Here is a 57,671-nt window from a genome sequence, read left to right as displayed (position 1 = left end):
TGGCCGTTACTGCCGGTGCCGACGCGATCGTCGTCTCCAACCATGGCGGCAGGGTGCTCGACCATGCCCCCGGCAGTGCCGAGGTGCTGGCCGATATCGCCGACAGGGTACAGGGCCGGATAACCATTCTGGCCGACGGCGGCATCCGTACCGGAGGCGATGTCCTGAAAATGCTCGCCCTCGGGGCCGATGCGGTGATGGTTGGCCGTCCGTTCTCCGTTGCCGCCGTCGGCGGGCTGCAGCAGGGTGTTGAAACCGCTATCGACGCGCTCATGGCCGAATTGAAACAGACGATGGTGCTCACCGGGACCAGATCGGCCTCCAGTGTTGACCGGAAGATTTTATTTTCCCGTAACGGCTAAGCCTTAGCCCGGGGTATTCCGGTGCAAGGAACAGTTCGCCCTGCCTCCTTCGACCAAACCGCCATAGTGGTTTTACTATCGTTCGGGGCACAAGGATGATGGCATAATGTGGTTTTTCGATATAACGAGGAACCCCATCGCCTGATTCTTTTCAGCTGGTAAGGAAGGTCTGTCGTTTTTTTGCTCTTTCACTGCCCGGCATTGACTTTGTTGCGCAGAATACCGGATGGTTTGAAAGTCACCACTCTTCTGGCATTGAGCATCAGGTCATCACCCGTCTGCGGATTCCGTCCACGACGCGGACTCTTCTCGCGGACATTAAATTTGCCGAACCCGCTCAGGAGAAGATCTGATCCGCTGATAAGGGTCTCTTTCGACAAACGCAAAAATGCCTCGACCGATTCGGTCGCCTGGGCCTTGGTCAAGTTTTCGTGTTTTTCATACACCTGCTGCACCAGATCCGCCTTGGTAAGTGTCATTCATCTCTCCTTAAGTTATGAAGGTAATTCCGACTGTCTTCGACAGATCATATTCTGAAAATTAAAAAAGTTAAAGAAATTAGTGTTATGTCTGTCATTTTTCGTTACATTTCATCCAGGATGGGGCCTCGACCAGACAGATCAGCAGACATCGGCCCCGTTAACCCCGCCAAACAGGAGCTTACAATGCAAGCGATGGAGAATACTATCCTGCAGCACGTACCAGACACCCCCGACAGCACACAACGGTACCTCTTTTATCTGCACGGCCTGATCGTCGAAGAGGCTGGAATCCGTCCCAAAAGCGACGAACACGGATACTATGAATACCAGCGCATTCTTGAAGAGCTGGCCCGGGAAGGATTTATCGTCATAAGTGAGGCACGCAAGCAAGGCACGGAAATCAAACCCTATGCCGAAAATATCGTCTCGCAGATTAAACACCTTCTGGCACACGGGGTTGCGCCGGGAAATATCACCGTCATCGGCGCCTCCAAAGGCGGCGTCATCAGCGCCTACGTCTCGACCATGCTGAAGGAAAAAGAGATAAATTATCTTTTCCTGGCCGGATTATTCGAAAAATGTCTTATAGATACTTCTCTTACATTATATGGCAACGTGCTGTCGATCCATGATCGGTCGGATAAACTGTCCATCACTCCGGGTCTATATTTTCAGCGATCGGCAGGGCTCGGCCGGTTCAAGGAAATCGTTCTGGCACTTGACCTCGGCCACGGTCTGATTTACCAGCCCTATCGGCAATGGATCGACCCGTTTATGGCATGGCTGAAAGCAACAGCAGCAGCACAACCCAGATTACACATCATCGGCGTGCTGCACGGCGATATCGCCAGCCGTGACGACGCTCCGAAAAATTTTTCTGAATCAACCAGGACAGGCACCCTGGAAATCTATCCCGAATATCAGGACGGACTCGACGGTATTGTTGCCGGTCAAACCATCGTTGTCCTTTTCTGGCTGCACAAATCACGCCGCGACACCCTCAAGGTCTATCCACGGGGCGACAAATCAAGAGGGCTCAAGGGGGTTTTTGCCACCCGCAGTCCGGTGAGACCAAATCCGCTGGCCATTTCAGAACTGAAAGTGCTGGCGATCAATGGCAATCTTCTTGAGGTTTCCGGGCTGGATATCCTCGATGGCACGCCGATCATTGATATCAAGAAAACGCTCAGCCGCTGACAATCGGCGACACAAGGGCAGCAGACGACATTCCGGCACAGCCGCGCTGGGCGACGGCAGAGTGAATAATCATTGCAAGCGACGTAAATGATTACTATTATTTTAAATAAGTTACTATGTCTTGCAAAAGACAACGGCAGAGACCTGTACTATAACCAGCTCCGGTTATGACAATTGAATATTATTGCCATGGAGAAGACAATGAGCGAGAAAGCGATACTGAGCGTTGACGGAAAGAATTTTGAATTTGATGTCATTACCGGTACAGAGAATGAAAAATGCATTGATATGCAGAATCTCCGCAATAAAACCGGTTATATTACCATGGATCCCGGCTTTGGCAACACCGGCTCCTGTTACTCGTCCATAACCTATGTCGACGGGGCCAAGGGTATCCTCAGATACCGAGGCTATCCTATTGAAGAGCTCGCTGAAAAGGCGATTTTTATCGAAACCGCCTATCTTATTCTCTACGGCGAATTGCCCAACAAAGAGCAGCTGCAATCCTTCTCGGATAGGATCAAGGAACATGCTCCGATCCATACCAATCTCGAACACCATTTTTCCGGCTTCCCAAAATCTGCGCCGCCCATGGCCATTCTGTCGGCGATGCTCAACCTTGTCGCCTGTTTTCATCCGGAAGTCCTCGAGGTGCCGACGACCGGGGCGCAGTTTGACCGCACCGCGGCGCTGCTGCTTTCCAAGGTGCGAACCATTGCCGCCTTTGCCTACCGCATGGCCGCCGGCAGGCCGTTCAATCATCCCAATCCCAACCTGACCTACTGCGGTAATTTTCTACATATGATGTTTTCCGATCCATACCAGGAATATAAGGTTACGCCGATTATCGACAAGGCACTCAACCTCTTTCTCATCCTGCATGCGGATCATGAGCAAAATTGTTCCACCTCGACCGTCCGGGTAGTCGGCAGTTCCCGCGCAAATCTCTTCAGTTCGGTTGCCGCCGGGGTATGCGCCCTCTGGGGCCCCTTGCATGGCGGGGCCAATGCGGCGGTGATCACCATGCTCGAAGATATTCAGAAATCCGGTCGCCCCGCTTCCTACTACCTCGACAAGGCCAAGGACAAAAACGATCCTTTCCGGCTGATGGGTTTTGGTCACCGGGTATATAAAAACTTTGACCCGCGGTCACTCATCCTGAAGAAGCGTGTCCACGATGTTTTGAAAGCCCTCAACGTACAGGATAGCCTGCTGGATATCGCCCTGGAACTTGAAGAAACCACGCTCAATGACGACTATTTCCTGTCCAGAAATCTTTATCCCAACGTTGACTTTTATAGCGGCATTCTGCTGCGGGCCATCGGTATCCCGCTCAATATGTACACCGTCATGTTTGCCATTGGACGAATGCCCGGCTGGATAGCCAACTGGAAAGAGCTGCATGATCATAAACTGCGTATTTCACGACCGCGCCAGATCTATACCGGTGAAACAACTCGCCATTTTGTCCCCATGGCCGAACGGTAAGAGCGAACCGCCGCCCCTCTCCTCTCAGCCTGATTCCTCTCTTTATCGAGGAATCAGGCTGGCCTTTTCCTCCTCATCTTCTTGCAACAATTATTTCTTGTAAAGAATCGGCGTCGTGGTATTCTGCAAAATTCTTCAGAGAGTATCTAGAAAAAACAACTACTTGTTTCAAGGAAGCTTATGGAAATAATCAATTGGAAAAATGAATTCAGCGTCGGCGTAAAAGAAATGGACGAGCAGCATAAAAAACTGCTCGCCATGATCAACCGGCTGATTGAGGAACAACACACCCTGACCGATCCAAGAACGATTGCCGACCTTCTGACGGAAATGACCGACTATGCCCAGGTCCATTTTCGAGCCGAAGAGTTTCTCATGGCAGAATACGGCTATGAGCAGAAAAGTGCACAAGAGAAACAGCATCAGGGATTTATCGACAAAACCATTTCCTTTTACTCGGCAACGGATATTGGACCAAATGTTCTCTCCGTCGCCCTTTTGGATTATCTCGGCAGCTGGCTGGTCGGACATATCCTGCAAGAAGATATGAAATATAAAGATTTTTTCAGAAGCAAAGGACTTCGCTGATAGATTATGGAACAGATGCACAATAACTCTTTTCAGGACCATTCAAAAAATTTCCAGGCGATGGTTTCCCGGGTTGAACGATATGGCGAGCTCGAAAAGCCGGACGGCTACGGGAAACGGACTGGCGACTGCGGCGACACTATCGAAATGTACCTGTCCATCCAGGCCGGGCAGATCCGCATGATCACCTTTCGAGTGCAGGGATGCGCCAATACCGTGGCCTGCGGCAACACCGTCTCGACCTTGATGGAGGGGCGAACCCTCAGCGATGGCTGGCGGCTCACTCCGGAAAACGTCTCGGATTATCTGCAAACCCTGCCGCCGGATCATTTCCACTGCGCGGAACTTGCTGTGGGCGCCTTTTATAAGGCGCTGACGGACTATAGCAGAAAACAAAGAGAACCGTGGAAGAAGGCTTATCCGCAGCGCTAAGCGCCCACCGTGCGCTGCGCCTCGCGGCAAAAGCAATTTCATGACACCCTTCCCGTTAGGTAAAGACGACAGGAAGGGTCGGCGACAGTCACGACTGAAGGGCAATGCCGCTTAATACAGGACGTCGGCCGAATCAAGAATAGCCTGGTCAATGACAAGCCCCATACGCTCCGCCGCTTTTGGATTTATATGGAAAGTAAGGTTTTTCTGGAACTCGACCGGAATGGTCTCGGGTTTGGCACCGGCGAGAATTTTCCTGGCCATGGCCCCGGTCTGCTTGCCATGCAGATAATAATCAAAGCCCATGGCGGCAATCGTTCCCCGCTCAACCGAATCCGTATCGGCACTAAACAGCGGCATCTTGGTCCGTTCGCAGACCTTCACAACCGCCTCAAGAGATGAGACGACGGTATTATCGGTCGGCACGTACACCGCATCGACCTTGCCGACAAGACTCTGCGCCGCCTGATAGACATCGGCGGAGTTGGTAACCGGTGCGTCGATGATGGTAATATCCCTCTCGATAGCCGCTGCTTTAAGCCGTTTCACATTGGATACCGAGTTCATTTCTCCGGCATTATACATCACCCCGAGTTTTTTCAGCCCAGGCAGAAAACGACGAACCATATCGAGATGCTTGTCCATGGGCATCTGGTTGGAAACACCGGTAATATTTGGTCCGGGGTGCATATAGTCCTTGACCAGGCCGGCGGCGAGGGGGTCAGTGATCGCCGTAAACAGCATCGGGGTATGGGCCAGCTGCGGCGCCTTGTCGTACACTTTGGCACAGGCCTGGGCATTCGGCGTGGCGATCGCCACGATCATATCCGGTGCATCGGAGGCGATCTGGGTGGCAATCTGATTGGCCGTGCCCATATTGCCATGGGCATTGTATTCTTTGTATTCAACCGCAACACCGTTTTCGGCCAGGTCATCCTTAAACCCCTGCAGCACCGCATTCAGAGCAGGGTGTTCAACAAATTGACTGACGGCGATCTTGACCGACTGGGCATTGACATTCGCGGCAAAGGCCAGCAAGGCTGTCAGCACAATAGTTTTCACAATTTTTCTCATTTCTTCCCTCGTCTCGTTTGAGTTAGTACTGGTCGGGTACGGCACATTGCTATTGACCTTTGTAGAAGATTATGCGAATTCATTCAAGCAAATAGAGGGCCATTGCCCGACCAGCCACATTTTTCCAGGGAAAAGCGTCGAGCACATCCGGTGAGGGAGAAGGAACCGACACTCTTCAATCACCTCGCCCCTGTTGCAGTGTTCGGGCAAAACGGGTATTTTCCATAACATCCCGCTACATCAGCTATCAAAAAAACAGGCAGCTTCTTTTTGCCTGTCAACCTGAGGACACAACAATGTCTGGCAAAACGGTTTCCCTCTTTATTCAATGTCTTGTTGATACCATGTTTCCCGAAACCGGGGAAGCGATGATCACTGTTTTCGACCGGCTTGGCCTTGCCTATGATTACCCGCAGGGACAGACCTGCTGCGGCCAGCCGGCCTTTAACAGCGGCTACAGCCACGATGCCGCCGCTGCGGCAAAACATTTTATCGACATCTTTGAGGATGCGGAAGTCATTGTCTGCCCGTCCGGTTCCTGTGTACATATGGTACGCCATCACTACCCGGAGCTTTTTGCCGACGACCCGGCCATGCACAGCAGGGCGCTGGCCATCGGCGCAAAAACCTTTGAATTCACGCAATATCTCGTCGACGAACTGGGCATAAGCGATGTCGGAGCACATTTCCCCGGCACCGTCACCTATCATGACTCCTGCCATCTGAGCCGCGGCCTGGGCATTGCCGTCCAGCCCCGGGCCCTGCTGAACAATGTCCGCGGCCTGGAACTGATCGAGATGCGGGACAGTGATACCTGCTGCGGCTTTGGCGGCACCTTCAGTGTCAACTACCCCGAGATCAGTATCGCCATGGTCGACGAGAAGATCGACAATATCCTGGCGACCAGGGCGGGCACGGTAACCGGCTGCGATATCAGCTGCCTGATGAATATTCTCGGCCGAATCAAAAGACGGGAAGAAGATGTTCAGGTAGTGCATATCGCCCAGATCCTTGCCGCCGACAAAGGAGAAAAGAGATGAGCGCAAAGCCGCAATCACAATACTGCATCGACGCCGAAAAAGGCATGAGTTCGCCACGACTGCAGGCCAGCCTGCACCGCCTGCAAAATCGCTTCGGCAAGGGTGCCATGGCGCTGTGGGCGGAAATGGACGATCAGGATATGCGCCGGCGGGTGAAGAAATCACGCATGAAAAACCTTGACCACCTGGACATCCTGCTCACCGAGCTGGCGAAAAACGTCACAGCCAGGGGCGGCCATGTCCATTTTGCCGAAACCGCGCAGGATGCTATCGACTATACCCTCGAGGTGGCGAGAAAAAACGAGGTCAAACGGGTGGTCAAGGGCAAGTCGATGCTCTCCATGGAAATCGCCATCGATCCGGCCTTGCAAGAGGCAGGCATCGAGGTGGTGGAAACCGACTTGGGCGAATATATCATTCAGCTGGCCGGCGACAAACCCTCGCATATCATTGCGCCCTGCATCCACATGGACCGCAGCCGGATCGGCGAACTGTTTGCTGAAAAACTGGGGATCGACTACACCGACGATCCGCCATCCCTGACGGCGGCGGCCCGCAAGGCACTTCGCGAAAAACTGCTCAGTGCCGATATGGGTCTGACCGGCTGTAACCTGGCCTGTGCCGCAACCGGCCATATCAGTCTGGTGTCCAACGAAGGGAACATCCGCATGGCCACCACCATGCCGCCGGTGCATGTCGCGCTTATGGGCATGGAGCGCATCGTCGCAACCCTTGATGAACACCGTGAGACCATCCAGCTGTTGACCCGGGGGGCGGCCCTGCAGAAATTATCCACCTACGTCAGTTTTATCGGGGGGCCGAGCCGCAACGACGACCCGGACGGCCCGAAAGAGTTTCATCTGGTCATTATCGACAACGGGCGGTCGAAAATCCTCGCCGACCCGGAGTTCCGCGAGGTACTCGCCTGTCTCCGCTGCGGCGCCTGCCTGAATATCTGTCCGGTTTACGGCAAAATCGGCGGCCATGCCTATAATTCGCCGTACTGCGGCCCGATCGGCGCGGTCGTCACCCCGCTGCTCGACGGCATCAACAAACATGCCGATCTGTGCAAAGGGGAAACCCTGTGCGGCGCCTGCAAGGATATCTGCCCGGTGCAGATCGATCTGCCGCGTATGCTTGCCGCGCTTCGGCAAAAGCTGGCCTATGGCAGCGACAGATGGAATACCAGGCAGCATAATCTTCTCGAGGCATATGCCTTCACCCTGTGGCGGCTCCTTGTCTCCTGGAGTCCTCTCTACCGCACTGGTCTGAAAATTGCCCGCTTGTGTCAGCGGCCGTTTGTCCATAAAAACAGGATGATCAAGAGGATGGCTGGGCTCGCCTCCGGCTGGACCGACGGACGTGATCTGCCGCCCATCGCCAAAAAAACCTTTACCGAAATCTGGCAGGAAAAACACGCAAAAACCGAGCCGATACATCCCGTGGCAACCAAGGAGGACAACAATGCCTAAGCAGACCACCTTTCTGGCAACCATCCGGACCGCTCTGGGCGAGGCGCCAAACGTTGAACGTTCGAAAAGTACTTTCCCCAAGCTGTTTGCCGCCCCGGACACTACCGAGACGCTGAAGAAAATCCGCAGCCGAACAGTGACGGAGCGCAACGAGCTGGTAAAAATCCTCCTGCACAACGCCAATAGCCTGAACATCAGCAGCCATTTCGTCGAATCCCTAAGCGGTGCGGCCGACGTTGTCGTCGAGCTGATCCGCAGCAAAGAGCCGGAATTCAATTACACGAAACATGTCATCATGCATGATCATGCGGATATTGCCGCCTTACAGCTGTGGAATCGTTTTAACCGGGAAGCGGTGACCCTGCACACCACCTACAGCCGGGACCGGCAGATTGCCGACAAAACCATCGCCTCGTTTATCGGCATAACCGCACCGACCATCGGCGTGGCCGATTCGGCGACCCTGGTACAAGTGACCGAACCCGGACGCCCGCGCTCGACCTCCCTGCTCCCCTCCCTGCACATTGCCCTGCTGCGCAGGGAAAATATCGTCGCCGATCTGGCCGAGGCCTATGCCCTGCTGCGGCAGAAATCGCATCTGGACAGCCTGGTTTTCATCTCCGGCCCTTCAAAAACAGCCGACATTGAGGCGCATATGGTCTATGGAGCACACGGGCCGCGTGAACTGCATCTCATCGTCCTCGCCGAACCAGTGACAGAAAAATGAAACAGACACTGGTCAACAGGACGACACTGCTGTGTCTGGTGATACTGATTTCCGCCCTTTTTCTATCGATGATCCATCAGTTCCTCATGGCAATTTTCATGGCCGGGCTCTTTTCGGCGATGGTCATGCCGGCCCATCGCCTGCTCACCAGAAAACTTGGCGGCCGAGAGACACTTGCCTCCATCCTGACCATACTGGCTATCATCCTGCTGATCCTGACACCGCTCTCCGTTCTTATTACCCTGGTGGTGACTCAGGCCATCGCGATCGGTCAATCCGTCACCCCCTGGGTGCAGACCTTTATCAATCAACCCACCACCATGACCAGCTATCTGGAGAAGATCCCCTATTACCAGGAGATACTCCCCTACCGTGATGTCATTGTGCAGAAGGCCGGCGAGCTGGTCGGTACCGTCTCCAGTTTTCTCATCGATTCACTCTCGTCTTTTACCAAGGTAACCATTGACGCTATTTTCTCGTCGATCGTCATGCTCTATGTGATGTTCTATTTTCTCACCATGGGCGACCTGCTGCTGCAGAAAATTCTCTTTTTCCTTCCTCTGGATGATCTCAATGAGCAACGCCTGCTGTACCGTTTTACCTCGGTGACCAGAGCGACCATCAAGGGAACCCTGATAATCGGCATCATCCAGGGCACTGTCTGCGGCATCGCTTTCGCCATAGCCGGGATCGACGGACCGGTCTTCTGGGGCTCATTGATGGCGGTGATGTCAATCATCCCCGCTTTTGGTACGGCGATCATCTGGTTTCCCGCCCTGCTCATCCTCGCCCTGGCCGGTAATTTCACCGGGGTGATCGTTCTGGCTGTCCTGTGCGGCGCGGTTGCCGGCAATCTGGACAATATCATCCGTCCACGGCTGGTCGGCAAGGACACGGAAATGCACGACCTTTTTGTTCTTTTCGGCACCCTTGGCGGGCTGTCCATGTTCGGATTGCTCGGCATCATTATCGGCCCGCTCGTTGCCGCTCTGTTCATTACCATCTGGGAAATTTACGGCGTGGTTTTCAAAAACTATCTGCCCGACGTTGAAATCGTCCTGAAAAAGCGGCATGAAGCTCCAGCCGACGAAGAAACAGCCGACAACGAACCAGCCGACGAAGAAACAGCGGGTGACAAATAACCGGGATGACCTCCTCGACCTTTAGCCACGGGAACTCCAGCCGCAATGCCCTATCTTCTGCTGATCCTCACCACGCTTTTCTGGTCCGGCAATTTCGTGCTCAGCCGCGGCATGCATGCGGAAATTCCGCCATTTTCTCTTGCGTTCTGGCGATGGACACTGGCACTGCTCATTCTGTCCACCTTCAGCCTTGGCCATCTCCTTGCCCAGCGCCGGCTGGTCCTGGCGCACGGCAAATATATCATCATGCAGGGCGTCCTAGGAGTAGCCGGATTTAACATCCTCGTTTATCTGGCTATCCAGACCACCACCGCCATCAATGCGGTGCTGGTCAACTCCTGCACGCCGATCATCATTGTCCTTTTTTCCTGGGTAATGTACAACGATCGCCTCAGCCTCAGGCAGTATCTCGGCGTCGCCATATCTCTTTGCGGCGTCATGCTGATCATCTCCCAGGGCGAACTCGCAACACTCCTGCAGCTCCGTTTCAACCGGGGGGATGTTCTGGTATTTATGGCCGCAGCCTGCTGGGCACTCTATTCCGCCAATCTGAAGAAATACCCAAAGGGACTGCATCCCCTTGCCTACCAGATGGGTATCGTACTCGCCGGCCTGGCAATCCTCTTGCCACTCTATCTTGTCGAATTATCCACCGGGAAGACCATGACCCTGTCCAGCGGATCGATTGTGACCATCGTCTATGTGGCACTCTTTGCCTCGGTACTGGCCTTCATCTTCTGGAATCGTGCGGTAACCATGCTCGGGGCCAATATCGCCGGACCGTTTATCTATCTCATGCCGGTCTTCAGCACCATCCTGGCTGTCATCTTTCTTGGAGAAAAACTGACGGCAAACCATATCCAGGCCATCCTGCTGATATTCGGAGGCATAGTGCTGACTAACTTTCGGGTGAAAAAGGGCCAAGGGAAATAATTTGGGTCTGCATCTTACAGATTGTTTTCTTGTTTTTTTTGCAAGATAACACACTGCCTCAAGTTACTTTTTCCCGGCTTATTTCCCGTTTACCGGGGTTAGAGATTTATAATGACGTTATGGTTGCGGAGTCGAAGTCCCAGGAAAATCATTGCTGCTCCGAAGACTATTGCATACACACCGATCAGCCAGATCAATGTCACGGCGCCAATGCCCGGATTTACAAACAGGATAACGCTGAACAAGATGGAAAGAATGCCGCTCAATCCCAACAACCACTCTCCCTGGATCTCGTTTCTGAGACTTACAGCGGCAATTATTTCAAGTACTCCAGTCATCATTGCCCAAAAAGCGACCAGCAAAACAATTGCCAGCACAGTGATGCCCGGCCAGATTAAGGTGAAAACGCCTACTGCGATTCCCAGAAGTCCCTCAAGGAGCAATACCCCCCCATTTAATCCCCTCCCCCTTCCTTTCATGGAGACAAAAAAAGACACAAAGCCGTCGACAACAAGGAAGGCCCCAAGGAAAATTGTCATCACCTCAAGAGTGATACCAGGAAGAAAAATTGCAAGCAGGCCAAAGAGGGTTGCCAGGGTACCACGTAATAAAAACAACCACCAATATTTACCATATACAAGAAACATAATCTCCCCTTCCTATGTACTCCATATATAATGATTTTATGGGCCGATCATTATGAAAACCTTTGGTACTGGGAAAAAAGAAAAATCCGAAAATTCCGGCAAGCCTGCACTCTACCTGCTGCTGAGCTGAATCGGGGATGCTTGTTTGGCTACTTCTTGAGAAGCTGGACAATTTTTTCAGCAGCTTCTCTGGATGAAGCAGGATTCTGGCCCGTGACAAGGTTACCGTCAACTTGAACATAACTCGTCCAGTCATCGCCCCGGCTGTAGAGACCACCTTTGGTTTTCAGCATATCCTCAACCATAAAAGGGACTATCTCCGTCAATTGGACAAGTGATTCCTCGCTATTGCTGAAACCGGTAACTTTTTTGCCTGTTACGAGAGGCAAACCATCCTCACGTACGGCATCACGCAGTACTGCCGGAGCATGACAGACACAGCCAATGGGTTTTCCCCGTCGATAAAACAATTCTATCAGGGAGATGGAATGTATATCTTCCGTCAGATCCCACAGGGGCCCATGGCCGCCAGGATAAAAAATGGCATCGAAATCTTCATGGTTTAAAGAATCCAGACGTTGGGTGGCGGCAAGCATGTTCTTTGCCTCCTCATCATTTGCAAATCTTCTGGTTGCCTCTGTCTGTGTATCAGGTGCATTGCTTTTTGGGTCAATTGGTGGTTGTCCTCCGGCAGGGGAAACCAAGGTGATCTGCATGTCGTTATCTTTAAAAACATAATAGGGGGCGGCAAATTCTTCCAGCCATAAGCCGGTTTTTTCACCTGTATTTCCCAGTCTGCCATGGGACGTGAGGATCATCAGGATCTTCATAAGGGTCTCCTTTTTTTGATGGTTAGAGCACAAGGCAACGGCAGAATTAATCGCTGCCATGGAGACGAACAATGGTCGTCCGCTTACTATAAACAGGATAAGAAGGCCGTCCAGTGAAGTGTGTTTCCTGATCTTTATCTGCATCGAAAATCTCATCGGTGAGCTGAAATCAATTCCATTGAGACTTCTCACCGTAAAAATGCTCACAGAAAACGACCTCAAAAGCACAGTAATCAATTATCCTAAGCACGCATATAGAGGCTCCCCGCGCACCCTACCAGTACATTTGATCTTTGGTGAGATCTACACGGAGTATATTCGTTGCTTCGATCGCTGCACCGATGGAGATAGGAGAGATAAGAACCTTCCGGCCCGGCAGCCATTTCCGGGTATCAGCCACAACATAGCGCACCGCCCAGCTTCTGTCGTCAAAGAGAAAGTCACTGCATCTTCCTATCTTGCCGTCCCGGGCACCGAGCTCGTATCCTTGTATTTCTTTGATTCTTTTCAATTTTGGCATGATTTCCTCCTATTAATACCTGTTCCTATTAATAGCTGTAAGAGAGAAAAAAAGTTTGCGCAGGTAAGCGAGGTGCAAGACTCCGAAAGGGCATTCTCGGTCAGGCTCCTGGTTGACTTTATACCTAACACCCCACAAAGGGGGTGGTTGCTAGTGTATATTTCATATAAATCGGCGAAAAAATCGGCAGTCAATCTCCCGACTCTTTTGATCGAAAGAGACATGTACCGTCCTCAGGATCAAAGATATGCAGTTTGTCAGTATCCGGTTGTAAACGAAGAGGATCACCCCGATTGATCCGCTGTGAGGGATCAATTCTGACAACTCCCTGGAGTTTGCTGTTTTTGGTTATTGTTCGATCCAATTCCTCGGGAAGAGCGAAGAGCTGGTCTTCATCCTTTGCTTCCATTTCAAAATGGACAAAGGCATCTGCACCCAGCCATTCGACCATGGTGGTGGTGGCTGGAAGCAGTGGTTCGTCTTGGTCTTCATCTACTATCTGCAGATGTTCCGGGCGCAGGCCGACTATTACTTTTCCATCGGAAATCTTTTGCGCCATTCCCGGCAGATCTATGGCTTCTTTCGTCATCGGCAGATACAATTTGCCTTTTTCCAGCCGCCCCGGGAGGAGGTTCATCGCCGGTGATCCGATAAAACCAGCGACAAAAAGATTGACGGGATCATTGTAGAGCTCTCGTGGGGTACCGACCTGCTGCAATAATCCTTTCCGGAGAACAGCCAGCCGATGCCCCAGGGTGATCGCTTCAATCTGATCATGGGTAACGTAAATCATGGTTGTTTGCAGCTGTTCTTGAAGACGGGCAATCTCGTTGCGCATCTGGCTCCTCAATTTGGCGTCTAAATTGGAAAGCGGCTCGTCCATCAAAAAAACATCCGGCTCGCGAACGATGGCTCGTCCCATTGCCACTCGCTGTCGTTGTCCACCCGAGAGGCTGCGCGGCATTCGAGTCAGCAATTCACCCAACTCCAGAGCTTCGGCAGCCTTGTTCACCCTGCGTTTGATTTCCTGTTGTTCCATCTTTGCGAGTTTGAGAGGGAAAGCCAGATTGTCCTGCACACTCATATGGGGATAGAGGGCGTAGCTCTGAAAAACCATGGCCATATTTCTTTCGCGAGGGTCAAGATGGTTGATTACCCGGCCGTTAACCCGCACCTCCCCCGAGGAGTGGGAATCCAGGCCGACGATTATATTCAGCAGGGTTGATTTGCCGCAGCCAGAGGGACCGAGCAGAATGAAGAATTCACCGTCGCCTACGGTGAAAGAGATATCCTTGACCGCTTCTGTGCCGTCGGGAAATATTTTACTGATATTATTCAGTTGAATCTCTGCCATTGTCAACCTGTGATAAAGTCGTAAATCATCCCTTAACAGCCCCGGCGGTCAGTCCCGCGACAATACGACGCTGAAAAGCCAGGACCATAATAATAAGTGGCACGGTAACAACAACCGCAGCGGCGGCAATGGAACCTGTCGGTTGTTCGAAACGGGAGCTGCCGGTGAAAAAAGCGATGGCCGCAGGAACGGTTCGCGCCGCATTGGTGGAGGTGAGTGAAATTGCAAACAGAAAATCATTCCAGGCAAAAATAAAAACAAGAATGGCGGCACTGAAGACGCCCGGTGCGGCCAGTGGGGCAATGACCATTCGAAAAGCCTGGAATGGGGTCGCGCCGTCAACCCGGGCGGCCTTGTCCAAGTCCCAGGGAATCTCGCGGAAGAAGGCGGCAAGGGTCCAGATTGCCAGCGGCAAAGTCAGGGTCATATAGGGTAGGATAAGACCCGCCCAGGTATCATAGAGACCAATGAAACGCCACATATTGAACAACGGCCCGACAATGGATACCGGTGGAAACATGGCGATGGATAAGGCAAACGCCATAAACAGTCTGCGTCCTGCGAATTTAATCCTGACCACGGCATAGGCGGCAAACATTGCAATCAGGATAGCCAGGAGCGTCCCGATAAGGGCTATCCCCAGCGAGTTCCACAGGGCGGCGGGAAACTGCGCGTCAGTGAAAATAGCCCGGTAGTGTTCGAAGGTGATACGTTGTGGCCAGAAACGATTATCGCCCAGGTCGGCCGGGTATTTCAGGGAAAGTGACAGGATCCAGAAGAGAGGGATAAGGGCATAGCACACCGCCAGGAGACTGCCGGCAATCCAGCAGAGACGGTCGATACGGTTTATAATACTGTTCACGGCTCCTCCTCGCCGGTCAGGGTGCCGGCAATGCCGAAACCACGCAGATACCCCGCGGCAATCAGCAGAACACAGAAAAAGATAAGAATCGATACTGCCGAACCAAGGCCCAGATTGAGTCGGGAGATTAAGGCATGGTAGCCGATAATGGAAACAGTTTCGGTGTGTTGTGCCCCTCTGGTCTGAACATAGACTGAATCGAAAATACGAAAAGCATCAAGTGTCCGAAAAAGTAAGGCGACCGCAATGGTCGGTTTCATGATCGGCAGGATTATCAGGGTAAATCGCTGCCAAGCCGATGCACCGTCCACCCGTGCCGCTCGCAGCAGGTCTTCCGGCACCAGGGTGAGACCGGCCAGCAGTAAAAGAGACATAAAAGGTGTGGTCTTCCATATTTCCGTGAGAATTATGACCAGAAAAGCGCTCCAGCGTCCACTGAACCAGGAGAGTTCCAGACCAGTCAGACTATTGACGAAGCCGGTGGTTGGCATAAAAGCGAATTTCCAGATTAACGCAGCCACCACGGTAATGATGCCATAGGGAATGAGAATCGAGGCCCGTACCAGCCTGCGGCCAATAATTGCCCGGTGCATCACCAGAGCAAAAACCATTCCCAGCAACAGCTCGACACTGACCGAACAGACAGTGATAATAACGGTATTGAGCAGTCCTTCCCACCAGATGGGAGAACTGAGAACAGACAGATAGTTATCTAGGCCGATGTAGCTTCGACTGTCAGGAAAACGGAGATCATAACGGAACAGGCTGAGCTGGAAGGCGTAGAGAATGGGATAGGCGGTTACTGCGGTCATGGCAATTAAAGCCGGACTACAGAGAAGCCATCCGAGCTTCTGGTCGTCTAGCCGGGGTGATTTCATAGCAATCCTTCCGAACGTAGGGCTCGATCTATTTTTTCCCGCAACCGGCGTACGTCTTCTAGGGGATCGATGGAACGCATCGGATGCAGGGTATGGCTGATAGCCAGGGAAATATCGTTGTAGAGCGGAGTCTGCGGGCGTTGCACCCCGCTTTTGAGGGTTTCCAGGAGAATATCGGCAAAGGGAAAGGTCGCGCGAACCTTGCTGTCTTGATAGAGTGCGATGATTGTCGGGGGAAGTCCTCCTTTTGCCGCCGCCAGCCGCTGATTACTTTCCGAAACCAGACAGGAGGCCGCGGCAAAGGCCGCCTGGGGATGTCTGGTATAGGCGCCAATACCGAGGTTGATACCGCCTATGGTAACCCGGCTTGGCTTGTCCGGCGAGACGGCGGGCCAGCGAGCCCAGCCCATGTGTTTGGCGACGTCCGGGGCATTCTGTCCGGCACTGGGCCAGACAAAGGTATAGTTGACCATGAAACTGGAGTCTCCGGCCTCAAAAGCAAGCCGGCATTGATCTTCACGATGAGTGGCCAGGGATGCCGGTGCTGCCGGAGATAAGGCAAGGCGCTGCATCACGCCAAGGGCCTTGCGGGTTGCGACATCGTCCGGCAGCACTTTATCTCCGGCGAGAATAGAACCTCCCGCTGAAGCCAGCAATGAGTTGAAAAATACCGTCAGCCCTTCATACCTCTCTCCCTGAACCTGAATTATGCCTTTTTCCCCAAGAGCTTCGGCCATCGCAATCGTTTCCGACCAGGTCTTGGGCGGGGAGGTAATCCGATCGGTCCGGTACCAGAGGAGCTGAGTATTGGTGGTGAACGGCGCGGCCTGGAGATGCCCATCATAGGTGGCACTCTCCACCGCACTGTCCAGTCGTCCTTTTGTAACCCTGTCAGCCAAATCCGCCGGCCACGTTTCTATCCATCCGGCAGCGGCGAATTCCGCCGTCCAGATGACATCCATGCCCAGTATGTCGATGTCGGAATCGCGGGCGGCCAACCGTCTCACCAGCTGCTCTCGCTGTTGATCGGCATCGGTAGGCAGTGGTATCAACGCAATGATGTATTGCCCGGCGGATTGCCGGGAGCAGGTGCGGGCGGCCTCGACAAAGGCGCCTGACGGCTCATCGAAGACATACCAGTTCAGTGTCGGAGTCGTGGATGATCGCTCATCGGAACAGCCCCCCGCCAAAAGCAGCACCAGCTGCACTGCGATGACTACAAAAAAGAACCTGGAAGCATAAGCTCTCTGTTTAATGGTTTTCTGATCTGTCGCCATAAATTTTTAATTGCAAATTCCATGCGATAAGTTCAGAGGAACACCAATTTTTTTTGTGACGATTTATTCATGGCACGTATTATCTCTGGTAATGGCCGCGGTGTCGCCTTTTACGTTGTGCCTTAGTGCATGAAAAAATCCTTCAAACAACCTGTTCGTCCTTTCTGATCAGAAACGGTCCTGTAAAACTGGAAAAATTATATTGATTATCTGCAGAATCCTGTAAACCAACTCCTTTGCCACGTTTAAAGGGTGACTTTGAACCGGCATGTTTTTTGCTCTGATTCTTTCTATGAGCCAACTTAATCGAAAGATGGAGGTAGTATGGAAATGAAAAAGAGCACCGGGCAGTATACCTGTCCTATGCACCCGGAAATTATCGAGGACGGTCCCGGATCCTGCCCGAAATGCGGCATGGCTCTTGAGCCGATGATCTTACAACTGGAAGATGATGAGGAAAATCAAGAGCATGATGACATGCGTAAGCGTTTTATTTTTGGAGCGATCTTTACCATACCCCTGGCCATAATCGCCATGCGCGATATGATTCCCGGCGGCCATCTCATTGAAAATCTGGCTTCAACGAGGACTCTTGGCTGGATTGAGTTTATTCTGGCGACACCTGTGGTGCTCTGGGCAGGATTTGTCTTCATGGTCCGTGCAGTACAATCGTTGCAAAAGAAAAGTCTCAACATGTTTACTCTCATCGGTCTTGGAGTTTCCGTGGCCTATCTGTACAGCCTTGTTGCCGTCTTTTTTCCAGATATTTTTCCCGCTGCCATGCGCGGACCGGATGGCGCCGTCGGTGTCTATTTTGAGGCGGCGGCAGTTATCGTGACCCTCGTTCTGTTTGGCCAGGTCCTGGAACTCAAAGCTCGCGGACAAACGGGTGCCGCCATTAAAGCCCTTCTCGGACTTGCCCCCAAGACCGCACGAAAAATTGACGAAAATGGCCAGGAGACGGATATAGCGCTTGAAGATGTCCAGGTTGGCGATCTGCTCAGAATACGTCCGGGAGAAAAAGTACCGGTCGATGGTGTCGTGACGAACGGTTCAAGTTCAGTGGATGAATCGATGATTTCCGGCGAACCGGTTCCCATCAAAAAGCAAAAGGACGACAAGATTATCGGCGCCACCGTCAATGGTTCCGGGACCTTGACCATTCGGGCCGAGAAAGTCGGCAGCGACACCGTTCTGGCTCAGATCGTCCAAATGGTTGCCGAGGCTCAGCGAAGTCGCGCCCCAATCCAGAAACTGGTTGATGTGGTCGCCGGTTATTTTGTTCCTGCCGTTATTGCCTCATCCTTAATCGCTTTCGTTGTCTGGTATTCTGTCGGTCCTGAACCAAGGCTAGCCTACTCCCTGATTGTAGCGGTATCTGTTTTGATTGTTGCCTGTCCATGTGCTCTTGGACTCGCCACTCCCATGTCAATTATGGTAGCTACCGGAAAGGGAGCAAGCATGGGAGTACTCTTTAAAAACGCCGAAGCAATTGAGACGATGCGTAAAATTGACACTCTGGTGATAGATAAAACCGGTACTTTAACCCTTGGCCAACCGCAACTGACCGATGTGGTAACTGCAAATGACATGTCCGAGGAAAAACTGCTGTTTTTTGCCGCAAGCCTGGAAACGGTAAGCGAACATCCCCTGGCGGCGGCGATTGTCGCTCAAGCAGGTGAACGGCAGATCAAAACCGCAGAAGTAGACGAATTTGAATCTCATACAGGAAAAGGAGTTTCCGGGACAATCGAGGGAGTGAAAGTGTTACTGGGCAACCTGAAGTTAATGGATGAGTTCAATATTGATACTTCATCGCACAGCGAGAGGGCAAAAGAGATGCGAATGGATGGCCGTACTGTGATGTGCGTTGGCGTCGACGGCAAATTTTCCGGCCTGCTGGCAGTTTCCGACCCAATTAAGGAAAACACCCCTTCCGCCATTGAACAACTTCATAAGGAAGGATTGCGGCTTGTTATGTTGACCGGAGATAATCGTGCCACCGCCGAGGCGGTTGCCGGTAAATTGAATATCGATGAGGTGGTGGCGGAAGTTCTGCCGGACGAAAAAGCGGCGGTGATAAAAAAGTACCAAGAGGACGGCCGGATGGTTGCCATGGCGGGAGACGGTATCAACGATGCACCTGCTCTGGCACAGGCACACGTCGGTATCGCCATGGGTACCGGGACAGATGTAGCAATGGAGTCGGCCGGGGTTACTCTGGTCAAGGGCGATCTCACCGGTATCGTTCGAGCTATAAAACTGTCCAATGCAACAATGAAGAATATTAAGCAGAACCTTTTTTTCGCCTTTATCTACAATTCACTTGGGGTGCCGGTGGGAGCCGGGGTACTGTACCCGTTCTTTGGTATTTTGCTCTCACCCATCATCGCTGCGGCCGCCATGAGCTTTTCTTCCGTCTCCGTAATCGGTAATGCCCTCAGGCTGAGACAAATGGAATTGTCATCGTAAAAGACGCTTCCTCGCCGTCGCTGCTGCAAATTTCTTAAACAGCCATCTGTTCATGCCAGAAGGCAGCATAAATGCCATTTTGCGCAAGGAGTTCGTCATGCGTCCCCTGCTCGGCCAATCGACCATCCGAGAGTACCAGAATGGTGTCGGCGTTAGCCACTACTTTGAGCTGATGGGAAGCAACGATTAAGGTCCGGTTTTCAGACAGACGATCGAAAGCCTCCATAACGAGACTTTCGGAGGCGGGGTCAAGGCTGCCGGTAGGTTCATCAAGGAGAACGATAGCGGCATCCCTGAGAAAAGCCCGTGCGATGAGGATGCGTTTCACCTGTCCGCCTGAGAGTTTGGTTTTACTGGATCTGAGAACAGTATCGTAACCTTTGGGAAGCTCCAGGATGAAATCGTGTGCGTTGGCTTTCCGGGCTGCATCCTCAATCTGCTGTTGATTTAAAACCTCATCCGGTCTTCCTACGGAAATATTTTCCCGGACCGTGGTATGGAAAAGAACCGCGTCCTGAGTGACCATGACAATCTGTTCTCTTAATGAATCAAGGCTAAGCTCTCGAATATCCTTGCCGTCAATGCGAATTACTCCATGATGGATATCGTAGAAGCGAGGGAGCAGGTTTAAAAGTGTCGATTTGCCGGATCCTGAGTTGCCGACCAGACCGATCTTTTGGCCTTTTTGAACGATAAAAGTAAGATCCTGCACTATTAAATTGTCGTCGTACCCGAAAGAAACATGGTCAAATTCGATTTTTTCCGTAAATACACCCATCGGCTGGGCATCAGGTTTATCACAGACCCCTAGGTCGCAGGGAGTAATGGCCATGATTTTTTCGATACGCTCATTGCAGGCCATCGCCTTGGTTATTTTGGGGAAATATTTGGTGAATTCACGGATCGGTTTGTAGCTGCTTCTCAAATAGCTCATAAACACCAGCAGTTCACCGGGTGTAATGCGGCCGTCTTTAATGCTCATGACCCCGAACAGGATGAGTATGGCGCTTCCGACGGCCAGGACAATATTGGTCAGAGAAGTATAATATCCCTGCCAGCTACCGGCCTCGACGGCTGCTGTCCGACTGAGAAGGCTGGTTTTTTCCATACGTTCGATTTCATTTTCTTCCAGACCCAGCAATTTGATCCACTTGTGGGTTTTAGTGGCCACTTCGGTCAGCGAAGAAATATCTGCTTCGTGTCGGCGTCTTTCCCGTGTGACACGTTTTATACGTACACCGAAAAAGTAGGTAGCCCAGACCAGAACCGGAGCTATACTGAGCGTGATGAGGGCCAGCTGCCAATCAACCAAAATCATGATTGCGGCAATGCCGATAAAGGTGGGAAAACTTCGACATGCAAGTACACAGATACCTTCAACCAGTTTTTTTGTATCATCGGCATCGGTAGTTATATGCTCGATAACTTCACCGGGTTCGGTTCGGTAGAAATGCGTCACCGGCAGGTCCAAGATATGGGCAAAGAGTCTGATACGCAGTTTCTGGACAACAACCTGGGTAAGCTTGATCATGGTGATATCTTGCATATACATGCAGATGCCATTTACACATGCCATGGCAATTAAAGCAAATACCATGATAATTAACAGATATTGAGATATCGGTTGCCAATATGTGCCTGACATTTCTTTGATTGCTTCAGGCACAGGTTTGTTGAGGATGATATAATCAAAGATGATCTTTAAAGGCCATGGCTGAATGAGTGAGACTGCCGACTGAATGATCAGAGCAAGGGCAAGGCCGACGAGCAGAGAATGTTCTCCCTCTAAAATAATCGTTAGTTCCGCACGTTTTCTCATTACTTGTCAGATAGTAGCCCGCTTATGCCGCCCTCATTCAAGGACCGGTGCACACTAACCCCGGTGAACGGGAAATAAGCCGGGACTCTTTTTACTGCCTGTGCTTTGCGGGTATTAAGTACCTTGCAATTTTACAGCAGCCGGTATGGTTGTGCCCGTTTGGTCCATGCACTGTCGGGATAGTTGCTCAGTAGTTTTTCGTAAGCCTCTTTGAGCTTTCCTGGATTTTGCTCTTGTTTATATAAGGTTACACCGCGGAAGTATACGGCCTCCGGAGCCGCTTCGCTTTCTGGATACGTCTCGATAATGCTTTTCAGGGAAATCATTGCAGTGTCATATTCCTTTGCACCCAAACGTACTTTGGCTATTCCCAGCTGGATCATGGGAATAAACTCGTCCGGTTCCAAAAAACCGATCGTTCGCTGGATTTCTTTGCCATTGAAGTCAAGTACAATGATAGTAGGTGTCCATATCTGGTGGTAATCATCAAGGATCGGATCATCTTTTATATTGATCCGCAATGGAATCAAATAGTTATTAACAAGATTGACGACATCTTTCGTCGGGTACGTAACCGCACCCATCTGTTGACAGCCTATTCATTCAGGATTGTAAAAATCCAAGAGAATGGGCTTATTTGCTAGTTGAGCGGAATCAATGGAATATCCTACGCTGGTTTGCCAATCAATAGAAGAAATAGCAGGCATGTTCAAACTCCTCTTTGTTTGTTTTTATTCTTTGACTTCCGTCCAGGCAATACACCGAAATCGGACAGTTGTCCTGCCGCACGAGACGCTGAGAGTTAATCGATTACCGTCCTTGACCACTCATGGTTGCTTTCATGGCTGCTTTTCGGAAGTATCTTTTCCGGTGCTGATCCCGAGCACCTTCCACAGGGGTCAATATCTTGTCATTGCGGTGAAAAATGCAATAATCGCCATTACTAGCATGACAATCCTCCAGATCGGATCAAGGGGTGCCAAAATAACCATAAGAAGTAAAAAAGCCCCAAAAAAAAACCGCAATTGCCTGTCGATACCGCCAACATTCTTTTTCATTACGCTGTCCTCCTTTGATCAGTGAAAAGAGTGCATTTGAAGATGAGAGTCTTTGTGGTGGTATTTTGAATTATAAGAAGCAGGATGCGTGCCATTTATGTGTATGCCATTTGTCAATTCAGTTCGCTACCCCCTCTTGGTTCAAATTGGTCTGAGAATTGCGAATATTCAGACCTACGAACCTAGTGCTTCATCCAATCAAGAAGAGGTTTATAGTATTCCGCCCAAGAGCAGATTTGACACAGTCAAAGTCCTGCGACCGGAGCTTTATTATGGCGAACTCACCAAAAGTCCGGAAAAGTCCGGCATTGGTAAACACCACAGAAGAAGAATTTGACTACCCCAGTGGAGAGGGAAATGCCGCCATTCGGTATCTCGGGGAAGGCGGGGTAGTGTTGAAAAATCTCTGGCGAAAATTTCTATGGCTGGAAGTTTGACGGCCTACAGGTATCCATAGGCTGGATTGCCGAGAAGTGTGACGGCAATGGCAGATTCATTGCTTATAAATTTCCAAAAGAAAAACGGGTGCTCGGCCCGCAGCAGGTGGAAACTAAAATCGACCAGGATAGCTTTCTCGCCGGTCAGCTCACGCTTTGGGATCAACGCGGTTCCCGGGTTATCCGCGGCAATGTACTTGCTATCCCCCTGGAGAAGACGTAACCCCGCAAAACCTCACTTAGGGTCTGTCACAGTTCCGGTCAAGCAGATATCGTACCAATGCAGACATAATACGCCTTGAGAAGGCACCAATGTTTTTTTTTACATGTTCCGGTAGCATGTATTATAATTTCAGAAAAATAGCATTAAATGATGCCATGCAGGGCGTAACCGTTAATGTACGGCCACAAAATACATGTATACTGCTGCTTTATCCCAGAAGGGTAATGACCGTATGGGATCTCGAAAGGGTGTATCAAAACAAGACAGTTCAGATGAATGTATAAGGAGGAAACTATGTATACCAAAGAGCAATTATGTGATAAAATAACAGAAATATATCCGGAAATCAGTGAATGCGGTATAGATATAGATGTACGTTTTGTTGCCGAGAAGAACGCCCGGGTGGTTGATCTGAAAAAAGATTCAAATGAACTTATACATTATTTTGATGTCCCTGAAGCCGATGCCTGCATGGAAGGAAATAAATGTGTGTCGCTGGCCTTGAGATAGCACAACTGCGAAAAAATGTAGAACGAAAGCAGTTTAGATGCCTTACAGATACCTGTTGTAGGGGAATACTAAAAAGAGACCCGGCTTATTTTCCGTTTACCGGGGTTAGGAGGTTAGTTCATGTCAACAGCGATACAAGCTTTACTAGCAGCAGCACCAATTATCGTAGCGGCCGTCCTGCTTGTCGGTCTCCACTGGCCTGCCCGACGGGCCATGCCTGTGGTTTATCTCACCGCAGCAGGTATTGCCCTGTTTTTCTGGGAAATGAGTTTCAATAGAGTTCTTGCCTCAACAGTTCAAGGCATGTTGGTCACGATCTCCGTTCTGTGGATTATTTTTGGCGCGATCATGCTGCTCAACACTCTGCAGAATTCCGGCGCGATTTCAACAATTCGTGCCGGTTTCACGAATATAAGTCCGGACCGGCGCGTTCAGACCCTCATTCTGGCCTGGCTTTTCGGCTGTTTTATTGAAGGTGCTTCAGGTTTCGGAACGCCTGCCGCCATCGCCGCACCATTGCTGGTCGCCATAGGATTTCCCGCTTTAGGTGCGATCATGATCGGCATGATGATCCAGTCGACTCCGGTATCCTTCGGAGCCGTTGGAACGCCCATTCTCATAGGTGTAACCAATGGGCTCGATCATATAGAAATTGGCCGACGACTTACAGAGGGTGGTTCGAGCTGGGAGATTTTTCTGCAGCTCATCACTTCGGAAGTGGCTGTCGGTCATGCCATCGTCGGAACCTTGATGCCGCTGCTGATGGTCATCATGCTTACCCGTTTTTTTGGCCGGAACAAGAGTTGGAAAGAGGGGTTTGCCATGACGCCCTTCGCACTTTTTACCGGCCTGGCCTTTACGGTGCCTTACGCCCTTACCGGCATTTTTCTTGGACCTGAGTTTCCTTCCCTCGTCGGTGCCCTTGTCGGCATGGCTCTTGTTGTACCGGCAGCCCGGAAAGGTATTCTTGTACCGAAGACTGTCTGGGATTTCGCACCTCAGGAAGAATGGCCGAAGGTCTGGTTCGGCACCATCATTCCGAAACCGCCACGTGCTGATGAACGAAAAATTCCTCTTGCCCTGGCCTGGACGCCGTATCTGCTGGTTGCCGTGATTCTGGTCGCCAGCCGGGTTTTCGTTGATTTCAAGGCCATGCTGTTGAGCTTTTCCTTTGGGTTGAAAGACATCCTCGGCGAAACGGGCATCAGCTCCACCATAGAACCTCTCTATCTTCCCGGTGGTGTTTTACTCTTTGTCTGTCTTGTCACCCTTTTTCTGCACAGGATGAAATTTTCTGAGCTTGCTTCTGCCGCGGGAGCAGCCGGGAAAACGCTTGTTGGTGCCGGGTTTGTTCTGATTTTCACCATCCCGATGGTGCGTATTCTGATCAATTCCGGGGTCAATGGTGCTGAGCTGGTTTCCATGCCGGTGGCCATGGCCAGTTTTGTTGCCGAAACCTTTGGTTCCATATATCCGCTGTTTGCCCCGACCGTCGGCGCGATTGGGGCATTCATCGCCGGCTCCAACACCGTCAGCAATATGATGCTCAGCCAGTTTCAGTTCGAAGTGGCAAATGCACTCAGTGTTTCAGGAGCGATCATGGTTGCCTTACAGGCCATCGGTGCTGCGGCGGGCAACATGGTCGCTATTCACAATGTTGTTGCCGCCTCGGCCACAGTGGGGCTGCTCGGACAGGAAGGCCGGACGCTTCAGCTGACCATTATTCCCACAATTTATTATGTGACCGCCGTGGGTATCCTTGGTCTGCTGGCCATTTATGTCTTTGGCGTGACGGATCCCCTTCTCTTTCTGTAACGGTAGATTGATTTGTAGAGATCACCCTGGAGATATCAATGGATAACCAGATCAACTCGGTATTGGTCCTGGGTCTTGGGAAAGTCGGACATCTCGTTGCGCTCCTGCTCCATGAGACCGGCTTCAAAGTAACCGGGGCCGACCTGAAGGTAACCGAGACATTTCCATTCCCGGCCGAAGCACTTGACGTCACCAGCGAAACGGACTTGAGCAAAGCCCTCAAGAATCATGATGCAATAATTTCCTGCCTGCCTTACCATTTCAATGTCGGGGTAGCGCGAGTTGCGGCACAATGCGACACGCACTATTTCGATCTTACCGAGGATGTGCAGACCACAAGAGAAATAATGGAGTTGAGTCGCAAGGCTTCTGTCGTCATGGCTCCGCAATGTGGTCTTGCCCCCGGCTTTATTGCTATTGCAGGAGCTTCTCTTGCCAGTACCTTTGATAAAATACGATCCATTAAACTGCGTGTCGGCGCCCTGCCGAAACATCCGACCGGCCTGCTCGGTTATGCCTTCAACTGGTCTCCGGAGGGGGTGGTCAATGAGTACCTCAACGACTGTGAAGTCATTGAAGGTGGTGTCCGAAAATGGGTATCACCGCTGGAGTGGCTGGAGAAGATCGTCATCGATGGGGTGCAGCTCGAAGCATTCACCACCTCGGGAGGACTCGGCACCATGTGTGAGACCTATGCTGGTCTTGTCGAGAACCTCGACTACAAATCGATCCGCTATATGGGACACGCCGCCTTGATGAACTTTCTTCTGCATGAACTGCTGATGCGTGAAGATAAGATAAATGCCGGAAAATTGCTGGTCAACGCCAAACCACCGGTGAGCGAAGATGTTGTTTATATCCATGCCTCGGTCGAGGGCTGGATCCACGATCAACTCACCCGGGAAGAATTCGTCAGGGCCTACCCTCCCATTGTCATTGCCGGAAAAGCGAGACGAGCAATTGCCTGGACCACGGCGGCCTCCATCTGTGCTGTCGTTGAGATGGTCACCAGCGGCGCTCTGCCCAGCAAAGGTTTTATCAAACAGGAGGAAATCCCCTTAACCACGTTTCTCGCCACGCATAATGGCCGTCTGTATGATGGCCAGCACCATGGCGGGAAACTGGTTAGCTTTCATTCTCTCTTTCCTTGATCCTCACAATTGCTATCACTGCCGTAGAGCGAATCAGCGAGGATCTGCTGCGGAGATATCTCTCGAGGCGGCGCCTGTAATACGCAAGTGCATTCAACAAGCCTTCCCTTTGCGCATATTCTGCAGCCACAAGCCAGCCTATTCTTCCATACTTCCCAAATTCTTCTGATTCTTGACCTGGGCGACAGTAAAGGCGATGATGGTGGCGACATTTTCCATATCGCTGTTACGCTGGACCACGTTGAAAGGTCTGCTTAGGCCCATAAGGAGTGGTCCAATGGCCTTGGCCCCACCCAGTCGATCAAGCAGCTTGTAAGAAACGTTACCCGAGGTCAGATCAGGAAAAATCAGGACATTTGCCGACTGCCCCAACCGGTTGAACGGGAATTGTCCGTTCAAGATCGTATCGACCACAGCGGTATCCGCCTGCATCTCACCGTCGATGAGCAGGTCCGGCCTGCGGCGTCTGACGATATTCATTGCCGCGGTCACCTTGTCCACTTCAGGATGGCGGACACTGCCGAAGTTGGAGAAGGAGAGCATGGCCACTCGAGGCTCCATATCGAAGAAGCACGCCACTTCACCGGCCAGGATCGCAATCTCGGCCAGCTCCTCGGCATTGGGCTGGATGTTGACCGTGGCATCGGCAAACAACAGGGTCCGGTTTTTCGAGATCATCAGATAAAGACCGGAAACTTTGGATACCCCCGGCCGCCGGTCGATGACCTGGAGCACTGGACGGATAGCATTCGGATAGGAATCAGCTACACCGTGGACCTGACCATCCACCAGCCCTTCACGTACCAGCATGGCCCCAAAGACGTAGGGGTTCCGGAGTTGCCGCTGTACTTCTCTCATGGGCCAGCCTCGGCGTTGGCGCAATTGAAAAAGTTTCTCAGCAAATGATTCCAGGTAAGGATTTCGCTCAGGGTCGATGATTTCGATGCCCGTAAGCGGAATTTGCAGACTGTCGGCGATGGCTGAGATTTTTTCCTCATTCCCCAGCAGCACCGGCATGGCAATTCCGTCGTGAAGAGTACGGTAGGCCGCGCGGATGACCACCGACAAACTCCCTTCCGGCAACACGATACGTTTGGGATCCTGCTGTGCACGCATGATGATCTTGCGAATGAGTTCACGTTCCGGACCGAGGGTAGCCTCCAATTTATTCACATATATTGTACGCTCGGGCAGGGCGATCCTGGCTACACCGCTTTCCACTGCGGCCTCGGCCACTGCCGGCACTACCTTCAGCAGGACACGACTGTCAAACGGTTTCGGGATTATATATTCGGCGCCGAAGCGGATCGGTTTGTCACCATAGGCACGGATCACCGCATCGGGGACATCTTCCCTGGCGAGCTCAGACAAGGCACGCACGGCGGCAACCTTCATGGCCTCGTTGATCGAGGTCGCTCCAACATCGAGAGCCCCGCGGAAAATATACGGAAAACCAAGAACATTGTTGACTTGGTTGGGAAAATCGGATCGTCCGGTGGCGACAATGGCATCAGGTCGTGCTGCCTTCGCCTCGTCATAATCGATCTCCGGATCCGGGTTGGCCAGGGCCAAAATGATTGGCGACGGGTTCATCTGCATCAATAGTTCTCCGGTAAAGGCACCTTTCGCCGAAAGCCCCACCAGCATATCCGCCCCCTGTACCGCATCCGCTAAGGTTCGACGGTCGGTGTCATTGGCAAATTCCTCCTTATACGGATTCATCCCATCAGGCCGACCTTTGTAAATGACACCTCTGGTATCCACCATTATCACGTTTTTTCTCATTACCCCGAGCAGGACATACAACCGGGCGCAAGCGATGGCAGCCGCTCCCGCCCCATTGATGACCACGCGCAGTTCCTCCAGCTTTCTCTTGGTAAGCGCCGCGGCATTGATCATTGCCGCAGCCGAGATGATTGCCGTGCCATGCTGGTCGTCATGGAAAACGGGAATGGTCATCTGCTTTTTCAGCTGTTCCTCAATGTAAAAACACTGGGGGGCTTTAATATCTTCCAGATTAATGCCACCGAAGGTCGGCTCCAACAGCTTGACCGTACGGATGAATTCATCCGGGTCAGTCGTATCGATTTCCAGATCAAACACATCAATATTGGCAAACCGTTTAAACAGTACCGCCTTTCCTTCCATAACCGGTTTGCTGGCCAGGGCACCAATAGCTCCAAGACCGAGCACCGCGGTGCCATTGGTTATAACCGCAATAAGATTGGCCCTGTTGGTGTATTCAAACGATTTCTGGGGATCCTTTTCAATCTCCAGGCAAGGTGCCGCCACCCCGGGTGTATATGCAAGACTCAAATCAGCCTGGCTTATGAACGGCTTGGTGGGCACGACTTCGGTTTTACCCGGTCGTGGTTCCCTGTGATATTTCAGTGCCTCTTTGTAGTACATCATTTCTATTCCTCTACTGCTGAATTTAGCTGGAGCTGATACGCATGTGTTTTTAAGGCAGCTCTATAAAATACCTGCCTGCCCTGACCCATCTTTTATAACGATAGTGGGTTACTCCTTCCTGCAGAATTTTGCAATTTTTTCGGTGACGTTTTTTTGTACCTGATCGGTGTAATCGGTGCGGCGAAATCGGTGCACTTCTGCGAAGGGAAGGCCTGTATGATGGGAGAAAAGGGCATAATCCGACAGGCTCCTGGCAACGGCAAGTGCAAGAAGGCGATGACATCGGCCTGATGCCGGTTGTTGGTTTCAGCGTAAAAATAATTGCGAAAGCTGTCTTGAACATGTAGTTTCAATGCATTGGATCGGATGTTTCTTCGCTGGAAGAGGCTTTTTTAGTGAGCCCGAAGAAAGCGACTCCTTATCACCTGATCTGATCGAACAGCGGCGACATTTATCATTCGTTTACCTGAACTAAGACTGACCTGATTATGAAAAATTACAACACAATACACGGAGCTCGAAAACAGCCCAGGAAACATGTCTATGTCTATCATTGGGGTCGTATCATTGGCGCCGGCGTCGTATTGCTGGTGCTCGGCGGATTGGCTGGTTATGGACTCTCTTTGTGGTCTGATACCTCAGCCAATGAAGAATCTGATATGGCAGAAACCCTGTCTAAGGCAGCGGTTGCGGTGGAAGATACGCGACCGAAACCAGAGGAAGAAGCGATTCCCCGGGAGATTGAGGAAAATACTCAGTCCATTACTCATGCTCAGGAAGACAGATTACCGCCAGCGGTTGCTGAGATAACCGATTCAGGCTCCAACTCACAGGACACGCAGCCTCCACGATTAAATGAGGCCATACCCGCGGAGGACAATGCTGCCCAACAATTTGCTGAAAACAAACCCCTGGAAACCGAGCCGCCTTCAGCAGAAATGGCGCAATTATCGACCGCAAATCATACCAACGATACCAACGAGGAAACAGTAGAAAAGGCGTTGGTTAACGAAATGGATCTTGAAGACTCCGAGCCTGCCATCCCCACACAAGCAGAGCATTCTCAGCCTCAGGTAGAGATTCCTCAAGACAAACCGCTGGAACCCCAGGGAGAAAGCCCGGACAGTGCTGACACAACGCTTACAGTCGACACGTTAAACAGCCCTTTCCAATTGAAAAAGCTCGAAATCCTCATGCCTTCGGTAAAGCGCTTTCTGCTTGCGGGATCCGTTTCGAATAGAGAACCGCAGGGTGAGTTGAATGAAATCAGTTTCACTGCGGATGGAAGTGCCGCAGTCTGGGCGTACAGCGAGGTCCTCGGTAAAAAGGGGAGCCGGTTCAAGTATGTCTGGCTGCATGGCGGTAACCAGATTGCCACAATACCGATCAACGTCGGGAGCAATCGATGGCGCAGTTATTCGAGCAAAGTTATCAACCGGTCGATGAGTGGGGCCTGGCGGGTGGAATTGCAGGATGGCAAAGGTCGGCTAATGGCCAGCGCTGACTTCTTTCTTGAATGACATTTTTCCGCGTTGAAAAGCGCCTGCCAAGAGCAAAAACACACAACTTTATGTGTTTTATGATTGTGAAATCAGGTCGTTATCTTTGTCCGACCCCATTTGTTCCTTGATCCTGTATATAATTATATCTCTAATCAGATCTACGGGAAAATCCTCTGTATGCTTGAACTGTATTGATCCTTTACCAATTTTATAATGACCTAACCTCTTTTTAAATGCTTCAAGTGTCTCCGGTAATGGATAGAGTCCAATGTGTGATTTGAATGCAGCATAATGAAGCAGGTTGCCATTATATAAGAAGGTCGGAATCCCATATTTAATTGTTTCATTAAGTCCAGGCTTTAACTGCAAAACAAGGTTTCGGATCGTATGTAATCTTTCAAGCGCAATACCATCAAATTGACGGAAGTATTGTGCAACTTCCGGGCTTACATTATGTTCCCAGATTGCTCCTGCTTTAGGAAATAATCTATGAGTCAATGTTCTTGCCTCTTCAAGCCATTCCTTTCGCTCGATTTCCGTGCTGGTCACTACTGGGCTGAATGTGCGGCGATAAAAATTACCAACTCCGCATAAGCCAAAGATACAGTTACGCCAGATGGTCTCAAGTGGGTCGCCAAAGATTTGCTGCTCCCTCTCCGGCAGGGTGTTTGAGGTGTTGAGGACGACAGCGGCCCCAGCCTGTAACAGGCCCTTTGGGATACCTTCGCCGGAATCTCCTTCGAGGAACTCGTAAGCAATCCCCGGGCGGATCACCCGGTCAATCCAGCCCTTCAATATTGCCGGAGGCTGCCCCCACCAATTCGGATGAATGACAATAATACCGTCTGCCTGTCGGACTTCCTCACAATAGCTTTTGACCGGCTCCGGCAATACGACTTCCTTGGATATCTCCTCGCAAACGAGTAGAGGGTCAAATTTTTCAGCATAGAGGTCGTGAAAAAAGACACCGTGCCCATTCTTTTTAAGCTGCTCGAGGACGATCGACGCAATTGCATGATTGAGGCTCGCCTTATCAGGATGAGCAAGGATGACCGAAATTCTCATTGTTATCTGTGTGTTGCCTCTACTTGACATGACCAGGGCATAAGGCGCGACCGCTTTTTGCCGTCGCTGTTCATGCCCTGGTCATGGCATATTTTTTAATGTTTCACTGGTAGTATTTACCTGTGCGTAAGGTACAGATAATGCCGCCATAAATGCTGCGTGTACATCTGATGCCTTTATAGTTTTGTCTTTGAAAACTAAATCCCTGGTAGCAAGGCATCTTCAACAACAACACAGTTGAAACCATAATCAAACGCGGCGCGAGTTGTCGCATCAATACACATGTGGCTCATAGCTCCACAAATGACAACAGTATCTTTTTCAGTCTTTTTCAATATTTCTAAAAGCTCAGTTTCACGAAAGCTGTTTGGATAGCTTTTGTTGACAACTTTTTCACCCTTGATAGGAGATACCATTTCATTTATCTCTACGCCGTTTGTATTTGGCAAAAAGAACGTAACACCTGGCCGAGCTGCTATATGTTGAATATGGATTACCGGCAGATTCTTGCTTCGAAATTTCTCCAATAGCTGCCGTGCATTTGCAGCAGCTTGGTTGATATGGACAAGCGCCATATTACCACCAACGAAATAGTCGTTTTGGAGGTCAATCAAGAGTAGGCATGCATTCATTTTTTTCTCCAGTTCTAAGTCATATTATCAAACAGGAAGAAATCCTTAACCACGTTTCTTGCCACACATAATGGTCATTTGTATGACGGCCAGAGCACCATGGCAGGAAATTGGTTTAACGCAGAGTCCGCAATGCCGCAAGCAGAAAAAGAACGCTACATAACCAAGAGCTTAGCAGGCAAGCCTCTGTCCTCAGATTAAGTCTTCTTCACAGATATGTCGCCAAGCTGGTGAAGACCGCATGCCCTGCCTCGTGGCACTGGACACTGATCACATCAGGGAGTTTCTGTAATTGCTTAATAACCTGTTCCAGCTTCAAATCTTCATTGACCTGCAACCACATCCGACTGACTTCCCCACCATCCACAGGTACACAGACAATTCCTTCGAGGTTATAGGCGCGTCGCGAAAAAAGACCACAGATATGCGACATTACCCCAGGATGGTTGTTGACTTTGAGTTCAAGCACCATGATCGCCGAACACGGAGTATTATCGTTTTTTTCAGCATGTGCATTTTTCTGCATTACACCCTCCAAGCATTGTGCTGTTAGAAGCTCCCGGGGGAACAATTGGATACACTTCTTCCTCTCTGCCAATGGGAACATTGATGAGACAGGGACCGGGTTCGGCGAGAACCTTGCATAATAACTCCGCAAGATTACAGCCGGGTTGCGCGTTAAAAGCCTTCATGCCAAACCCCTTGGCTATGGCAGCAAAATCTATATCGATCTGGAAATCCGAAGCAAAATACTTTTTATCATAAAAAAGATTCTGCTGCTGACGAACCAGTCCGAGAGATTTATTATTCATGACGATGATCTTCACATTGACCTGCTGCTCAACTGCCGTGGCAAGTTCCTGGATATTCATCTGCAGACTGCCGTCACCGGTAAACAAAACGACCTGCCTCTCCGGAAAGGCAAGAGCAGCACCGATAGCAGCAGGCAATCCAAACCCCATGGTTCCCAGTCCACCGGAAGTGAGGAGTTGGCGGGGTCTGTTGAATGGATAGACCTGTGCGGTCCACATCTGGTGCTTTCCGACATCGGTAGCCACAAAACAATTCTCCTCGAGCAGTTCGGAAACCTTAAGGATCAGGCCATATGGTTTGTCTGGTACGACTGCTTCGGGCGAGGTCATCGGATACATCTCCTGCAAGACCTCGATCTGACTCCGCCAGATCTTTCGCTCGTTTGGTCGGATGAGAGGCAGCAGACCATGCAGCGTCTCTTTAACATTTCCGATCAGACCGATATGGGCAGTCTTAAGTTTTGACAGTTCGCTCGGGTCAATATCCATATGAATAACGTTTGCATCCGGACAAAACTCAACGATTCTTCCGGTTGCCCTGTCGTCAAACCGTGCCCCGGCAGCAATAAACAGGTCACATTGCTGCAGCGCCATATTGGTTGAGCGCGCAGCATGCATACCAAGCATGCCCAGGGCCAGACGATGATTCGCAGGCAGGGATCCAAGACCCATCAGGGTCATGGTTGCCGGGAGAGAACATTTTTCAAGCAGCGCTCTTGCCTCCTCTGCTGCTCCTGCATGGATGATGCCTCCACCCAGGCAGAGAATGGGCCGTTTTGCCCGGTTTATCATCTCCGCAGCCGCTTGCAACTGGGCACTTTCCGCCATTTTTTGTGGAAGGCAAGTTCCCGGCACCGGCCATTCATCAAAGGAAATCGTCGCGGTCTGTATGTCTTTCGGCACATCGATCAAGACGGGACCGGGTCTTCCTGAAAGTGCGAGTTCAAAGGCCTTGGGAATTATATGCAGCAGTTCATCAACGGATCTGACCAGATAATTATGTTTGGTGATAGGGATGGACATGCCATAGGTGTCGACTTCCTGAAAGGCGTCGGTGCCGATCAGGGAGACAGGAACCTGACCAGTAATGCAGATGATGGGAATCGAATCAAGATAGGCATCGGCGATGGCAGTGAGTATGTTGGTTGCCCCGGGACCGGAGGTGGCAAAACAGACCCCGGCTTCCCCTGTTGACCGGGCGATGCCCTGGGCAAGAAAGCCTGCACCCTGTTCATGCCGACAGAGTATATGTTTAATCGAAGGTGATTCAGACAAAGCAGCATAGAGGGGGAGATTCGCTCCTCCAGGTATCCCGGTTATCTTCGTAATACCTTGACGCTCAAGCATTTTAATGATCAACCGAGCTCCATTCATCGTGTACATTTTTTTCTCCTGTGATGTGGAATTTTGCGTCGGCAACCGGAGCGGGAGCAAAAAAAAACCCCCGCCGGCGAAGCGCCGACAGGGGTTAAACAATTGTTTTCTTATGTTTTTATCCCGTCATGGCACTCCGCCTTCAACCTTTCGGACCACGACCACCACACTGAGGACGAGTGCCACGCTAAGAATAACGCTGTTCATGGTCGTTGAAGGTGTATGCATTTGTGTCTGAGCTGGATAGAATTAATTACATATCTGCCTGTACCTTCATCAATTAGCAAAATTGATCGACACGGTCAAGTTTTTTTTGGTTCAGCGAAAGACCAGGGGCACTCGCGCTTTAATTTGAAATATAGGATTAAGTTAATTCAATTGGTTTCATGGCGTCCTGATCTTAGCTCCTGATTGCCATCAAGATTGGATTCTTGTGGACACGGCTTAGTTCAGACATTCTGAATTGAGTAACTTTAGCCAGATACGGATCGTATTCCGCCAGGATTGCCGGCCGCATTGTGACTTTGTTGCCCGGTATTTCCATCAAAATTCCTTTTTCGATTAGCCTTTGAATCGTTGGTTTTTTGAGGTCAACTTTCACACCGGCAATGGCGTAGTCGATGATGACATCGGCAACGCTGTCCTTTTCAACTTCCGGCAGCTGCATAAACGCCGGGTGAAATTTAACAGTCCCGCTTGGGACATTTTCCGTGAATGGCAGCGCGAGAAACAGGTCTTGCGGAACACCCTCATGGATCAGCTGTGGATAATTTGCAAAGCTGAACATGAAGTAAAAATTGGGCGGCCCCACGAGGACACAGCCGCAACCTCCAATGCCGTTCTTTATACGGGATAAGCCGGTTTTGACAAGCTTACTGCCGATACCCCGTCCCTGAAATTCAGGCAATACCGAAACCGGACCCAAGCCGTACCAATCACCGGTGCCGTCGGATATACTTACAGCTGAGATGGCAATATGGCCTATTACCTGCTCGTTGATCACAGCCACCAAAGAAACCGTCAGGGCGTTGTCTTTTCTTAGCTCGTCGATGATCAGATGTTCGGTCTGTTGGCTGAATGGATAATTCTCGAACGCAGCGACAGTTATTTCAACGATTGCATCGTGATCATCTTTATTTTCGGGTCTAATTTTCATGACCGAGTCTTTCCAACAACAGTGTGAATCAGGATGAATTTATCCTGTTGTTCAACCTGTTCATTTTGGTCCTTGTGCACGACTACCTTACTTCCGCTTTCATCTCCAACTGTACATGTCCCCAGCCACCGCACATGGGTCCGACGTCGAAACAGCCTGTCCGGTTGAACATCACTTCATTGGGGTCCCTGCCGTTCATCAGATTCTCAAAAAATGCGTTTATCAGCACCGTCAGATTCGGCATCAAAAAGGCGCAAACGCGATTGGGAGATTCCTGGGTCAATAGGTTTCCGGCGGAGTCGAAGACGATGCGCTGTCCGACTACATGCCCTGAATGGCATCCTTTTGAAGCTACTACCTCCGCTACAAGACGGTAGCGCGACCCTTTTGCAGCATTTTCAAACAGCCGCTGGTACTTAGGATTGTCAAGAACAGCCTCCAGTTCATCTCCTTCCAATGCTAATCGTCTCTTGATGATCTCGACCAATGTGTTTTTCTCCATATGTCTTCCTTTCCTTGACTCTGGCGGTTGAATGAATCAACCATTTTATCATGATAGATATGGCAAAAGCGAAAAATACGAACGTGGACTGAACGCTTGGCTGACCGCGGCATCAGCGCGAACACGCCCCAGCCCAAGTATTCACGCGTGTAAGCGGCGTAGCGCTCGGGTTCCGAGGTTAGTTTGGCTCGAACATCTTTTGCCAACTCGTCGTCGGGATTGTCTTCAAGCCATCGGCGCATGCTGAGCCACTTGGCCGCCTCGTATCTGTCCCAGCTGTCTTGGTCAGCCAGAACCATTTCCACGACGTCATAGCCGAGGTGGCCGAAAGACGCGAGAAGTTCTGGAAGCGGGAGAAAGTCGGAGATTGAGCCGGCAAGACACCCCCTGGCAACATCTTCCGTCGGCGGTAACTGCCGCCAGTAGGGCTCGCCGATGAGGATGATCCCTCCGGGGCGGAGGCTCTGTGCCAGAAGCTTGATTGTGCCGACGACTCCCCCAGCGATCCACGTGGCACCGAGACAGGCTGCCACACCGGCCTTGTCGTCCGAGACGTAGCCGGCAGCATCGCCATGGATGAACTTGACTTGATCGGCGACACCGAGTTTTTCAGCGCGGAGTTTCGCTTGCTCGGTGAACAACTGACTCATGTCGATGCCGGTGCCGATGACGCCGTAATCGCGTGCCCAGGTGCACAGCATCTCCCCCGAACCGCTGCCGAGGTCAAGCACGCGGGTTCCCGTTTCCAGACGCAGCGCCGCGCCGAGAATGGCGAGCTTTTCGGGTGTGAACGGGTTATGGATGCGGTGAGCACTTTCGGTAATGTTGAAGATCCGTGGAATGTCCATTGTTGAAAATCTCCTTACGGGTGTGAATAGATTCGGTCTCCGTCTAACATCCCGCATCAATTGCCCGCCCTGGAGTTAGCGCACAACTTGGCAGAAGATACTGCCTTGAACCTGCACGAAAAATCGGCTTCGAGTTGCGGGTCAATTGAATGTGCTGGTTCGGTTTTTTTTTACTGGTTTGCTCTAACTGTCAAGGATAAGATGTGAGCCCAATCACATCCAATTTTTTTCACTGCATCATAGCAGAACGCAATGCCACATCGTAGTGTAGCTCACTGATATTTTTAGCAAAGACGGAAAAAAGATTGTCCGTGGCATTGCAAGTGAGAGCAATTATAGCTTGTTCTTCTCTGCTTTTCTGTATTTCCAGGCAAGCACCTTTGATGGATATTTTTTGGGGTTTGATGCGTGCTAATAATTCTTCAAATAAATGTTGATCATATACATCATTCGGAGGAAACACAAAAACGGTTTTAGCAAGGTGCCCGTGTTTAACAAGTGTATCTATCTCCCACAATACACTCTGCGTATCAGATACTGCGACAATGATTTTTTGCGAATTATCCATAAGGGAGCAAACAATTTCTTGCCATTGATTTTCAGCAACGTATTGGCGACTTGCTCCAATCGGCGGCAAAGCGTCCGACGGATTGCCTATGGCAATTATAGGCCCCAGGTCGGCATAGGTCTGCACTAATAGTTCCTCGAGCGTTAAAGCTTTGACCCCTGGATCAAAGATTCGCATATACCAGCGTAAGGGCGCATCACGCAATGTTATTTGGTCGTCACGGAATGGTCGCAAAAACAGAAACGGGGGCCTGGGGTCGGTCTGCTTTTGTTCTTCGTAGGATTTCATTAACAAGCGGCGGGAACGAAGACGGAAACGCCGAGCTAAATAAAGAAATGCTTGAGTTGAAAGAAAGCCTGTTAATAGCATAGCCCCGAATGTCAGCAATACTGGTCCAAAGCCTACAAGATCTGTTTCGGCATGACGAATTTCATAAGCGCGGAAACGTACCGCGGTCTTGTGTAATTTGACCCCCAACGTGAAATAGGTATAGAACACTGAACCCTCCATAAGAAATGCTGTCACGGCAAACAAAAATGCCTTTCTCGGCAATTTCCCAGGGAAATTATCGGTAACAGGTACCCCCATAATTCTATATATGTCAGTTTTTAGATTCCTTGAGGAGAGAGAGCTGAACAGCAGGGATGAACAAGGCAGCTCCGTCGCTTTGATCGAATGCAGCAATCCCCGAACAGCTAAAAAGAATATTAGAAAAATGATTATGATTCCCGTAAGCTCCATAAAAAGCAACGGCGGCCGCGTGTAAACCTGATTGAGACCTCTTGAAAACAGCCAAATTGGTATAATGTTGAGAGCTGAGATGAGGGAAATTGCGGTCTTTCCCGCAGTGATAGATCCTGCCCAAATCCGCCGCAGTAAGTTGAATGCTCCAGCAAAGATGATCAGATTAAAGATCATCAATATTAAGAAGAAGATGAACAGGAATGATATTGAAAGAGATTCACCTGCAATTAAAAATACGAATAATAAACCTATTGGAAGCATAACGACATTACTTCCCACAGCGCCGATTAGTCCACGTAACATACGCAAGGACGTTAAGGTGTCACCGTATGCTTGTGTAATGGTATCAATCTGAGAAATGGTGGTCACTGGCTATCACGCTGGCATGTTAGGGAGTATATAATAAAATCGAATCATTCTCTAATTTACCTAACCAATTCTCCATACTCACTCGCCCTCTACACCTGTGGACAGATTGCATGGCCGAACTTTAAGTTCTGCGGGAGCCGGGCTTTTTTTTGGCTTCTACTGAAAAGTGTTGCTAAATGTTCTTAAATTTTTCTATGTTATTTTTTTGGTTTTGCATTTTTTAATGCAGTTGCTTTTATGCTGTTTTTGCTTTTTTGCTTTTATTATTTTTTTCTCTTTAATGCTGTTATCAATCAATACATTTAACGCCAAAGCTCAGTGGCGGCGTCAGCCTTCCGCTGGAGCGCCTTGTGAGCGGCCGCATCTCAAACGTAATAGAAACAAACGTTGAACCCGTCTCATTCGAGTGTGGATGTGTAACATCCGTATGCTTTACAGGTATTATTACTGACTGCTGGAAAATGTCGGTACCGGTCTCGCGTCTAACTCCGCCTGACTGGCAGCCACCCCATTGGCTCTTATATCCGAAATCAGCCATTCCATCTCCTTAATTTCCCTGCGCTGCGCTTTGATGATCTCGTCAGCGAGCTTGCGAACACGCAGATCCTCAATCTTTGCGCGTTCACTGGTCAGGATAGCAATCGAATGATGCGGGATCATCCCTTCCATATAGTCCACTCCGCTAACTGTTACTTGGCTACGTACCAACCACACCGCTGACAGTAACAGTAGGCCAGCGCCTAGGAAGATAATCATGTTGACCTTGGTGTTCTTGTACATACTCAGCATGAAAGAAAGCATTACCACCATCATCGCAGCGCCCATGACTAACGTCATGAACAGCCGCGTTTCGCTGAACCAGGCATGGTCCAGAATCTGGTAGGAATTCAAATACATCAAGAAGAACATTACGACCATTGAGGTCCCGATCATTGCAAAGAACTTCTTGTAACTCCCGTGGGTGCCTTGATTTTTTTCCATGATATCGTGTCCTCCAGTCGCAATTTTGTCGTTACTCTTGGTTCAGTCATTGGCATGAGCCGATGGCCGCTAACACTTGATTAAACCGCAGACGGGCTTGTCCCGACTGTCGGCTATAAAGCAGTAGTTAGAAATCTTTTTCTATATATCTTTTATCAGCTAAAACTACTGAAGTCTCAACTTGTCTTTCTGGGATTTTCCAATATTTTTTTAACAGCATATTTTTCTCAGTTTCAGACACTAACTGGAACCCATTTTTTTTATAGAACTTTATTGCCCAATCTGCATCTTTCCAGGTTCCAATCAAAACAGGCTTTTTCGTTTTTTGTATTATTTCTTTGAGCAGAATCGATCCGATCCCATTTTTTCTTTGGTTTGTTCTTACATATGCATGCCGAATAAGACCAACATCAGATTTATCCTGTACACCCATTACACCTACTATTTTTTCTTTTTCTATATAGCAGGAAAATTTTACGCCATCTTCTATCTGTTCTTGTAATTCTTTTTTTGACATATACGGCTCATGCCATCTATCTTCTGGAATCTTGCCTTTGTACGCAATCGCGGCATCATTTATAACCTCGTATATTTCTTCTATATCGTTTTTTTTAGCCATTCTGATCATCATTTTACCCCAGAATTTCTTTTCTATTTTTTTGCGACCGTAGGTTCTTTATAACGTGGAGTTCTTGGGAGCGACGTTAGGAGCTTCCCTTGAAACGACTGGTTAAGTTGTTTTTATTTTTCTCTTATCTCTAACCAAGTATGAGTTACCAGGTCCTCTTTTTAACTCAAAAAGATCAATAGCTTTAATAAGACTGCTTAAATTTTTATAGCCGTAATTTCTTGTATCGAATGATGTCTTATTGGAGATGTGTGATCCGACAGGACTGAGTGCAGCCCAACCGTTATCGTCCTCAGTTGCTTCTATTGCTTGCCTTAGAAGGTTTATTAGTTTTGTATCTGATTTGATATTTTTTTCTTTTTCAGGAGCTGAACCATTTATTTTAACTTCTTGATCAAGGTATAGAAATTTAGAACAAGCGTTTACAAAAGGAGAAGGAGTTTTACGTTCCCCAAAACCAAGCACGACTTTTCCTTCAGCAAGTGCACGAGTAACCATTGGTGTGAAATCACAATCCGATGATACAAAGCACATTACATCAATGTTCTTTGTATACATGACATCCATGGCATCAATCACTAAGGCAATATCAGACGCATTTTTACCTTTAGTCAAATCATACTGCTGTATAGGTTGTATCGCGTATTCGTTTAATAAGTCTTCCCATGGCTTTAGTGCTGGGCTTTTCCAATTTCCGTATGCTTTTCTTATTGTAACAACGCCATATTTCGCAACTTCACTTAGAACTTCTTCAAATTTACTTGCGGGTGCATTATCTGCATCTATAAATAATGCTATCTTTTGGCTTGTTCCGTTCATTGATAGTATGCACCTCTTTTCAATTACTTAACGTGGAATTAACCGGCGAGCTTCTGCGAGTCCGCGTTTAATGATTTGTTATCTTTTTATTTTAATTACTTACTAAAGTTTCATTGAATTCGAACTTGTTTGTATTCAATTTTTGTGAAATCAACTTTGATGCCAGAGGTGAAATGTCTCCCATAAACGTCTGTATCGAATCTTTTAAATTTCAAACCTTCCTTCTGAAAAGAAGTAAAAATTTTAGTCATAGCTGAGATGAATATCGGCACGATGTTAATGTATATCTGCTTACTAGGATATCTTTCTTTTTTCGCCTGCTCAGTTATTAGATCAAAGCAAAGTTCTTCTTTCAGTTGTTTCAATAGTTTCAGTTTCTTCTGTTTGCCCATTTTATATTCTATGTAAGGCGAATTAATTGAAGGATCTATTCGAGCATATATATCGTCTAATTTGTAATAATATTGTGATGTAAAATTACCGTTGTTGACAATATGATTAGCCATTAAAAAAGCAGCACCATAATTCTTTTTCAGGCCGTCATTTAATAACATCTCTGAATTCCAACTGCTGAATAAGAGGTGATCTCTGTGGTGAATGGCATTCCTAAGCATAATCAAGAAAGCCGTATCAGCATTATCAAAATAAGGAAATTTGTCTTTTGACACGTCATATAGACTATGAAATGCTTCCAGTTTTGCTTCAAATGTTCGGTCCAAATTGTCAATAGCTTCTTCCATTTCTATGAGCTTGAGTTTATGGAATTTTGAACATTCTTCTGTATATAAACGCATTGAATTTGATAATTTGTCTAGGGCAATACTTATGACTTCCATTTATATCCTTGATAGATAACGTGGCGTTCAGCGAGAGCCGAGCTGTTTCGGCTTCCGCTGAAACTTTTTGTTAAGCTATTTTTTAATAGATCTAATTTCAACGACAGCTTTTTTACCTTTTTCTGTAATTTGCCAAAAGAGAGCCATATCTCCGCCTTTTGTTTGTAGTGGTTCTATTTGGATAATGCCAAGTGCCATTAATTGAATTTTGATTGTTTGAAGTATACCATCATCAACTTCATTCGAATAATATTCGTCAGCATCGTTGTTGTTCAATTTTAGTAATTCGGTGGCAAGCTTTGTGCTTACGAAATTTTCATTTTGATACTGGAATAAATGTGGCCCTATTACTGAGATAATCTCATTCCAGTTAGACTTTCGTGCCCACTTTCTTCTACTGTCTCTGTATTCAATCTGACACTTACCGTATACTTCAAATTCTTCGTCACCGGAAGAGTAGTTGCTATCATTGGTATTTGATGCTAACGCTTGAAACTTCTTTAACTCCTTCTGTAGTTCTTCTTCTCTATTTCTAAGTTGATTTAACTGGTGCAATAGTTCAGTTGAATTCCCTTGGTCTGCTCTTACCCAACCAACAGCTGGATACATTTTTATTGTTTTAGATAAGCTAAGTGCTACTAAACCAGCTAGTTGATCGGTGCTAGACCAGTATTTTACTAGCCTACCTTTTGAAACTTTTCCTCGGAAAGATGAAAGGCGCTTCTGGGCCTCAGCCTCTAATTCAACATTTTTTGCAGGTAAAGATTCAGGCTCTTCATGAATGAGAGCAATTACTTTTAATCCGTTTTCAACTGCATAGTCATATTCCATTTCTGTATAACTAATGCCGTCTGGAGAAATTGAACCATATCTTCCACCAATTATAAGTAAATAATAATCGCAATCGTCAATAACCCTTTTTATGAATTCCCATTGTTCTTCATCAGCTGCTGGAAATAATTCCATGCCTGCTGGAATACAATCCATTTCCATAAGAGCTTGGATAACCTGCTGTCGTTCTGTTTTCAGATCGATGTATGTGGAACTGACGAAAACTTGGTATCTTTTATCCATATTTTATCTTTAATTGCTTAACGGTCCGCATTACCGGCTGGCAATGGAGCGCAGCGGAATTGCCAGTCCGAGGTGATGCGGTTGTTAAATTAATAATAGTCATATTCATTCTCTTCAACAGAGACCTCAATTCCTCCTGTGACACCTGAAATATGTATATCTTCTATTTGTGGGTCTTTTAATTCTCCATCAACAAACTTATACATGAGATAAATTTCTACTGCATAAGTAGTTAAAATTGTAACTGTATTGGAGGTGGAGCCAAATGTATAAATCACACCATCTTCTTTATCATAGGTTCCATTGTTAAAGTCAGGACCAGTTACGGTAACCTCGAATTCAACATCAATATCAAATGTAACTGAGCTTTCTTCATCATTTATAAAAACAACATGTGGATCGATTTTACCGACACTAACGACGGATAAACCATCATCGACTTCAGCATCTTCCCAGCTAGATGAATTATAAACGTCACAACCTTCAAGATATGATGTGATTTTATCTTCGACCTCAGAACGATTTGTATCGAAAAATTTCTTGACCTTTTCTACTCTTTTATCTCGATGAATGTTATATATATCAAGTAGTTTGTCCAATGATTCAACAGAAACAAGTTGAGGATCAGAGTCACAAAATGACTTTAGGTCTTTGTCATCGGATACTATATATATTTTTTCATCTGCACCCAACTGTGATTTCAATGATAAAATCGAAATGGCATCTGGAAATTCCGATTTTTTCTTCCCGTCACCAAAAGGTGGTTTTTTATTAAAGTATAAATTAAGAAGGTCTTCAGCTTTCACTTTTGATGCATCAACAATTGTGGTTTTACAGTCTTTCAAATACTCTTCAAAAACCTTTAATGCACTATCATGTATTTCCTCGTCAGATATTTCTGAAAATAAAGATTGGATTTTTGAGTCATCTAGTGCTGAGAGAAGACGTGCTTTTCTCATAAAGGTTTTTCTTGCATCTAATGCCTCATTTACGGATGATCTTATTTTTGCTTCAACTTCTTTCTCAACAACACTTGTTGAAAAATTCTCTAACTCACCGTCGTGACAATGTTGCTTGAATGATTTCAAAGGAGCATTGTCAAAATGAAGTCCTGCTTTTACAAAATATTGGGTATCTATGAATACTTTCTTGGTCTCAAGCACGGTATTCTCTCAAATTTAACGCTATGATAACCGGCCCGCGCGCTGTTTGCGGGTCCGTGTTTATTAAATGGTTAGGCTTAGCATTATGTCGTTAGATATTGAAATATATAGCATGTTATCAAGCCTGTTGCTATCATTCCGGCCAATGAGCAAATTGCTTTAATAATATGAATTTTATTCTCAGACTTGTATTTCAAAAGAATTTTTTGATCCCCATTGTTAATAGCAATTCTTGCAAGAGGAACTAAAGACATTATATAATCGCTACACAAATATCCTGCAAAACGACCAAATCTAGCAAGTGATGAAATTGAATAAATTGCAATTAATACAAACAATGCTATGTTGGCGAAAGTCTCACCAAACTTGCTAAAGAAGAACTGCATATGGATTGCTAATTTGTATAGGCATAGTAACACGAATGAGAACTCAAACAGTGTTGGCATCCATTTTGAATATTTTTGAATTGTTTTAATCCTTTTGGCGACAGTTACTTCTTCTAAAGATTCAAACCAACCGTCAACCACATTTAATATGGTATTTGCAACTACATAATCTACATATTCTATCTTTAGATACCCGGAAGTAGACAAAATTGAACTTCTCACCTCATTAGGGATGTCTTCTTTTTTATATTCCTCATATTTGCACAATGAAGAGAATATGTGAACTTTTACAGTATAACTTTTTTCCTCATTAGACGTTGGAAGTCTCATTAGGTAGTTATATTCAATTTCAACTGATTTGATTGGAATTGTATTGCTGGAATTATATAAAGAAAATCTTTGGATAGAGCTAAATGTTTCAAACTGATCATCTTGGTGGTAAACTGTTACACTATCTTCCCTAGCAATTATATTGTATTGCTCAAACAATTGGTTCATTTTTGAAAACAATTGTTCCAAGTCGTTTTGTTTTAAAATAAAGTGCTTAACATATCTCTTTTCTTTGGATTCTTTTTTCTTTTTTATCCTTGCATAAACATCTTGAACTAATTGGAAACTAATATCTTCTTTACACAATGAATCAAATCTTTCTTCTCTGGCGAGAACTTCAATAGTTTCTTTTTGCATTATTCTCATTGTAAAATATTTTTGTATTTTTAAAAAGCCTAACTATTAATATGCTGCATGATCATTTCGGGAGATAAGAAGAGCCGATCTGGTCGTTTCATCGCTGTCTCAATCGTCAGCGTGCCGACATTTTTGCTGCCTTTCTTCTTTGCAATCCGTTTTTTCTGTCCGCATGTGGTAGAAATGTAAGATTTTGTGTTCATACTAAGTGAGAAAATTGCCATTTACAAGAAAAAACAGTTAGGAATGGATTATGCGTCAGTTTGGTTAATAGTTCCTGTTATAACGCGTCCGTATAACAGCATTGATTTGTTCGTTGCTGTTGGTAAATAGTCATGGAAATGCCGTTCTTCGAGACTGAGCGTTCTTTCGCTTTTTGGGAATTATCACCGGTTATACTGATGAGACAATAAGTCTCAAATAACTCACTATTTTTTGGTTTCATGTATAATATCGATGAATTTCGTAGTGCTGAATTTGGGAAATATCTCCTTGAAAGCAAAATGATTGCTGCTAGAAAGGAAAAGTTCATGGTCCACTGGACCAGAAAATTCTTCGAATATCGATTGCGCCACCCTCAGATTATTGTGACTCGAGACTGCCTTCACCCCACAGGAAGGGTATAAGCAAACGAAACTTGCACACCTTTTTTTTAAGGTCAAAAAAAAAGACCCGATCACCAAATGATCGGGTCTTGTGCATAGTGCGGGGACTGTGAGCCGCCTTAAATTTAATCGAACACCGGGCGAGGCAATACCTTAGCCTGTTCAGCGATTTGGGGTACCATATGCTCCCATTCGATAGCCATCATATGGACGCCGTGGACACCCTTCATCTCCTTGAATTCCTCGATCTGCTCGCAGGCGATGTTAATTCCTTCTTCGGCGACCTTGCCCTTCTCGACACCCTTCAGGCGATCGATGATCTCATCGGGGACATCCATCCCGGGCACCTTGCTTTTCATATACCTTGCCATACCGACACTCTTCATCGGTGTGACGCCGGCCAGGATATAGACCTTTTCGGTGAGGCCTTCCTCGTTGGCAAGGCGAATAAATTCGCGGAATTTTGGCATGTTATAGATGCATTGTGTCTGGATGAAGTCGGCGCCGGCTTCGATCTTCTTGGCCAAACGATAAACACGCCACTCAAAGGGATCGGCAAAAGGGTTGGCGGCTGCACCGATAAACATTTTCGGCGGGTGATGGATTTCTTGACCGTTTAAAAATTGTCCCTCATCGCGCATCTGCTTGACCATGGCGATCAGTTGAATCGAGTCGATGTCAAAGACACCCATGGCATCGGGATGATCGCCGAATTGCTGGTGATCTCCGGACAGGCAGAGCATATTGCGGATGCCCAGTGCGGAGCCCCCGAGGATATCGGCCTGCATGGCCAGCCGGTTTCTATCCCTGCAGACCATCTGGTAATTGGGTTCGAGCCCTTCCTGTATGGCAATCAGCGATGCCGCCCAACTGGACATGCGCACCACTGCGGTTTGATTATCGGTAATATTGACGGAATCGACGTTTCCTTTCAGAAACCTCGCCTTTTCTTTCACCTCTTCAACGTCGGTCCCTCTGGGTGGCCCCAGCTCACCGGTGAAGGCAAACTGACCGGATTTCAGGACCTTTTCCAAATTACTTCCGGAATTGAAATGTGTTTCTGTGCTCATATGGAAATCCTCTGCTTCTCGATAAGGGTAAGAGGAAAAAATAAATACGTCGTTTTATCCTGTTATTTGGCCATTTTTTCGGGTTTTTTATACCCGGGTTGAATCAGGTTCCTCGGCGTTTGATTTTTCCAACCACGGGTGGTGTTTATTTTCTTGATGGAATCCAGACGGCCTTGACCGGAGAGACGTTCCCAGATTCTAAACCAGGCACACGGCTGCTCGTTGCTGATTTCACAGCTGCCCTTATTGGTTCCTCCGCATGGGCCGTTCAACAGACCTTTGGCACACATGGTGATCGGGCAGATTCCCCCGGTGAAGCCGAGAACGCACTGGCTGCAGGAACGGCATCGTTCTTCATACCAGCCCACTGCTTGATTTACCGCCAGTCCGGTGGTGTCGACCGCCGGAAAGGTGGGAATGAGCGGATATCTTTCCGCGAGAAACTGAATGCCGACGCCACAGGCCATGGACATCAGCGCATCGAATTTTCCCTCTTCGATGATGCTGTCCAGTTCGGCCAGGTACTCGCGATCGCATTGCCGTTCTATGGTGTGGCCCTGAATGTCGATGGGCTCATCAGCAAGCCGCCTGGCCATCTCGATTTCGGTATTGAGCACGGCCACTTCCTTTTCTCCGCCGGCCAGACAGACGGCGACGCAGGTTCCGCAACCGACGTTCAAAACCTTGTTATACCCTTGCAGCATCTCCTTGATCTCGGCAAAGGGTTTTCTTTGGGCAACTATCATAATATCCTCCAAAATGGACCGGGACGAATGGTCCCGGTCCAGTCAAATGCTAACCCCGGCTAAGCACAGGAACTGTGTTCAGTGCCCCCTTGAGGGGTGTAAGTTTTTTCTCAATCACTCAAGACCGACATTGGCGAGATCGGGTCCGAGGTATACTCTTTCATTTGGCCCAAGCATGCCCATGGACAGACAGATGAGTGTCCAGAGATGCAGGGTATGCCAACTACCCTTGTAATGTTCGCACAGGTCATGGATCTGGGCATGGCAGTTATGGCACGGGGTGATGGCATAGTCGGCACCCGTCGCCTTGATCTGCTCGGCCTTTACCCGGCCATATTCACGACGGGCTTCGGGAAATCCCGACTGCAGGAAACCACCGCCGCCGCCGCAACAGTAATTGTTCGATTTGTTGGGTGCCATGTCGATGAAATTTTCCTCACCGACCACCTTTTTCACCACGTAGCGCAGATCGTCGGCCACGGGGTCACCGAAGGACTTCCTGACCAGCTGACAGGGATCCTGGACGGTGAAGGTGACTTTCAGGTCTTTGTTCCAGTCGGAGTTCACCGGCAGTCTTCCTTCCCTGATCCATTTCGCGTAATACTGAATGATGCTGGCTATCTCAAATTTGTGCGGGATGTTGAATTTTTTCAGTCCGGCCCGGACTGCGAAAAGTTCGTGGCCTCACTCGGTGTTCAGCCAGACCTTGCAGCCGAGGTCGTCCACGGCTTTCGCCTTGACCCGGATAATATGTTCCCAGCTGGCGTTATCGGCAAGAAAAAGGCAGTAATTTTCCGCCGCCCACCCTTTGGAGCCGTAGGTCCAGTCGGCTTCCACCGTATTCAGTATCTTCCACAGCGGGATCATCTCGTCCGGCTCGGTCACCGGCTCCCTGGAGTTCTGATTGAGGAAGAAATAGGCCCCTTCCTTGTCCATGGGGGCCTGCAGCTTGTCAAAACCCGGTTGATCGTTGCGCACCTCCTCGGCGACGTCTTCCACCACGAAGCGCCAGTCTTCCTCGGTGGCGCCCATGGCGCTGCAGGTGTCGTTGCGCAGGGCCATGTCGCATGAACCCAGGATGCCTTTCGGCCGCAGCTCGCGAGGTCTGGCGCTCCTCAGGTTAAAAACCAGTTGGGGGATATTGATTTTCATCGGGCAAACATAGATACAACGCTCGCACATGGTGCACATCCACGGCCAGTCGGAGGCCAGCAGTTCCTCGTCCATGCCGAGGGCCGCCATACGCAGCATTTTTCGTGGGTCTAGTCCTGCCAGCCCGGTTGCCGGGCAGCCGGCAGTGCATGCTCCACAGGTCAGACACAGGTCAAGGTTGCCGCCCTCGGGCAGAAGAGCCTTGACACTGTCCATGAACCTGCTTTTCTTTTTTCCGCCTATTTTCATTACTGCAACAGACATAGTTGACTCCTTATATTAGGCTTAAACCGCCTTCTTCACCATATCCTTCAAGGTGTTTGTTCCAGGTCAAATCGCCGCATCATGCAGGGGCAGGGACAGCGGCCTTCCTGGGTTTTGCCTTCAGAGGATTGGGTCCGAGGGACAGGATATGTTCGGTCATCTCCTGCGCGTATTTGGCAAAGGTCGGCCCTTCGCCCGACGACAGGTTATACATCCTGACACGGTCGCCTTCGATGCCGATCTCCTCCAGAAGGTCATGGATGTAGTTGACACGTTCCCGGCATCGGAGGTTTCCCTCATTATAATGACAGTTGCCCTCAAGACAGCCAACGCAATAAACCCCGTCGGCACCCTCCTGAAAACACTTAAGCATGTACATAACATCCACTTTGCCGGTACATGGAACTCGGACTATTTTAATGTTCGTAGGGTACGTCAGTCTCATCGAACCTGCCAGGTCCGCTGCAGAGTACCCTCAATAGTCACAACAAAACGCTACAATAGTCGGTTTAAAATCAGCCATTATATTCCCTCCGCCAGCAGAGTTTCAATCTCGCAGGTAATCTGGTTGTCTTCATAGTTGTTGAGGTTGATCGCCTGTCTCGGGCAGACGCAGGCGCATACTCCGCATCCCTGACAGAGTGCCGGATCAATCTGGATCTCTCCTGCCGCCACATTGAACTGCGGCACGCCAAATGGGCAGGACCGGACACAGGTCAGACACTTGACGCAATGATCCGGGAACACCTCAGCCTTGATGGCCGACAGTTTGATCTGATCTTTAGAGAGGAAAGTAACTGCCCGCGATGCAGCGGCGTTGGCCTGTACGATAGCTTCGGAGATCAGTTTCGGGCCATGGGCGGTACCGCATAAGAAGACAGCGTCGGTTCCCATGTCCACTGGTCGCAGCTTGACGTGGGCCTCGAGGAAATACCCCTCGGGATTGGCGTTGAGTTTCATCTTGCTGATCAGGTCATCGGAAACGTTTGGCATAACGCCTGCGGACAGTACCAGGAGATCGGCACATATCTCGATGTCCCGCTGCAGGACATGGTCCTTGACCGTCACCAGCACCCCTTCGTCCGAAGCATTAGCCACGGGTGGGTTTTCCTTATGGTAGCGGATAAAGATGACTCCCTGCTTCCTGGCCTCTGTGTAATAATCTTCCATCTGGCCATAGAGACGCATGTCGCGATAGAGGATAAACACCTGGGTATCCGGACTGTTTTTCTTGATAGCCAGCGCATTCTTTACCGCCGATTGACAGCAGATCCTTGAACAATTGGGCCGCTCGTCATTGCGGGAACCGACGCATTGGATCATAACGACAGAATCCAGACCAGAGGCGCCTTTTTCCGCCAGCCGGTCGCCCAGTTGGGTTTGCGTGACTACCCGGTCGTCTTGCCCGTAGAGGAATTCCTTCGGGGTGTATTCCCCTGCACCGGTGGCGACGATGATGACGCCATGGTCAATTTCCTGCGGTTCTTTCAGTCTGCCGGCCCGAACCACGGTCTTGAAGTTACCTTGAAAACCTTCGAATTGGGCAATCTCTGCATTGGTGAGAACGGTGATTTTTTCATCAGAATTCACCGCCGAGGCAAGCTGATCGACATAGGTCCTGACGTCTGCACCCTCGATGGTATGGTGCAGCTTGAGACCCATACCGCCCAGCTCTCCCTGCTTTTCGATCAGGGTGGATGCAAAACCCTGCCTGGAAAGATCGAGAGCTGCATTCATTCCGGCAATGCCACCGCCTACGACCAGCGCGTGTTTGTTGACCGGAATGACTTTGCCATGCAGTGGCTTTAACTGGACTGCACGGGCAACCGCCATACGGACCAGGTCTTTGGCCTTCTCCGTGGCGAGCTCCGGATTATAGGCATGCACCCAGGAATCCTGATTCCTGATATTGGCCATCTCGAAGAGATATCTGTTCAGCCCGCATGCCTCAAGGGTCTCCATGAACATTGGTGCATGGGTTTTGGGACTGCAGGAGGCGACGACCACCCGATTCAGTTTTTCTTCGAGGATCTTATCCTTGATCTTGGCCTGCGTATCCTGGCTGCAGGTAAACAGATTGTTGTCGGTAAAGACCACTCCCGGCAGGGTCAGTGCATACTCCTGTAAGCCGGGAACATCGACAACACTGGCAATGTTGGAGCCGCAGTTGCAGACAAAGACACCGACCCGCGGTTCCTGGCCGGAGATATCGATCTCTGCAGGAATTTCCACTGTCTTGGTGTCCGTTCCCCGCGCCTCGGCTATCACGCAGCCGGCAAGGCCCGCCGCAGCACTGGCTTCCGTCACTGAAGCAGGAATATCCTTCGGTCCCTGGAAGGTACCGCAGGTGTAGATGCCCGGTCTCGAAGACTCAAGGGGTGCAAAAGGTTCACATTCGATGAACTTGTTCTTGTTGACCTTTATCTCCAGCTTTTTAGCCAGTTCGATAGTTTCCGCAGGAACCTCCAGACCGACGGAGAGAACGAGCATATCGAACTCTTCTTCCTTGAGTACGCCGTTTTCATCGCTAAAACGCAGAATAAGATTTCTGTTTTCCGGATTCTCCGTCACCGAATGAATTCTGGACTGTATAAAACGGACTCCTTCCTTGTCCCTGGCCCGGTTGTAATACTCCTCATAGTCCTTGCCAAAGGAGCGGATGTCCATATAGAAGATGGCCGCATCGAGGTCGCCGCCGGCATGTTCCTTGGCGATCATCGCGTCCTTTATCGCGTACATGCAGCAGACGGAGGAACAATAGCTGTTGCCGCATTTATTGTTGTCCCTCGAGCCGATACACTGCAGCCAGGCGATCTTCTTGGGTTCCTCGTGATCAGACGGCCGAACCAGATGCCCCAGGCAGGGGCCGCCGGAGCTGAGCAGCCGTTCGAACTCCAGGCTGGTCACAACATTGGGATTTTTCTTGTACAGGTAGATATCGGAAAGTGGGGTCGGATCGTATGGTCTGGCACCGGTGGCGAGAATGACCGAACCGACACTGAGATCCTTGTCAACCGGCACCTGGCTGTGATCAATGGCCCCGGCGAGACAGGCATCAAAACACTGGTAGCACTCTGAACAGATACCGCAGCTCATACATCGCTGTGCTTCCTTCTTGGCCATTTCCTCGTCAAATCCGTAGGCAACTTCGAGCCAGTTACCAGCGCGGGCTTCGGGGGCAAGTTGCTTGGCCTTGACGCGCTCAGTGATGCCTTCACCTTCAATAGCAGGTCGTACATATTCCCAGACCTTTTCACGGCCTTCCTTCAGGTCCAGGTTATTTATAAAACGGTGGATGGATATCGCCGCTTCCTTACCGCAGGCAACCGCGTCGACCACGGATTTTGGTCCATAGAAGGCGTCGCCGCCGGCAAAAACCCAGTCGATGGGGGTCTGCAGGGTGACGGGATCCGCCTCCAGACCGCCGGGCCTCGAGATGGCAATCCCCTGATCCTTGATGCCTTCCAGATTGGCGCTCTGGCCGATGGCAATGATCACCGTATCGGCGGTAAAGGTCTGGCAGACGCTCTCGTCATATGCCGGATTGAAGCGGCCGTCTGCATCAAAGACCTGCGTACAGCTCTTGAATTCTATGCCGGAGATTTTCTTTTTAGAATTATCCAGGAAAAGACTCCTGGGGCCGAAGCTGTTGACGATCTCGATATCGTCTTCCAGCGCCTCGGTGATCTCATATTCCCAGGCGGGCATTTCTTCGCGGCGTTCGAGGCAGATAAGCGTTACCTTCTCGGCGCCAAGACGCTTGGCCACCTGGGCCACATCGACGGCAACGTTTCCACCACCGACGACCACGACTTCTTTGCCGACGTCAATTTTTTTACCTTTCGCGGCATCGCGCAGAAAATCGACCCCCTGCAGGACACCCTCGATATCCTCGTTGTCAACGCCAAGCTTTCTGCCGTTGTGCAGGCCGATCGCCAGGAAAGTGGCGGAATAGCCATCTGCTTTCAGGCTTTCCAGAGTGATGTCCTTGCCGAAGGTAACCCCGCATTTGATTTCGGCACCCATCTTCTCGACCACCTTGATTTCGTTGGCCAGGATGTTTCGGGGCAAACGATATGCGGGGATGCCGTAGCGCATCATCCCGCCGGTCTCCTCCTGCTTTTCAAAAATGGTGACATGATAGCCTTGTCGGAGCAATTGATAGGCGGCAGTAACACCGGCGGGACCAGAGCCGATCACCGCGACCTTCTCGCTGCGCTTTGACACCTTAGGCGCGGGTAGGTAAAGCTCACCTTTTTCCAGCTCATAGTCCCCCAGGAAACGGTGCAGTTCGCGGACGGCCAGTGACTGGTCCACCTGGGCACGGGTACATTCACTTTCGCATGGATGGTGACAGACCCGGCCACAGATTCCAGGAAACGGATGCTCTTCCTTAAAAAGCTTCAGCGCCTCGTCATGCCTGCCATCGTTGATCAGGGCGACAAAACCCTGGATGCTGACATGGGCAGGACAGGTTGCCTTACACGGGGCGGTTCCTGATTTATTAATGCCGAAGGCACCGGGGATTGCCTGCGGATACTGTTTGTAGATTGCTTTTCGAAAATCGAGTCTTTCGTTATACTCGTTGGGGACGGAGACAGGGCAGACCTTTGCGCACTCGCCACAGCTGGTGCACTTCAACAGGTCTACATATCTCGGTGTTTGATGAATTTTTGCGGTAAAGTTTCCAGGCTCGCCTTCGACGCCCAAAAGCTCGGTGTTGGTAAGAAGCTCAATATTAAGATGACGGCCGACCTCGACCAGTTTAGGTGAGATTACTCACATTGCACAGTCGTTGGTCGGGAAAGTCTTGTCGAGCTGCGACATGACTCCACCGATGGCGGCCGATTTTTCAACCAGGTAAACGTAATAGCCGGACTCGGCCAGGTCAAGTGATGCCTGCATGCCTGCAATTCCAGCTCCAACAACCATAACCGATCCACTTGTCTTGTTCGTACCAAATTCCATTGATGACTCCTTAAGTGCTTATGGTTAAAAATTTTCGTATACCTCTGTAATGACGTTTTCTGCTGCAGCGAACAACTGCGAAATATCACCGATTTTCGCAAATAGATATCCAGCTGCGGATAACCTCCTTTCTGATTCACAAATTCTTTGTAATTACAATGGGGTGATAATAAATTGCTTCTCAGGCGGTCCTGATAATGCACTTACTCGACCATTGTACTTTGATATCATAGCCCGATGCTAGCGTAAAATTAACATCATATCAATAATATTTATAGACATTCCTCATTTACCTCACATAGCTTTTGCTTTAGCCTGGAATCCAAGCAGCAGATACAGCCGTGACAATAAAGAGAATGGGCGAGATTTCCGATGCAAAGAGCCAAGAAGAGAGTGGCAGAGAGTTGGGCTAAGAAGAGAGGCGCTTGCACCACAGAGAAGACCAGGTGGTCTGCTCTGTGGTGGATGGAATGAACTGATGCTGCCGACCTATTCTTTCCAGTCGGGTCGAATATGCAGCTCGGTCAACTGTTTTCTGGCAACCGCGGCGGGCGCCTCGGTCAGGGGACAGGTGGCCTTCTGGGTTTTCGGGAAGGCGATAACGTTGCGGATCGAATCGCTGCCGGTGATGATCATCAGCAGCCGGTCGAGGCCAAAGGCCAGCCCGCCATGCGGCGGCGCGCCGAGTTCGAGGGCGCGCAGGAGAAAACCGAACTTCTCGTTCGCTTCTTCCGCGCCGATGCCGAGGACATCAAGGACCTTGGACTGCAGGCTCTTCTGATGGATACGGATCGAACCACCGCCGATTTCCGTGCCGTTCAGCACCAGATCATAGGCCCGACTGTAGACGGACGCTGGATCGGTGTCCAGTTTGGCGATATCCTCTTCCCTGGGGGCGGTGAACGGATGATGCAGGGCCTGAAAGCGTTTTTCCTTGTCATCGTATTCCATGAGAGGAAAATCGGTGACCCAGACAAAGTTGAAGTCATCTTTTTGCAACAGGTTCAAGCGCCGGGCAAGTTCCACCCGTAACTCGGAGAGCACCTGCAGGACCACCTTTCGGCTGTCGGCGCCGAAAAAGAGCAGATCCCCTTCCACCGCGTCGGTGGCTGCGGCGATGGTTGCCCGCTCCTCGTCGGTGAAAAACTTGGCGATCGGCGACTGCCATTCGCCATCCGCCTTCATCTTCACCCAGGCCAGCCCCTTGGCGCCGAACTGTGCCACATACTCGGTGAGAAGATCGAGCTCCTTGCGGGTAAAATCGCCACAGCCCTTGGCGTTGATCGCCCGCACCGTCCCGCCCTTGTCGGCAATCGAGCGGAACACCTTGAAACCGCAGCTGGCGGCAATGTCGGTCAGATCGATCAATTCCATACCGAACCGGACATCCGGCCGATCGGTGCCGAAGCGGTTCATCGCCTCATCAAAGGTCAGCCGCGGGAAAGGCGGCGCAAGCTCGACGCCGATGGTCTCCTTGAACAGCCTGGCGATCATCCCTTCGTTGATGGCCATGATCTGCTCTTCATCGACAAAGCTCAGTTCCATATCGATCTGGGTAAATTCCGGCTGCCGGTCGGCGCGCAGGTCTTCATCGCGAAAACATTTGACAATCTGATAATAGCGGTCCATGCCGGCGATCATCAGCAGCTGTTTAAAGAGCTGGGGGGACTGGGGCAGGGCGTAGAACTTGCCGCTGTTGACCCGGCTGGGAACGAGATAGTCGCGGGCGCCCTCGGGGGTGGAACGGGTCAGCATCGGCGTCTCGATATCGAGAAAATCATGCTCGTTGAGATAATTGCGCACCGACTGTACCGCCTTATGGCGCATGATCAGGTTCGCCGCCATCTCCGGTCGGCGCAGGTCGAGATAGCGGTACTGCAGGCGGAGGTTATCCGACACCTCAACCTCCTCATCCAGGGGAAAGGGCGGCGTCTCGCTGCTGTTTAACAGACGCAGCTCCTCGACGAGAATCTCTATCTCCCCGGTCGCCAGTTTTGCATTGGCCATATCGCCCGGTCTTGCTTCGACCCGGCCACGGACCGCCAGCACCCATTCACTGCGGATCTGATGCGCCTTGGCGTGCACTTCCGGGTTGATTTCCGGGTTAAAGACCACCTGGGTGATGCCGTGACGATCGCGCAGGTCAATAAAAATGACGCCGCCGTGGTCACGCCTGCGCAGAACCCAGCCCATCAGGGTTACCTGCTCGCCTACATTTTTTCTGCCGAGAGCATTGCATGAATGCGTCCGGCTCAACTTGCCCATTGATTCCATAATGTATTAATCTGTTGAATTTTTCTCTATCAAGCGCTGTCCCTGTCCGAAAAAATGCACCGATGCTCCTCCAGCCTGGACAGCTGAATGTTCTTTACCATTTATTTTGTAAGGAGACACTCGGCAATTGCCGAGGCCGACAGGGCAATATCCTGCTGTTCCTCTTTATTCAGCATATTTCGGAGAATACCCTTGCCCAGGGCCAGCTCATCATCACCAATAATAAGGACAAAGCGCGCTCCGGCCTTATCGGCCTGCTTCATCTGGCTCTTCAGACTGCGCCCCTCGTAGTCCATGGCGACGGAAAATTTCCTGGCCCGCATCTCATGGACCAGGCCAAAGCCCGCCCGGGAGGCCTGCTGACCGATCCCGGCGACAAAAAGATCGACTTTATCCTCTTCAACCGAGAATTTTTCCTGCTGCTGCAGCAGAAGAACCAGCCGCTCCATGCCCATGGCAAAACCGATGCCGGGACTGTTTTTCGGCCCGCCAAGGGTTTCGACGAGTCCGTCGTATCTGCCTCCCGCAGCCACAGCCGCCTGGGCACCCAGATCCGAGGTAATAAATTCGAAGGTCGTACGACAGTAATAGTCCAGGCCGCGCACCATGAATTTATTCAGCCGGTAGGTAACCCCCAGCTGCTGCAGACCGGCCTGGACCTGCTCGAAGTGATCTTTGCACGGGCCGCACAGGTGCTCGAGCAGGGAAGGTGCATCGAGAATCTGCTCCCGACAGGAAGGAACCTTGCAGTCGAGGACCCGTAGGGGGTTGGTGATACTCCTTCTTTTGCAGTCGCCGCAAAGTGCCTCGTGTCGCTCTTCTATAAAGGCGAGCAACCGGGCCCGATAACCGGGCCGACATTCGGGGCAGCCGAGAGAATTAAGCTCCAGGCTCACATTTATGCCCAGCTCGGCAAAGAGCATGGCCGCCATAGCCATCAGCTCGGTATCGACCAAAGGGTTATCCGTGCCGAGCACCTCGATATCCATCTGATGAAACTGCCTGAGTCTGCCTTTCTGGGGCCGCTCATGGCGAAACATCGGTCCGATGGTGAACAGACGCTGCACCGGTTTCTGCACATAGAGACCATGTTCTATATAGGCGCGGAGTAAAGAAGCGGTGGCCTCGGGCCGCATGGTTATTTTTTTGTCGACAAAGGTATACATCTCTTTTTCGACAATGTCGGTTGTTTCGCCGATGGACCTTGCAAACAGTTCGGTTTCTTCGAGAATGGGCAGACGAAT

General features: G+C 49.7%; 51 protein-coding genes and 1 pseudogene (2 of these 52 running past the window's edge). 17 read left to right on the top strand and 35 right to left on the bottom strand.

Annotated features, from left to right (window positions below; all coding sequences use genetic code 11):
* Positions 1 to 362, top strand: the 3' portion of a protein-coding gene (locus ACYQ8U_RS02730) for an alpha-hydroxy-acid oxidizing protein (protein ID WP_459943976.1). The gene continues 658 nt to the left of window position 1, outside the view; 362 of the gene's 1,020 nt are visible here — the last part of the coding sequence; the start codon falls outside the window, past its left edge; the stop codon is at positions 360 to 362.
* Between the two features lie 188 nt (positions 363 to 550).
* Here ACYQ8U_RS02730 and ACYQ8U_RS02725 read toward each other — a convergent pair whose 3' ends face one another.
* Positions 551 to 841 (bottom strand): integration host factor subunit alpha, encoded by a 291-nt coding sequence (locus tag ACYQ8U_RS02725; protein WP_459943975.1) that lies wholly within the window; start codon positions 839 to 841, stop codon positions 551 to 553.
* Positions 842 to 1,027: 186 nt separating this feature from the next.
* On the opposite strand from ACYQ8U_RS02725, the gene tsaA reads away from it, so the two are divergent.
* From tsaA to ACYQ8U_RS02705, 4 genes are all read left to right on the top strand, one after another.
* On the top strand, positions 1,028 to 2,041 hold the full coding sequence (gene tsaA, locus ACYQ8U_RS02720) for a tRNA (N6-threonylcarbamoyladenosine(37)-N6)-methyltransferase TrmO (protein WP_459943974.1): 1,014 nt from the start codon (positions 1,028 to 1,030) through the stop codon (positions 2,039 to 2,041).
* 201 nt (positions 2,042 to 2,242) lie between these two features.
* Positions 2,243 to 3,529: a citrate synthase gene (locus ACYQ8U_RS02715; protein WP_459943973.1), complete on the top strand. Its 1,287-nt coding sequence runs from the start codon at positions 2,243 to 2,245 to the stop codon at positions 3,527 to 3,529.
* Between the two features lie 180 nt (positions 3,530 to 3,709).
* Positions 3,710 to 4,117, top strand: a complete 408-nt coding sequence (locus ACYQ8U_RS02710) for a bacteriohemerythrin (RefSeq protein WP_459943972.1) — start codon at positions 3,710 to 3,712, stop codon at positions 4,115 to 4,117.
* Between the two features lie 6 nt (positions 4,118 to 4,123).
* Positions 4,124 to 4,549 carry an iron-sulfur cluster assembly scaffold protein gene (locus ACYQ8U_RS02705; protein ID WP_459943971.1) on the top strand — a complete coding sequence of 142 codons (426 nt, stop codon included), beginning with the start codon at positions 4,124 to 4,126 and terminating at the stop codon, positions 4,547 to 4,549.
* A gap of 111 nt (positions 4,550 to 4,660) precedes the next feature.
* Here ACYQ8U_RS02705 and ACYQ8U_RS02700 read toward each other — a convergent pair whose 3' ends face one another.
* Positions 4,661 to 5,611, bottom strand: coding sequence for an ABC transporter substrate-binding protein (locus ACYQ8U_RS02700; RefSeq protein WP_459943970.1), 951 nt, complete (start codon positions 5,609 to 5,611; stop codon positions 4,661 to 4,663).
* Between the two features lie 308 nt (positions 5,612 to 5,919).
* On the opposite strand from ACYQ8U_RS02700, the gene ACYQ8U_RS02695 reads away from it, so the two are divergent.
* Genes ACYQ8U_RS02695 through ACYQ8U_RS02675 form a run of 5 tightly spaced genes read left to right on the top strand, consistent with a single transcriptional unit; the run spans position 5,920 to position 10,937 of the window.
* The gene (locus ACYQ8U_RS02695; protein WP_459943969.1) at positions 5,920 to 6,663 is read left to right on the top strand and encodes a (Fe-S)-binding protein; all 744 of its coding nucleotides are present in this window, start codon (positions 5,920 to 5,922) and stop codon (positions 6,661 to 6,663) included.
* Positions 6,660 to 8,135: a LutB/LldF family L-lactate oxidation iron-sulfur protein gene (locus ACYQ8U_RS02690; RefSeq protein ID WP_459943968.1), complete on the top strand. Its 1,476-nt coding sequence runs from the start codon at positions 6,660 to 6,662 to the stop codon at positions 8,133 to 8,135. The genes ACYQ8U_RS02695 and ACYQ8U_RS02690 overlap by 4 nt, the downstream gene beginning before the upstream one ends.
* Positions 8,128 to 8,862, top strand: a complete 735-nt coding sequence (locus tag ACYQ8U_RS02685; RefSeq protein ID WP_459943967.1) for a LutC/YkgG family protein — start codon at positions 8,128 to 8,130, stop codon at positions 8,860 to 8,862. The genes ACYQ8U_RS02690 and ACYQ8U_RS02685 overlap by 8 nt, the downstream gene beginning before the upstream one ends.
* Positions 8,859 to 10,004 (top strand): AI-2E family transporter, encoded by a 1,146-nt coding sequence (locus ACYQ8U_RS02680; protein WP_459943966.1) that lies wholly within the window; start codon positions 8,859 to 8,861, stop codon positions 10,002 to 10,004. The genes ACYQ8U_RS02685 and ACYQ8U_RS02680 overlap by 4 nt, the downstream gene beginning before the upstream one ends.
* A gap of 45 nt (positions 10,005 to 10,049) precedes the next feature.
* Entirely contained in the window at positions 10,050 to 10,937 is an 888-nt protein-coding gene (locus ACYQ8U_RS02675) for a DMT family transporter (protein WP_459943965.1), read from the top strand.
* A 98-nt stretch (positions 10,938 to 11,035) separates the two neighbouring features.
* Here the strand turns inward: ACYQ8U_RS02675 and ACYQ8U_RS02670 are convergent, their stop codons facing one another.
* The 7 genes from ACYQ8U_RS02670 to ACYQ8U_RS02640 form a co-directional block, all read right to left on the bottom strand.
* Complete coding sequence (locus ACYQ8U_RS02670) at positions 11,036 to 11,584, bottom strand: HdeD family acid-resistance protein (RefSeq protein WP_459943964.1); 549 nt, start codon at positions 11,582 to 11,584, stop codon at positions 11,036 to 11,038.
* A gap of 149 nt (positions 11,585 to 11,733) precedes the next feature.
* Entirely contained in the window at positions 11,734 to 12,414 is a 681-nt protein-coding gene (locus ACYQ8U_RS02665) for a type 1 glutamine amidotransferase domain-containing protein (RefSeq protein ID WP_459943963.1), read from the bottom strand.
* Positions 12,415 to 12,688: 274 nt separating this feature from the next.
* A complete protein-coding gene (locus ACYQ8U_RS02660) occupies positions 12,689 to 12,934 on the bottom strand; it encodes a PRC-barrel domain-containing protein (RefSeq protein ID WP_459943962.1) in 246 nt (81 codons plus the stop codon).
* Positions 12,935 to 13,124: 190 nt separating this feature from the next.
* Positions 13,125 to 14,288, bottom strand: coding sequence for an ABC transporter ATP-binding protein (locus ACYQ8U_RS02655; RefSeq protein ID WP_459943961.1), 1,164 nt, complete (start codon positions 14,286 to 14,288; stop codon positions 13,125 to 13,127).
* Positions 14,289 to 14,313: 25 nt separating this feature from the next.
* Positions 14,314 to 15,150, bottom strand: a complete 837-nt coding sequence (locus ACYQ8U_RS02650) for a carbohydrate ABC transporter permease (RefSeq protein ID WP_459943960.1) — start codon at positions 15,148 to 15,150, stop codon at positions 14,314 to 14,316.
* On the bottom strand, positions 15,147 to 16,028 hold the full coding sequence (locus tag ACYQ8U_RS02645; protein ID WP_459943959.1) for a carbohydrate ABC transporter permease: 882 nt from the start codon (positions 16,026 to 16,028) through the stop codon (positions 15,147 to 15,149). The genes ACYQ8U_RS02650 and ACYQ8U_RS02645 overlap by 4 nt, the downstream gene beginning before the upstream one ends.
* Positions 16,025 to 17,305 (bottom strand): ABC transporter substrate-binding protein, encoded by a 1,281-nt coding sequence (locus ACYQ8U_RS02640; protein ID WP_459943958.1) that lies wholly within the window; start codon positions 17,303 to 17,305, stop codon positions 16,025 to 16,027. The genes ACYQ8U_RS02645 and ACYQ8U_RS02640 overlap by 4 nt, the downstream gene beginning before the upstream one ends.
* Positions 17,306 to 17,629: 324 nt before the next feature.
* Between ACYQ8U_RS02640 and ACYQ8U_RS02635 the strand changes: the two genes are divergently transcribed.
* The gene (locus ACYQ8U_RS02635; protein WP_459943957.1) at positions 17,630 to 19,777 is read left to right on the top strand and encodes a copper-transporting P-type ATPase; all 2,148 of its coding nucleotides are present in this window, start codon (positions 17,630 to 17,632) and stop codon (positions 19,775 to 19,777) included.
* A 34-nt stretch (positions 19,778 to 19,811) separates the two neighbouring features.
* Here ACYQ8U_RS02635 and ACYQ8U_RS02630 read toward each other — a convergent pair whose 3' ends face one another.
* The 3 genes from ACYQ8U_RS02630 to ACYQ8U_RS02620 all read right to left on the bottom strand — a co-directional run bounded on the left by ACYQ8U_RS02630 (position 19,812) and on the right by ACYQ8U_RS02620 (position 22,654).
* Positions 19,812 to 21,596, bottom strand: coding sequence for an ABC transporter ATP-binding protein (locus ACYQ8U_RS02630; protein ID WP_459943956.1), 1,785 nt, complete (start codon positions 21,594 to 21,596; stop codon positions 19,812 to 19,814).
* A 131-nt stretch (positions 21,597 to 21,727) separates the two neighbouring features.
* Positions 21,728 to 22,180, bottom strand: a complete 453-nt coding sequence (locus ACYQ8U_RS02625; protein ID WP_459943955.1) for a tetratricopeptide repeat protein — start codon at positions 22,178 to 22,180, stop codon at positions 21,728 to 21,730.
* Positions 22,181 to 22,495: 315 nt separating this feature from the next.
* Positions 22,496 to 22,654, bottom strand: coding sequence for a YgaP family membrane protein (locus ACYQ8U_RS02620; protein ID WP_459943954.1), 159 nt, complete (start codon positions 22,652 to 22,654; stop codon positions 22,496 to 22,498).
* Positions 22,655 to 22,926: 272 nt separating this feature from the next.
* Between ACYQ8U_RS02620 and ACYQ8U_RS02615 the strand changes: the two genes are divergently transcribed.
* The 5 genes from ACYQ8U_RS02615 (at position 22,927) to ACYQ8U_RS02595 (ending at position 26,790) form a co-directional block, all read left to right on the top strand.
* Positions 22,927 to 23,091 carry a UPF0182 family protein gene (locus ACYQ8U_RS02615; protein ID WP_459943953.1) on the top strand — a complete coding sequence of 55 codons (165 nt, stop codon included), beginning with the start codon at positions 22,927 to 22,929 and terminating at the stop codon, positions 23,089 to 23,091.
* Positions 23,057 to 23,314 carry a UPF0182 family protein gene (locus ACYQ8U_RS02610; protein WP_459944095.1) on the top strand — a complete coding sequence of 86 codons (258 nt, stop codon included), beginning with the start codon at positions 23,057 to 23,059 and terminating at the stop codon, positions 23,312 to 23,314. The genes ACYQ8U_RS02615 and ACYQ8U_RS02610 overlap by 35 nt, the downstream gene beginning before the upstream one ends.
* A 294-nt stretch (positions 23,315 to 23,608) precedes the next feature.
* On the top strand, positions 23,609 to 23,824 hold the full coding sequence (locus ACYQ8U_RS02605) for a hypothetical protein (protein ID WP_459943952.1): 216 nt from the start codon (positions 23,609 to 23,611) through the stop codon (positions 23,822 to 23,824).
* A 120-nt stretch (positions 23,825 to 23,944) separates the two neighbouring features.
* Complete coding sequence (locus ACYQ8U_RS02600; RefSeq protein ID WP_459943951.1) at positions 23,945 to 25,639, top strand: L-lactate permease; 1,695 nt, start codon at positions 23,945 to 23,947, stop codon at positions 25,637 to 25,639.
* 38 nt (positions 25,640 to 25,677) lie between these two features.
* Positions 25,678 to 26,790, top strand: coding sequence for a saccharopine dehydrogenase family protein (locus ACYQ8U_RS02595; RefSeq protein ID WP_459943950.1), 1,113 nt, complete (start codon positions 25,678 to 25,680; stop codon positions 26,788 to 26,790).
* A gap of 138 nt (positions 26,791 to 26,928) precedes the next feature.
* On the opposite strand, the gene ACYQ8U_RS02590 is transcribed toward ACYQ8U_RS02595, so the two are convergent.
* The gene (locus ACYQ8U_RS02590) at positions 26,929 to 29,202 is read right to left on the bottom strand and encodes an NADP-dependent malic enzyme (RefSeq protein WP_459943949.1); all 2,274 of its coding nucleotides are present in this window, start codon (positions 29,200 to 29,202) and stop codon (positions 26,929 to 26,931) included.
* A 488-nt stretch (positions 29,203 to 29,690) separates the two neighbouring features.
* Between ACYQ8U_RS02590 and ACYQ8U_RS02585 the strand changes: the two genes are divergently transcribed.
* The gene (locus ACYQ8U_RS02585) at positions 29,691 to 30,722 is read left to right on the top strand and encodes a DUF2914 domain-containing protein (RefSeq protein WP_459943948.1); all 1,032 of its coding nucleotides are present in this window, start codon (positions 29,691 to 29,693) and stop codon (positions 30,720 to 30,722) included.
* 57 nt (positions 30,723 to 30,779) lie between these two features.
* Here the strand turns inward: ACYQ8U_RS02585 and ACYQ8U_RS02580 are convergent, their stop codons facing one another.
* The 22 genes and pseudogenes from ACYQ8U_RS02580 to hisS all read right to left on the bottom strand — a co-directional run.
* Complete coding sequence (locus ACYQ8U_RS02580) at positions 30,780 to 31,769, bottom strand: NAD(P)H-dependent oxidoreductase (protein WP_459943947.1); 990 nt, start codon at positions 31,767 to 31,769, stop codon at positions 30,780 to 30,782.
* 197 nt (positions 31,770 to 31,966) lie between these two features.
* Positions 31,967 to 32,401, bottom strand: a complete 435-nt coding sequence (locus ACYQ8U_RS02575) for a cysteine hydrolase family protein (RefSeq protein ID WP_459943946.1) — start codon at positions 32,399 to 32,401, stop codon at positions 31,967 to 31,969.
* A 208-nt stretch (positions 32,402 to 32,609) separates the two neighbouring features.
* Positions 32,610 to 32,927, bottom strand: coding sequence for an acetolactate synthase small subunit (gene ilvN, locus ACYQ8U_RS02570; protein ID WP_459943945.1), 318 nt, complete (start codon positions 32,925 to 32,927; stop codon positions 32,610 to 32,612).
* Positions 32,905 to 34,596, bottom strand: a complete 1,692-nt coding sequence (ilvB, locus tag ACYQ8U_RS02565) for an acetolactate synthase large subunit (protein WP_459943944.1) — start codon at positions 34,594 to 34,596, stop codon at positions 32,905 to 32,907. The genes ilvN and ilvB overlap by 23 nt, the downstream gene beginning before the upstream one ends.
* Positions 34,597 to 34,987: 391 nt before the next feature.
* Positions 34,988 to 35,743: a GNAT family N-acetyltransferase gene (locus ACYQ8U_RS02560; RefSeq protein ID WP_459943943.1), complete on the bottom strand. Its 756-nt coding sequence runs from the start codon at positions 35,741 to 35,743 to the stop codon at positions 34,988 to 34,990.
* An 82-nt stretch (positions 35,744 to 35,825) separates the two neighbouring features.
* The gene (locus tag ACYQ8U_RS02555; protein WP_459943942.1) at positions 35,826 to 36,245 is read right to left on the bottom strand and encodes a hypothetical protein; all 420 of its coding nucleotides are present in this window, start codon (positions 36,243 to 36,245) and stop codon (positions 35,826 to 35,828) included.
* Positions 36,246 to 36,349: 104 nt separating this feature from the next.
* A pseudogene (locus ACYQ8U_RS02550) lies at positions 36,350 to 37,093 on the bottom strand (SAM-dependent methyltransferase); the annotation flags it as partial.
* 229 nt (positions 37,094 to 37,322) lie between these two features.
* The gene (locus ACYQ8U_RS02545; protein ID WP_459943941.1) at positions 37,323 to 38,774 is read right to left on the bottom strand and encodes a hypothetical protein; all 1,452 of its coding nucleotides are present in this window, start codon (positions 38,772 to 38,774) and stop codon (positions 37,323 to 37,325) included.
* Positions 38,775 to 39,218: 444 nt separating this feature from the next.
* Positions 39,219 to 39,755: a DUF305 domain-containing protein gene (locus ACYQ8U_RS02540; protein WP_459943940.1), complete on the bottom strand. Its 537-nt coding sequence runs from the start codon at positions 39,753 to 39,755 to the stop codon at positions 39,219 to 39,221.
* Between the two features lie 127 nt (positions 39,756 to 39,882).
* Positions 39,883 to 40,383 (bottom strand): GNAT family N-acetyltransferase, encoded by a 501-nt coding sequence (locus tag ACYQ8U_RS02535; protein WP_459944094.1) that lies wholly within the window; start codon positions 40,381 to 40,383, stop codon positions 39,883 to 39,885.
* 102 nt (positions 40,384 to 40,485) lie between these two features.
* On the bottom strand, positions 40,486 to 41,202 hold the full coding sequence (locus ACYQ8U_RS02530) for an NYN domain-containing protein (RefSeq protein ID WP_459943939.1): 717 nt from the start codon (positions 41,200 to 41,202) through the stop codon (positions 40,486 to 40,488).
* A 110-nt stretch (positions 41,203 to 41,312) separates the two neighbouring features.
* Positions 41,313 to 42,038, bottom strand: coding sequence for a hypothetical protein (locus ACYQ8U_RS02525; RefSeq protein WP_459943938.1), 726 nt, complete (start codon positions 42,036 to 42,038; stop codon positions 41,313 to 41,315).
* 75 nt (positions 42,039 to 42,113) lie between these two features.
* Positions 42,114 to 43,112, bottom strand: a complete 999-nt coding sequence (locus ACYQ8U_RS02520; RefSeq protein ID WP_459943937.1) for a DUF4062 domain-containing protein — start codon at positions 43,110 to 43,112, stop codon at positions 42,114 to 42,116.
* Between the two features lie 89 nt (positions 43,113 to 43,201).
* Positions 43,202 to 44,275, bottom strand: a complete 1,074-nt coding sequence (locus ACYQ8U_RS02515) for a PIN domain-containing protein (RefSeq protein ID WP_459943936.1) — start codon at positions 44,273 to 44,275, stop codon at positions 43,202 to 43,204.
* Positions 44,276 to 44,358: 83 nt separating this feature from the next.
* The gene (locus ACYQ8U_RS02510; protein WP_459943935.1) at positions 44,359 to 45,348 is read right to left on the bottom strand and encodes a hypothetical protein; all 990 of its coding nucleotides are present in this window, start codon (positions 45,346 to 45,348) and stop codon (positions 44,359 to 44,361) included.
* A 730-nt stretch (positions 45,349 to 46,078) separates the two neighbouring features.
* On the bottom strand, positions 46,079 to 47,023 hold the full coding sequence (locus ACYQ8U_RS02505) for a methylenetetrahydrofolate reductase (protein WP_459943934.1): 945 nt from the start codon (positions 47,021 to 47,023) through the stop codon (positions 46,079 to 46,081).
* Between the two features lie 62 nt (positions 47,024 to 47,085).
* A complete protein-coding gene (locus tag ACYQ8U_RS02500) occupies positions 47,086 to 47,769 on the bottom strand; it encodes a methylenetetrahydrofolate reductase C-terminal domain-containing protein (protein ID WP_459943933.1) in 684 nt (227 codons plus the stop codon).
* A gap of 114 nt (positions 47,770 to 47,883) precedes the next feature.
* The gene (locus ACYQ8U_RS02495; RefSeq protein ID WP_459943932.1) at positions 47,884 to 49,185 is read right to left on the bottom strand and encodes a (Fe-S)-binding protein; all 1,302 of its coding nucleotides are present in this window, start codon (positions 49,183 to 49,185) and stop codon (positions 47,884 to 47,886) included.
* 79 nt (positions 49,186 to 49,264) lie between these two features.
* Positions 49,265 to 49,708, bottom strand: coding sequence for a hydrogenase iron-sulfur subunit (locus ACYQ8U_RS02490; RefSeq protein WP_459943931.1), 444 nt, complete (start codon positions 49,706 to 49,708; stop codon positions 49,265 to 49,267).
* Positions 49,708 to 54,153: an FAD-dependent oxidoreductase gene (locus ACYQ8U_RS02485; RefSeq protein ID WP_459943930.1), complete on the bottom strand. Its 4,446-nt coding sequence runs from the start codon at positions 54,151 to 54,153 to the stop codon at positions 49,708 to 49,710. The genes ACYQ8U_RS02490 and ACYQ8U_RS02485 overlap by 1 nt, the downstream gene beginning before the upstream one ends.
* A gap of 489 nt (positions 54,154 to 54,642) precedes the next feature.
* Positions 54,643 to 56,427 (bottom strand): aspartate--tRNA ligase, encoded by a 1,785-nt coding sequence (gene aspS / locus ACYQ8U_RS02480; protein ID WP_459943929.1) that lies wholly within the window; start codon positions 56,425 to 56,427, stop codon positions 54,643 to 54,645.
* 101 nt (positions 56,428 to 56,528) lie between these two features.
* A protein-coding gene (gene hisS, locus ACYQ8U_RS02475) for a histidine--tRNA ligase (RefSeq protein WP_459943928.1) crosses the window boundary here: on the bottom strand, positions 56,529 to 57,671 show its 3' portion. It continues 114 nt past the right edge of the window; the window shows 1,143 of its 1,257 coding nt (coding positions 115-1,257); its start codon lies beyond the right edge, outside the window — the gene reads right to left on this strand; its stop codon occupies positions 56,529 to 56,531.

The sequence above is a fragment of the Desulfocastanea catecholica genome, from assembly GCF_054657295.1.
Note: the sequence above shows the minus strand (reverse complement) of the source record. Positions and strands in the feature narration are given on the sequence as shown.

Excerpts from the sequence above, each read along its gene's own strand:
- ACYQ8U_RS02725 (WP_459943975.1), bottom strand. The coding sequence starts at position 841 with ATGACACTTACCAAGGCGGATCTGGTGCAGCAGGTGTATGAAAAACAC.
- tsaA (WP_459943974.1), top strand. The coding sequence starts at position 1,028 with ATGCAAGCGATGGAGAATACTATCCTGCAGCACGTACCAGACACCCCC.
- ACYQ8U_RS02715 (WP_459943973.1), top strand. The coding sequence starts at position 2,243 with ATGAGCGAGAAAGCGATACTGAGCGTTGACGGAAAGAATTTTGAATTT.
- ACYQ8U_RS02710 (WP_459943972.1), top strand. The coding sequence starts at position 3,710 with ATGGAAATAATCAATTGGAAAAATGAATTCAGCGTCGGCGTAAAAGAA.
- ACYQ8U_RS02705 (WP_459943971.1), top strand. The coding sequence starts at position 4,124 with ATGGAACAGATGCACAATAACTCTTTTCAGGACCATTCAAAAAATTTC.
- ACYQ8U_RS02695 (WP_459943969.1), top strand. The coding sequence starts at position 5,920 with ATGTCTGGCAAAACGGTTTCCCTCTTTATTCAATGTCTTGTTGATACC.
- ACYQ8U_RS02690 (WP_459943968.1), top strand. The coding sequence starts at position 6,660 with ATGAGCGCAAAGCCGCAATCACAATACTGCATCGACGCCGAAAAAGGC.
- ACYQ8U_RS02685 (WP_459943967.1), top strand. The coding sequence starts at position 8,128 with ATGCCTAAGCAGACCACCTTTCTGGCAACCATCCGGACCGCTCTGGGC.
- ACYQ8U_RS02680 (WP_459943966.1), top strand. The coding sequence starts at position 8,859 with ATGAAACAGACACTGGTCAACAGGACGACACTGCTGTGTCTGGTGATA.
- ACYQ8U_RS02675 (WP_459943965.1), top strand. The coding sequence starts at position 10,050 with ATGCCCTATCTTCTGCTGATCCTCACCACGCTTTTCTGGTCCGGCAAT.
- ACYQ8U_RS02670 (WP_459943964.1), bottom strand. The coding sequence starts at position 11,584 with ATGTTTCTTGTATATGGTAAATATTGGTGGTTGTTTTTATTACGTGGT.
- ACYQ8U_RS02665 (WP_459943963.1), bottom strand. The coding sequence starts at position 12,414 with ATGAAGATCCTGATGATCCTCACGTCCCATGGCAGACTGGGAAATACA.
- ACYQ8U_RS02660 (WP_459943962.1), bottom strand. The coding sequence starts at position 12,934 with ATGCCAAAATTGAAAAGAATCAAAGAAATACAAGGATACGAGCTCGGT.
- ACYQ8U_RS02655 (WP_459943961.1), bottom strand. The coding sequence starts at position 14,288 with ATGGCAGAGATTCAACTGAATAATATCAGTAAAATATTTCCCGACGGC.
- ACYQ8U_RS02645 (WP_459943959.1), bottom strand. The coding sequence starts at position 16,028 with ATGAAATCACCCCGGCTAGACGACCAGAAGCTCGGATGGCTTCTCTGT.
- ACYQ8U_RS02640 (WP_459943958.1), bottom strand. The coding sequence starts at position 17,305 with ATGGCGACAGATCAGAAAACCATTAAACAGAGAGCTTATGCTTCCAGG.
- ACYQ8U_RS02635 (WP_459943957.1), top strand. The coding sequence starts at position 17,630 with ATGGAAATGAAAAAGAGCACCGGGCAGTATACCTGTCCTATGCACCCG.
- ACYQ8U_RS02630 (WP_459943956.1), bottom strand. The coding sequence starts at position 21,596 with ATGAGAAAACGTGCGGAACTAACGATTATTTTAGAGGGAGAACATTCT.
- ACYQ8U_RS02625 (WP_459943955.1), bottom strand. The coding sequence starts at position 22,180 with ATGGGTGCGGTTACGTACCCGACGAAAGATGTCGTCAATCTTGTTAAT.
- ACYQ8U_RS02620 (WP_459943954.1), bottom strand. The coding sequence starts at position 22,654 with ATGAAAAAGAATGTTGGCGGTATCGACAGGCAATTGCGGTTTTTTTTT.
- ACYQ8U_RS02615 (WP_459943953.1), top strand. The coding sequence starts at position 22,927 with ATGGCGAACTCACCAAAAGTCCGGAAAAGTCCGGCATTGGTAAACACC.
- ACYQ8U_RS02605 (WP_459943952.1), top strand. The coding sequence starts at position 23,609 with ATGTATACCAAAGAGCAATTATGTGATAAAATAACAGAAATATATCCG.
- ACYQ8U_RS02600 (WP_459943951.1), top strand. The coding sequence starts at position 23,945 with ATGTCAACAGCGATACAAGCTTTACTAGCAGCAGCACCAATTATCGTA.
- ACYQ8U_RS02595 (WP_459943950.1), top strand. The coding sequence starts at position 25,678 with ATGGATAACCAGATCAACTCGGTATTGGTCCTGGGTCTTGGGAAAGTC.
- ACYQ8U_RS02590 (WP_459943949.1), bottom strand. The coding sequence starts at position 29,202 with ATGATGTACTACAAAGAGGCACTGAAATATCACAGGGAACCACGACCG.
- ACYQ8U_RS02585 (WP_459943948.1), top strand. The coding sequence starts at position 29,691 with ATGAAAAATTACAACACAATACACGGAGCTCGAAAACAGCCCAGGAAA.
- ACYQ8U_RS02580 (WP_459943947.1), bottom strand. The coding sequence starts at position 31,769 with ATGAGAATTTCGGTCATCCTTGCTCATCCTGATAAGGCGAGCCTCAAT.
- ACYQ8U_RS02575 (WP_459943946.1), bottom strand. The coding sequence starts at position 32,401 with ATGAATGCATGCCTACTCTTGATTGACCTCCAAAACGACTATTTCGTT.
- ilvN (WP_459943945.1), bottom strand. The coding sequence starts at position 32,927 with ATGCAGAAAAATGCACATGCTGAAAAAAACGATAATACTCCGTGTTCG.
- ilvB (WP_459943944.1), bottom strand. The coding sequence starts at position 34,596 with ATGTACACGATGAATGGAGCTCGGTTGATCATTAAAATGCTTGAGCGT.
- ACYQ8U_RS02560 (WP_459943943.1), bottom strand. The coding sequence starts at position 35,743 with ATGAAAATTAGACCCGAAAATAAAGATGATCACGATGCAATCGTTGAA.
- ACYQ8U_RS02555 (WP_459943942.1), bottom strand. The coding sequence starts at position 36,245 with ATGGAGAAAAACACATTGGTCGAGATCATCAAGAGACGATTAGCATTG.
- ACYQ8U_RS02540 (WP_459943940.1), bottom strand. The coding sequence starts at position 39,755 with ATGGAAAAAAATCAAGGCACCCACGGGAGTTACAAGAAGTTCTTTGCA.
- ACYQ8U_RS02535 (WP_459944094.1), bottom strand. The coding sequence starts at position 40,383 with ATGATCAGAATGGCTAAAAAAAACGATATAGAAGAAATATACGAGGTT.
- ACYQ8U_RS02530 (WP_459943939.1), bottom strand. The coding sequence starts at position 41,202 with ATGAACGGAACAAGCCAAAAGATAGCATTATTTATAGATGCAGATAAT.
- ACYQ8U_RS02525 (WP_459943938.1), bottom strand. The coding sequence starts at position 42,038 with ATGGAAGTCATAAGTATTGCCCTAGACAAATTATCAAATTCAATGCGT.
- ACYQ8U_RS02520 (WP_459943937.1), bottom strand. The coding sequence starts at position 43,112 with ATGGATAAAAGATACCAAGTTTTCGTCAGTTCCACATACATCGATCTG.
- ACYQ8U_RS02510 (WP_459943935.1), bottom strand. The coding sequence starts at position 45,348 with ATGCAAAAAGAAACTATTGAAGTTCTCGCCAGAGAAGAAAGATTTGAT.
- ACYQ8U_RS02505 (WP_459943934.1), bottom strand. The coding sequence starts at position 47,023 with ATGAGCACAGAAACACATTTCAATTCCGGAAGTAATTTGGAAAAGGTC.
- ACYQ8U_RS02500 (WP_459943933.1), bottom strand. The coding sequence starts at position 47,769 with ATGATAGTTGCCCAAAGAAAACCCTTTGCCGAGATCAAGGAGATGCTG.
- aspS (WP_459943929.1), bottom strand. The coding sequence starts at position 56,427 with ATGGAATCAATGGGCAAGTTGAGCCGGACGCATTCATGCAATGCTCTC.